Genomic DNA, 57,671 nt, shown 5'->3' with positions numbered 1-57,671 from the left:
ACTCGATAGCCCACTTGAGGCAGGTATCGACGACGTCGCAGCGACGGCACACTGCCTTGGCCTCTTCGATCTGCAGCAGGGCGGGGCCCGTGTTGCCGATCGGGAAAAACAGCTCGGGATCCTCTTCGAGGCATGCTGCGCGGTGGCGCCAGTCCATGGTCACGTACTCCTTGGAAGGAACTACCCGCCGTCCGGCTCGCCAGGTGGGAGCATCGTCGTCGTGCGTCTGGGGCGCACAGGTCTGGTTATGGATCGTTTTTCCGATCCCTGTGCGCCAGGCGGCGACCGACGGGGGTTTGTTCGGGGGTGTGGTGGATTGCTGCGTCTAGGTTCACACGCTCGTGAACACTCGCACAAGGGGTTACGGGCAAGTTTCTGCACAGTGAACCCTGAGGTATCCGTCACACTATTGTGAATAGGCCTCTCACCAGTATCCTAGTCCGTCGTGCCAGTACTGGAAGCCTTTTTCGCGCGCCGTGTCCCGGCGTTTCTTCGTGCCCTCGTGATCGGCGTCCTGGTCGAGGTGATCGGACTCGTTGCTTTCGCCGTGGTGTTACTTGGCGAACTCCTTACGGGCGGTTCCTCATCGGTCGGGGTGAGCCTCTTTCTGGTTCTCTTCCTCCTGGGAGTCGCCTGGGTTCTCGTGGTGTCCGGTCGAGCACTTCTGGCCGGCCGTCGTTCGGGTCGCGGACCCATCGTGACCTGGCAGCTCTTTCAGATCATCGGGTCCGTCGCGGCGATCGGCAGCGGCACGGGGATCGCCGTGGCGGGCGGCTGGGCGGCCCTCGTGATCGCGGTCGCCGTCGGCGCCCTGCTCATGACGCCCTCGGTCACCGCGGCGACGTCGGGGACCGGCTCCGAGGACTGAGCTCGGGCTCCAGGACCTGGCAGAGCACCGGATCACCCCTGCCGCACCACGCGGCCCGGCCCGGCGGGCCACCCGAACCGGCGAGCGCGACCGGCGCCCCGAGCACGACGTCGGCAGCACGGTCGGTGCCGAGCAGCACCAGGCGGGGCCCGACCCGCGACGCCAGGCCGCCCATCGACGGGGCGTCGGCCGAGAGCGCGAACGCGACCGCAGACCGCAGCGCGGCGGGCGGCACGGTTACGCGGACCTCCTCGGCACCGTCGACGAGCACCAGCGTGCGGACCTCGCCGGCGTGCCCGGCCCAGCGCCCGGCGCCGGTGTCCGCTGCGGTGTCCGACCCGGTGCTCTGCCGGTCGGTCGCACCGACGTCGGCGAGCAGCCGGCCCACCGCCTCGGTGTCGTCCGGGCGGACCGTCCCGCCGTAGCAGGGGTGGTGGGCCAGTGGCGCCAGCGCAGCGGGGTCGCGGGTGATCCCGTGCACCGCCCAGCCGAGCCGCAACGCGGCCAGCGCGAGGGTGACCAGCGCGGTGGTGCGCCCGGAACGAGCCCGTCCGACGACCGCGAGGTGACCATCTCCCGGGTCCCACGTGACGGTCGTGCGGCGCTGCCGCTCCGGGTCGTCGCCGAGGGCGAGGACGAGCCCGGCGCGGTCCCGCCGGGTGGCGGGTGGCAGGTCCGCGACGCCGGCCCGTCGGGGGAGCTGCGGTAGCCACGGTGGAGCACCCGGTACGTGTCCCAGCGCGGCCGCCGCGCGACGGGCCGCATCGACGACGAGCGTGGCGACGTCGGGCAGCCCAGGATCTGGCGGACCGCCCGACGAACCCGCACGGGGACCGGGCGTGGTGCCGGCCACCGTCGGCTCGCCGCCGGGGGTGCCGGCGCCGCCGGGGTGCGCGGGGCCGGCGGGCGCGCGGCGCACGAGGGGCATCTCGGCCTCGGGCGGCGCCGTGGCATGCGCGCACTGCAGCGGCACCGGCGGCGCCGAGCCCAGGCGCAGCACCGCCCTGCCCGGCGACGTGAGCGGGATGCGGGCGGCCGCGGGGTCGTCGAGCACGTCGCGCGACTCCAACGGGTCGGTGACGCGCAGCGCGAGGCGCGCGCTGACGTTCGCCCGCAGGTCCGGCCCGACGGCTCCACCGGGGCGCTGCGTGGCGAGCACGAGGTGCACGCCGAGCGACCGCCCCTGTGCCGCGACCCGGAGCAGGGCGGGCAGGAACTCGGGCAGGTCGTCGGCCAGGGCACGGAACTCGTCGATCACCACCACGAGCCGGGGCAGCGTTCCGGGAGGCAGCAGGGCGACGTCGGGCACGGCATGGGCGGCGAGGACCCGTTCGCGACGGCGCAGCTCCGCTCGCAGCCCTGCGAGCGCTCGCGCGGCTAGCCCGGGCTCGAGGTCGGTGACCTGGCCCACCACGTGCGGCAGGCGGGGGCAGACGCCGAGGCTCGCGCCGCCCTTGAAGTCCACCAGCACCAGGGCCAGGTCGGCGGGGGACCGGGTCAGCGCGAGCCCGAGCACGAGCGTCTGCAGCAGCTCCGACTTGCCCGACCCGGTGGTGCCCGCGACGAGCAGGTGCGGCCCGTCGCGGACCAGGTCGAGGCACACGGGCGCGCCGTCGGCTCCGACGCCGAGCGGCACCGCCCAGCCGGCGGAGCGCGACCAGCGCCCTGCGAGCGCCCCTGGCACCGGTACCTCGGTGAAGCCGTGCGCCCTGGTCAGGGGGACGACGGCCGGGAGCTGGGCGCCGCGCTCGTCCCCGGTGGCGGTCCGGCCGAGCCCGGCGGCGCCGGCGAGCAGGCGGGCCAGGTGCTCCGCCCACTCGGCGGAGACACCGACGAGGGGCACGGTGCGCGCCGTTCCGTCGGGGCCCGTGATCCGGACCCGACGGGCGTCCAGGACGCGCGCGACCGCGCGGCACCCGGCCGGGACCGCGCCGACGGACACCACGAGGTCGGCGGCGTGCGGGCCGGCGTGCCCTGGGCCCGCCGTTCGGTCCAGCACCAGGACGAGCGGACCGCCCCCGGGCAGCCAGCGCACCCAGGACCAGCCCGGTGTGTCACGGCCGACCCGCACCTCCGCGCCGCGTGCCGCGCGCCCGGCGACGAGCGCACGGGCGACCGAGCGGGCGAGGCCGGCCGGCCCGAGCACGGCGACGGAGCCATCGTGCAGCAGCTGCTCCCAGGGGTCGTCGCGAGGTGCGGTCAGGAGGCACACCTCCGCGCCGGGGGCGGCGCGCGAGGCGCCAGGCGAGCCGGGGGAACGCGTGGCGGCATGGGCCTCCTGCGCCGCCGCCCAGGCGCCCGGCGAGACGTGGAGCGCTGCATGCGCGAAGGCCAGCAGGCTGCCGGGCCCCGATAGCCCGCGCGACCGGACCTGTGCGGGCCCGTCGGCCGTCGCCCGCTGCCGGGCAGCGCGGAGTTGTGGCAGCGCCACAACCAGGCCTACCAGCGCAAACACCGCCAGGAGCGGCTGGCGAAGCGTTGCGGCGAGGGCGAGCGATGCGGCAGCGGGGAGCAGGGTGAGCGTCCAGGGAACAACGCCGCCGTGCGGGGTGGCGGGAGGGGGTGCGAGCCACGCCGCTGGGCCGCGTGTCCTGCGGACCGTGAGCCGTCCGCCCTGCCGCAGCCGAGTCCAGGTCCTGAGTGCGGCCAGGGGCCCGTCGGCACCGATCACGGCCCCGGCGTCGGGCCCGGTGACCCGGGCGACGAGCCAGGGCATGGTGGCGGCGGACCGGAGCCCAGGGCCCGGTGCGGGCTCGGCCACCGGCCGGCCCGGCCGCCGCACCCGGAGGACGGCGCCGGGCAGCAGGGGGCGCTCGCCGGCCACCCGGTCGTCGGTCACGGGCGCGCCGTCGACGGTGAGCGTGGCGTACCGGAGCTCCGGGCGCCGGGTGAGCGTCGCGAGCGGCGCGCGCAGGTCGGCCAGCCGGGTGCCCGGGCGGAGGAGCAGGTCCTCGCCGGGGTGCAGGGTCACGCGCACTGCGCCGTCGGACGACGGGGGTCGGGTCATGCACCCAGCCTCGTCGTGCACGGGCAGGGTCAGGGTCTCGCGGCGAGGTCCCTGTGCACGATCGCAGCGTCCACAGGCCCGGCGTCGTGCTCCGCGTGGCACGACCCCTGAGGGTGTGCCCCTACTCGGGGCGCCCGGACGTACGACCAGGGGATGACACCGTCCGGAAAGGATCAGGCTGACACCCGATGTCCAGACGGCATCCCGCTCCGTAGGTTCGTCTCTGCCGGCCGTACCGGGTCACACCCGGGAACGCCGGACCACTTCCGGCGGCGTCGGCGAACCTTCGCCGACGCCGCCCGGTGCGAGCCGCCGCCGGTGGCTCGCCGGCAGGACTCAGCAGCAGCGACGACTCGAGGAGCAATCTCGTGGACACCACCGTGTACGTCCCGGCGGACCAGCCGGCCCCTGCGCCGGGCGGCGCCGCCCGCGCCGTACGGGCCCGTTCCCTGACGAAGACGTATGGCAAGGGTGAGGCCACCGTGCGGGCCCTGGACGGCGTGGACGTCGACTTCGAGCAGAGCCGCTTCACCGCGATCATGGGCCCCTCCGGATCCGGCAAGTCGACCCTGATGCACCTCCTGGCCGGCCTGGACTCCGCCACCAGCGGACAAGCCTTCCTCGGGACCACGGAGATCACCGGCCTGAACGACAAGGCCCTGACCCGGCTCCGCCGCGACCGCGTCGGGTTCGTGTTCCAGCAGTTCAACCTCCTGCCCATGTTCACGGCCGAGCAGAACATCACCCTGCCCGTCGAGCTCGCCGGCGGCACCGTCGACAAGGCCTGGCTGAACACCCTCGTGGAGACCCTCGGCCTCGGCGGCCGCCTGACCCACCGCCCCGGAGAGCTCTCCGGCGGACAGCAGCAGCGCGTCGCGATCGCCCGCGCCCTGATCGCCCAGCCCGACGTCGTGTTCGCCGACGAACCCACCGGCAACCTCGACTCCCGCTCCGGGGCCGAGGTCCTGTCCTTCCTGCGCCGCTCCGTCCGCGAGCTCGGCCGCACCATCATCATGGTCACCCACGACCCCTCCGCCGCCGCGTATGCCGACCGCGCCGTCCTGATCGCCGACGGCCGCATCGCCGGCGACATCAGCGACCCCACCCCCGAGTCCGCCATGGCCGGCCTCGACGCCCTCCGCACCCTCGAGCCCGAGGTCACGACGCGCCGGTCCGGGGCGGGTGCCTGATGGCCACCTCCATGCCTGCTGCGCGTCTCACGCTCGCGCAGATGCGCCGCAGCGCGGGTCGCCTCGCGTCGGCCGGCGTCGCCATCGCCATCGGTACGGCGTTCGTCGCGGCCACGCTGCTGACCGGAAGCCTGATCACCGACATCACGAACAACCAGGTCACTGCGACGTTCGCCGACGCGGAGCTGGTGGTCTTCGGCGACGAGTCGCTGACCCCCGCCGACCTCGAGGCGACCAGGGGGGTCGACGGTGTCGCCGCGGCGGACCCGCAGGTGCCCCAGTTCACCGAGCTCAACAACGCGGGGAAGTCGGTGTGGCAGCAGCTCATCGGCGTGGCGTCGGACGAGCGCCTCGCAGCGCTCGAGCTGACCGACGGTGCCTGGCCGGCGGCGAACGACGAGATCGCGCTCCCGCCGGATGTCGCGGAGCGTCTCGGGGTCGGGCTCGGCGACGTCGTCGCCTCGTCCCGGTGGGTCCTGGACGACGAGCCCACCACGTACGAGGACGGCAGCGAGGGCTACGACGGCGAGCAGGCCGTCGAGAAGCTGACCGTGACCGGGTTCGTGGACGACCCCTTCCGTGCCTACCCCGGGGGCGGGGCGGGGGTCCTGACGCAGTCCGCGATCGCTGAGCGGCTCGCCGACGGGACCGAGCCCGGCCGGCAGCCGACCACCAGCGCGATCATGGTCGCGCTCGAGGACTCGGCCGACGCAGCGGCGGTCGAGGCCGCCCTCACGGAGGCCGTCCCCGCGGCGAGCGACGTGACGGCCACCGAGGAGTACGCCACGAAGGTGGTGGCGCAGATGTCGGGCGGGACCGACGTCGTCTACCTCGTGTTCGTCCTTGCCTTCGCCGCCGTCGCCCTGGTCGTCGCGGGGCTCGTCATCGCGAACACGTTCCAGGTGCTCGTCGCACAGCGCTCCCGCACCCTGGCGCTCCTGCGCTGCGTCGGGGCCACCACCGGCCAGCTCTACCGCAGCGTGCTCCTCGAGGCAGCGATCCTCGGCGCCCTCGCCTCCCTCGCCGGGATCGTCGGTGGCACGGCACTGGTCCAGGCCGGGCTCATGATCGCGCCGGCCTTCGACCTCGAGGTGACGCTGCCGGAGACCGTCGACCTGAGCGCGCCGGTATTCATCGCACCGCTCGCCGTCGGCATCGTCGTGACCCTCGCGTCCGCCCTCGCCCCGGCGCTCTCCGCGGCCAGGGTGGCACCGCTTGCCGCGCTGCGGCCGGCCGACGCCCCGACCTTTGGCAAGGGCGCCGGACGCGTCCGCGCCGTGTTCGCCGCCCTCACCACCCTTGGTGGGTTCGCGGCGGTCGCCGTGGGCGTCTGGCTCGCGGTCCAGGGTGGCGGCGCCGATCCGACGCTCCCGATGGCGGCCGTGGTCGGCGGCGGCTGCCTCTCCCTGATCGGCGTCATCATCGGCTCGGTCTTCTGGCTGCCGAAGGTCACGTCGGGCATCGGCAGGCTCGCGGGCATGACGGGCCCGTCGGCCCGGCTCGCGACCGCGAACACCCTGCGCAACCCCCGGCGGACGGCGGCGACGGCGACCGCGCTCCTGATCGGCGTCACCCTCGTCGGCATGATGACGACCGGTGCCGCGACGGCACGCGCGACCATGGACAACGAGCTGGACTCGATGTACCCGGTCGACATCCAGGTCTCGACCACGACGTCCGACGACGACGGCCAGCAGGCCGCGATGCCGCCGGCCGTCGCCGACGCGGTGGCCGATGTCGAGGAGCTCCGAGCCGTCGCCCAGGTGACCGCGGCGAGCGTGGAGACGCCCGACGGGACTTGGCCGACGATCGACGTCGTCGCGGCGGCTCCTGACGAGCTGCGCGCCGTCGTGAACGATCCGGACGCGCTGGGCGACCTGCGACCCGGCACGCTCGTCGTCCCGGAGTCGCTCGCACAGAACCAGGAGGTCGACGGTCTCGACGAGATCGTGCTCGACGGGCCCGGCGGGACCACGACGCTCGACGTCGTGACGGGCGACCTGACGTACGGGACCGCGTTCATCGTGTCCCATGATCTCGCGGGCATCCACCCCGACCTGCGGCCCAACCAGCTCTGGGCAGGCGTCTCCGCCGGGCAGGACGTGGGGGCCGTGATCACGGCGGTGCAGGACGCGGTCTCGACGACGGACGAGGTCGTGAACGTCGGCGGCGCCGTCGCCGAACGGGAGAGCATCCAGCAGGTCATCGACATGATTCTGGCTCTCGTGGTCGGGCTGCTCGCCGTCGCGGTGGTGATCGCGCTGATCGGCGTGGCCAACACCCTTTCGCTGTCCGTCATCGAGCGGACCAGGGAGAGCGCGATGCTGCGGGCGATCGGGCTCTCCAAGGCGCAGCTGCGGACCATGCTCGCCATCGAGGGGATGCTCATCGCCGGGGTGGGCGCCGTGCTCGGCATCGTCCTCGGCCTGCTGTACGGCTGGGCCGGAGCGATCAGCGTCCTGACCTCCATCGGCGACGTGTCGCTCGTGGTCCCGTGGGCCGAGATCGCCGTGGTCCTCGGCATCGCGCTCGTGGCAGGTCTCGTCGCCTCCGTCGCACCGGCGCGGGCCGCCGTGCGCACCCACCCCGTGGCGGCGCTCGCCGCGGAGTAGTCGACGAGGAGGGATCAGGAGTTCGGGCGGACCAGGCCCGTCTCGTACGCCGTCACCACGGCCTGCACGCGGTCGCGGGCGTTCAGCTTCGACAGGATGCGCCCCACGTGCGTCTTGACCGTCGCCTCGGCGACGAACAGGTCCGACGCGATCTCGGTGTTGGACCGCCCGCGCGCCATGAGCACGAGCACCTCGCGCTCGCGGGTCGTCAGGGCGGCGAGGGCCTCCTGGGGTCCAGCGGCCTTCTCGGGCGGCAGGGCCGTGACCAGGCGCTCCATCAGCCGCCGTGTGGACGACGGCGCGATCACCGCGTCGCCCTGATGCACGGTACGGATGGCCGTCAGCAGCTCCTCCGGCTGGGCATCCTTGAGCAGAAAGCCGCTGGCTCCGGCCCGGATCGCGTCGAGCACGTACTCGTCCAGGTCGAACGTGGTCAGCACGACGACGCGGGGGTCGCCCGCCGCGGCGGCGGCGCCGTCGGCCAGGAGCGCCCGGGTGGCGGTCAGGCCGTCCATCGCGGGCATGCGCACGTCCATCAGCACGACGTCGGACACCGTGGCGGCCAGCCGGCGCAGCGCGTCGCGACCGTCGTCGGCCTCGACCACGACCTCCAGGTCCGGCTGGGAGTCGATCACCATGCGCAGGCCCGCGCGGACGAGCGGCTGGTCGTCGACGAGCGCGACGCGCACCGGTCGGTCGACCCCTCCGGGGGCGTAGGTCATCGTGCTCCTCGTGTGTCGTTCGGGACCGCGTGGCCGGCACGCGGTTCGGGTGGTGTGTCGGGGGTCCCGGCAGCGGGGGAGTGGTCCGCCTCGGCATCGGTGGCGCGGTCGGGTATGTCGTCCGGCCGGACATCGGGCTCGGCGTCGGGCCGAGCGTCTGGGACCGCATCGGGGACCGGAGCGGGGACATGGGCGGCCGCTCGCGGGATGGGCACGACGAATCGCACGGAGAATCCGCCGCCGCGGCGTGGCCCGGCGGTGAGCGTGCCGCCGAACATCTCGGCCCGCTCCCGCATGCCGAGCAGCCCGTAGCCGGCGGTGGGCGGCGGTTCGTCGGGACCAGGGGAGCCGTCGGCCGCCAGGCCGCGGCCGTCGTCCTCCACCCGCAGCTCCACCTCTTCCTCGCCCCAGCGCAGCAGGATGGTGACGGCGGGTCGTGGGCCTGCGTGCTTGCGCACGTTGGTGAGCGACTCCTGGCAGACCCGGAACAGGGTGAGACCCACGCCCGGCGGCAGACGCCGCTCGATGCCGACGCGGGCCCACGACACCCGCAGGCCGTCGTCGCGGGCCTGCTGGACCAGCTGCCCGATGTCCGCCGCGTCGGGCTGTGGGCGCAGCGGAGCGGAGCCGCCCACCGCCGTCGCGCCGGCCCCCGGGGCACCTGCTGCCCGGGCGGCCCCTGCCGCACCTGGGCCCGTCGTTCCGACCCGACCGGTACCCGGTGCCTGGCTCTGGCCCGGTGCGGGGCGGCGCGGCTGCGCCGAGCCGCCGTCCGGCGCGACGAGGCCGAGCGGCGTGGGAGCACCCGGCTGGTCCTCGCGCAGCACCCCGAGCAGTCGCCGCATGTCGGCGAGGGCAGCGCGGCCCGTCTCGGCGATGGTGCCGAGGGAGCGCTGGGCCGCCGCCGGGTCGGCGGCCGCGGCATACCGGCCGCCGTCGGCCTGCGCGATGACCACCGACAAGGAGTGGGCCACGATGTCGTGCATCTCGCGTGCGATGCGCGACCGCTCGGCGGCGGTGGCGATCTGCGCCTGCTGGTCGCGCTCGATCTCGAGGCGCTCGGCACGCTCACGCATGGCCACGAGCATCGTGCGTCGGGACCGGCGTACGAGGCCGAACGCGAACGAGCAGGCCAACAAGGTCATGACCATCACGACCGTGCCGATGGTCGGGGCAGGATCGGCTGTGTAGGGCCCGTTCTGGAGCCACATCAACGCACCCAGGGTGAGCGGGCCGGCCACGGCCATCCCGCACGCCATCAGGTAGGCCCAACGGGGTCCGTAGACCGTGACGCAGTACATCGATACCAACACAGCCAGGTCGGCCGGCAGCAGCACGGGGACGGTGAACACGATCATGTGCACCATGCACACCACGAAGACGGCAATGCACGAGGCGACCGGGCGGGTGCGGCACCAGGCGAGTGGCGCGACCACCGCGGCCGAGATCAGGGCGGCCTCGACGGGGGTGAGGTAGTAAGGGCCCGCGTCCCCCGCGGTCACCACCACGATCAGGCTGCACAGCACCGTCAGAGCGAGGTCCATGAGGAACCGGTACCGCTCCGACCACTGTGCGCACCGCTCGTACCAACCCATGCAGGTCAGAGTAGGTCGAACCGTTGCGCGGGCGCGTCATACCGTGGTAGCACTTGCGCCGTGGCACCCTCTACCGAAAGGATTCGGTGAGGTGGCCGACCCGTGGGTGCCCGGGTAGCGCCAGAGCGTCGGTTATGCCCTACGATGGCGAAATGACTCACGTACTCCTAGCCGAGGACGACCCGGCCATTGCCGAGCCGTTGGCACGAGCGCTCTCCCGTGAGGGATACGACGTCGTCGTGCAAGGAACCGGCAAAGGTGCGATCGAGAGCTCGACCGGTGCGGACATCGTCGTTCTGGACCTGGGCCTTCCCGACATGGACGGGCTCGATGTCGCGCGCGAGATCAGGGCCAACGGCCTCACCGTGCCCGTGCTCGTGCTGACCGCCCGCGCCGACGAGGTGGACCTTGTCGTGGGCCTCGACGCAGGCGCCGACGACTACGTCACCAAGCCCTTCCGCCTGGCCGAGCTGCTCGCGCGGGTGCGGGCACTCCTGCGTCGCTCGCACGGCGAGACCGGCGAGGAGGAGGAGCTGCACGCACAGGACGTCCGCGTCGACGTCTCCGCGCACCGCGCCTTCCAGGGTGACCGCGAGCTGCACCTGACCACCAAGGAGTTCGACCTGCTGCGCGTCCTCGTGCAGAACGCCGGCTCCGTGGTCGTCCGGGACACGCTGATGCGCGATGTCTGGGGCTCCGACCCGGTCGGCTCCACCAAGACGCTGGACATGCACGTGTCCTGGCTGCGCCGCAAGCTCGGCGACGACGCCAACGCACCGCGCTACGTCTCGACCGTGCGCGGCCTCGGTTTCCGCTTCGAGATCGGGGCGAGCTAGCCAGATGCGCGCCCGCGTGCTGCAGGCGACGATCGCCGCGGTTGCGGTCGCCGTCCTGCTCCTGGGCATCCCGCTCGCTATCTTCGGTGCCCGGTACATCTACGGCCAGGAAGTCCAGCGAGTAGAGACCCGGGTGCAGGACCTCCTGGCTTCTTCCGTCAACTCCTACGAACGCAACCGATCTGCCGCCGAGGCCGGTTTCGTCGACCAGTCGGTCCTCGACCGAGCCGTGCAGCCACAGGACACGGACATCGTCGCGTACGTGACGGTGAACCAGCCCAACGGCGAGCAGCTGGTCTCGGGCGAACCCGTCACCGGCGCCACGATCGAGCGGGGTCTCATCTCCGAGGCGCAGCCGGTCATGGGCGTGCTGGTCTCCGTATCGGCCTGGCCCGCGTACATCAAGGCGATCAACGTCGTGGTGCTCGTCGTGTTCGGCAGCGTCGGCGCGTTCGCCGCCGGCGCCGTCACGGCCGCCTGGCAGGCGAACCGGCTGGCGCAACCCTTCGTGTACCTGGCCGCGTCGGCCGAACAGCTCGGCGCGGGACAGGTGCGCCCACGGCTGGACCCGTCCGGCGTGGAGGAGATCGACCTCGTCGCGGCCGAGCTGGCGCGAAGCTCCGACCGGCTCGCGGCGCGGCTCGCCGTGGAGAGACAGTTCACGTCCGACGCGTCCCACCAGCTCCGGACGCCGCTCACCGCGCTCACGATGCGCCTGGAGGAGATCACCCTCACCTCCAGCGAGCCGGACGTGCAGGAGGAGGCCCGGATCTCGCTCGAGCAGGTGGAGCGGCTGGTCGGTGTGGTCGACGACCTGCTCTCCCGCTCGCGGCGCGCCCAGGGCGGCACCACGGAGTCGGTCGACGTCGCGGTCGTCTTCCTCCAGCAGGAGGAGGAGTGGCGTGAGTCGTTCGAGCGGGCGGACCGGCACCTGAACGTCGAGAGCTCGGGCGGTGCCCGCGTCCTGGCGACGCCGGGTGCACTCGCCCAGGTGCTCTCCACGCTGCTGGAGAACTCGCTCAAGCACGGCGCAGGGACCACCACGCTGCGGATCCGCGAGGGGCAGCGGGGCGCCATGGCCATCGAGGTCATGGACGAGGGAGCAGGTGTGCCCGAGGACATGCAGGGCAAGATCTTCGAGCGCGGCGTCACGTCCGGCGCGGGGACAGGCCTCGGGCTCGCCCTGGCCAAGGACCTCGTGGCGGCAGACGGCGGCAATCTCCAGCTCACGCAGCGCACACCGCCGGTGTTCTCCGTGTTCCTCTCGGGGGTGCCCAAGACGCTCGACCCGCACCAGGTGCTCCCGGTGGGGTCGAAGGTCTCCAGCTTCGGCCAGAGGAAGGGCCGCGGCCGCCGGTAGGCTTCACCCACGTGAGCGCAACAGATATGAGCCAGTCCGGTCCGCCCGTCGTCGCAGTCGTCGGGGGCGGGCAGCTCGCCCGCATGATGGCGCCGGCCGCCGGCGAGCTGGGCATCCGGCTGCGCGTCCTGGTGGAGGACCCGGAGTCGTCGGCGGCCCAGGTCGTGACGGACACGCCGGTGGGCGAGGCCCAGGACGAGGCCGCGATCCGCTCGCTGATCGCCCCGGCGTCCGGCCGGGCGGCGGCCGTGCTGACGTTCGAGCACGAGCACGTGCCGAACGCTCTGCTCACGGACCTCATCGAGCACGGGACGCCCGTGCGCCCCGGCCCGCACGCGCTGGTGCAGGCGCAGGACAAGATCGCGATGCGGCGCCGGCTCACCGAGCTGGGCGTGCCGTGCCCGCGGTGGGCGCCGCTGCCTGCGTCGTCCCCTGAGGAGGGGCGGGCCGCTCTGGCCGCCTTCCTCGGGGAGATGGGCGGCACCGCCGTCGTCAAGACGTCCAGGGGCGGCTACGACGGCAAGGGCGTCCGGGTGGTCTCGTCCCCCGGCGACGTCGACGACTGGTTCGCCGGGGTAGCGGCCGGCGGGCCGCAGCTCCTGGTCGAGGAGAAGGTGCCGTTCGTGCGCGAGCTGGCCGCGCTGGTGGCCCGGCGCCCGTCGGGCGAGGTGCGGGCGTGGCCCGTCGTCGAGTCGGTGCAGCGGGACGGCGTGTGCGCGGAGGTGATCGCCCCGGCCCCTGGCCTGTCCGCAGAGCTCGACGCCCGCGCGCGCGAGATCGCGACGACGGTGGCCGACGGACTGGACGTCACCGGCGTGCTCGCCGTCGAGCTGTTCGAGGTCACCGGGCCGGACGGCGTGCCGACCGTCCTGGTCAACGAGCTCGCGATGCGCCCGCACAACAGCGGGCACTGGACCATCGACGGCGCCGTGACAAGCCAGTTCGAGCAGCACCTGCGTGCGGTGCTCGACCTGCCGCTCGGCGCCACCACGCCGACGGCCCCCTGGACCGTCATGGCGAACGTGCTGGGCTCCACGCTGACCGAGCTCACCGACGCGCTGCCGGACGTGCTCGCCGCGTTCCCCGAGGCGCGCGTCAACCTGTACGGCAAGGGCATCCGGCCGGGCCGCAAGCTGGGCCACGTGAACGTGAGCGGTGACGACCTGGACGAGGTCCGTCGTCGGGCGGTCGCCGCGGCGGCCATGCTGCACGGCGATACCACCATCGAGGAAGAGGCGAACGACGCATGAGCAGCAACCCGCAGGTCGGCATCGTGATGGGGTCGGACTCCGACTGGCCCGTCATGCAGGCGGCGGCCGAGGCACTCGGTGAGTTCGACGTGCCCGTCGAGGTCGACGTCGTGTCGGCGCACCGCATGCCCACCGAGATGATCGACTACGGACGGCAGGCCGCCGGTCGCGGGCTGCGTGTCATCATCGCGGGCGCCGGCGGGGCCGCGCACCTGCCCGGGATGCTGGCGTCGGTGACGCCGCTGCCCGTGATCGGGGTGCCGGTGCCGCTGAAGTACCTGGACGGCATGGACTCGCTGCTGTCGATCGTGCAGATGCCCGCGGGCGTGCCCGTCGCGACGGTGTCGATCGGGGGTGCGCGGAACGCGGGCCTGCTCGCGGCGCGCATCCTGGCCTCCGGCACGGACTCCGGTGCGGCGGCCCTGCGGGAGCGCATGGAGGCGTTCCAGGCCGAGCTGAGCGCGGTGGCGCACGCCAAGGGCGAGCGGCTGCGGTCTCAGGTCCGCGGCTGAGCGCACCACGCTCGGCAGGAGATTCCAGAACGCTGTCGGGAAGACAGATACTCCGTGGGGTGTGTTGCTGTGCGTAGACATCGTCTACGCACAGCAACACACCCCGCGGAGTGACGTTCTGCCTGGCACGGTTCAGCCAGGCCGACGGCCAGGTCAGCCCGGCATGCCGCCGACCTTCTCGCCGGCCTCGTAGTCGCCGTCGCGGATCTTGGCCCAGAACTCGCCGACCTGGTCCGGGTCGAGCTGCACGGCCGAGGCGCCCGACGGCGTCGTGTAGTTGATGGTGGCGATGGGCGGGGTGCCGGTCACGCCGTCGTCGCCGTTCGCGGTCCGGAACGCGAGTCCCATCATCGCGATGTCGATGATCCCCGAGTTGGTGTCGGTCACCAGGGCCTCCAGGCCGGCGTCGGCAAGGCCCACCTGCGTGGCCGGGTTCAGCAGCACGCCCGGGTCCGCGACCTTCTTGCCGACCTGCGCGATGACCTGCTGCTGGCGCTCGGCGCGGCCGATGTCACCCGTCGGGTCGGCGTACCGCATCCGGGAGAACGCGATGGCGGTCTTGCCGTCCGTCACGTGGCAGCCGGCCTCCCACTTGAGCTTCGACTTCACGTCGTGCACGTCGTAGTCCAGGCACAGCCGCACCCCGCCGACGGCGTCCACGACACCCTCCACCCCGCCGAAGCCGACCTCGACGTAGTGGTCGACCGTCAGCCCGCTGAGGCCCTCCACTGTCTGTACCAGCAGCGGAGCGCCACCGTAGGAGTACGCGGCGTTGATCTTGTCGCCGCCCACGCCGGGGATCTCCGCGTAGGTGTCACGCGGGATCGAGATGAGGGCCACCGGCCCCGACGTCGGCTTGTGCAGCAGCATGATCGTGTCGGTGCGGGCGCCGCTGGTGGAGTCGTCGATGCCGCCGCTGCCCCGGGCGTCCGAGCCGGCGAGCAGGTAGGTGGTGCCAGGAGTACCTGACGCGTCGGACAGCGCCTCGACGTGCTGGATCTTCCCGTTGGCCCAGATCAGCAGCCCGATCGGCCAGGCGAGGAGCGCGAGCAGCACCAGCACGGAGACCACACCGAAGACGCGGCCCTTGCGGATGCGGATGTTGCCGCCGCCCCGTCCGCCGGAGGCGAGGGCACGCGACGGGGTCCCGCCACCCCTGCCCCCACCGGCCGGGGGACGCGGCGCGGTGCGCACCGGCGTCGGCCGCACGGGGCCGGCGCTCGCCCGGACCGGGCGACCCGGGGGGATGGCCTGTGGTGCCTGGCCGCCTGCCGGCGGCATCGAGCGCGGCGGGATGGACCGCGGCGCCTGCCCGCCGGAAGCACCCCGCGTGGGCAGCCCCGACCTACGTGGTGGGACGGGCGGGGGATTGTTGCGCTGGCCGGACACCGGTACCTCCCGAGAAGACTGTCTACGTATGCGTGGTTCGCTGCGGGCTCCGTCCGAGCCTTCCGGCCGTCCGATGCGGTGGGCGCCTGCGACGCCGGGAACCCCGACGCCTGGCGTCTCCGCGTTGGCGAGCCCGCCCTGCTCCTTGCCCGCGCCGGGCACGATGCGCGGACGCTCGCCCGTGTCACCCACCGGGATCGCGTCGTCGGCCCCCGGCCGCCCGCTCACGCCCTGCGGCGTGAAGCTCGGCGGTATCCGGACGCGCGTCACGTCGTCGTCGGCCCCTGGGGCCGAGCGGTTCGACGTTCTGGGATCTGACATGGCTAGCCGCAGACCTTGGTGGTGTCGGCGCCGGTGAAGGCTTCTTCACCGGCCTGCTTGATCTCGGTCGACTCCGGTGTGGGCTCGGTGGCGCCACCCGTGCCGCTGTCGGTACCGCCCTCGGTGCCAGTCTCCGTCCCGCCATCGGTCCCGGCATCCGCACCGGCCTCGGTGCTCGCGCCGTCCGTCGGAGCGGACGCCGAGGCGTCGGGCGACGGGGCGTCCGGGTCGAAGCCGGCCGGCTTGTCATGCTTGATGTTGTCCCACAGCTGTACGGCCTCGTCGGTCCAGAGGACGTTGGCCGTCCTGACCGGGTCGTACTCGTTGGGGACGGTCATGAAGGTGATCGTGTCAGGTCGCACGTTGCGCATGGAGTAAGCCAACCCGGCGAGTCCGTCGATGCTGGCGAGCTCCTTGTTCATGGTGAGCGAGTCGGTCACCGCATCGAGGAACTTGAGGGTCTTGGCGGGGTTCGTCAGGACCTCCTGGCTCAGCACCTTGCGGGCGAGCGAGGCCATGACCTCCTGCTGCCTGCCGATGCGGCCGAGGTCGGACCCGTCGCCGAGCCCGTCGCCCGTGCGGGCCCTGGCGTAGTCGAGCGCCTTGACGCCCTGGAGGGTGTGCGTACCCGGCTCGAGCTCCAGGTGGTTGGCCTTCTCGGAGTAGATGGCCTCCTCGACGCAGACGTCGATGCCGTCGACGGCATCGATCATCGAGGAGAACCCGGCGAAGTCGACGACCACGAAGCCGTTCATGAAGACGCCGGTCAGCTCCTCGACGGCCTTGACGGTGCACAGCGCACCGGAGGGCACGTCACCGCCGTACTGCACACCCTGGGAGAACGCGGCGTTGAACTTGGTGCCGTACAGCTCGGGGGTGGTGGTGCCGTCCTTCGTCGTACAGCTCGGGAGGTCCACCGTGGAGTCGCGGGGGATGGAGATCATCTCGACCCGGGACCGGTCGCCCGAGATGTGCATGACGACGGTCGTGTCGGAACGCGCACCCATCTCGCCGCCGCCCGCCAGGTCCGCGTTGTCTCCGCCGCGCGAGTCGCTGCCCATGATCACGATGTTCAGCGGGGTGCCCGCGTTCGGGTCCGTCGGCAGCACCTCTTCCGGACGGTCCGGGCCGAGGACGGTCATCTCTGCCGTCTCGATGTTCCCGGTCAGCTGCGTTACCGCCGCCGCACCGCCGGTGACTGCGAGCGAGAGCACTGCGACGAGCACCATCGCGACCGTCCGGGACGCGCCGCTGCCCAGTCCGTTCAGCGTCCGGGCATGGGACGGCCCCTTGGTCGGGGTCGTCGCACCTGGGGCGCTGAAGTCAGGGAACGTCACGGCCACCGATCCTAGAGGCTGGGTGTTGCACGGCGGCGCACCCTCCGAGGTTGGACCGTAGAGGGTTCGTGGAGAAGCCCGAAGACCGTGTGCCGCCAGGTGCGAAACGGCGTGCGACCGGGCATTTAGGCACCTGGATACCCGCCATCCATGAGGCGTCCGCCGCGCTTTCCGGTGTGGTTTGCGCACTTTCCGGTAGCGTCGTCGATCGTGAAGATCTCGGTGATCGGACTCGGCTATCTCGGCGCCGTGCACGCAGCCTCCATGGCACAGCTCGGGCACTCCGTCGTCGGCGTCGACATCGACCCGCGCAAGGTGGCTGCGCTCGCCGCGGGCCGGTCGCCGTTCTACGAGCCGGGCCTCGACGAGCTGCTCGCCGAGGTGGGCGCCACCGGGCGGCTGACCGTCTCGACGGACCCAGCGGCGGTGGCCGGGGCACAGGTGCACTTCGTCTGCGTGGGCACGCCACAGGCCGACGACAGCAACGCCGCCGACCTCACCTACGTGGACGCCGCCGTCCGCGGGCTGCTGCCGCGTCTCGCGCCGGGCGACCTGGTGGTCGGCAAGTCGACGGTGCCGGTCGGCACAGCCGAGCGGCTGGCCGGGATGGTCGCGGCCGCGCAGCCCGAGGCGGCGCTCGCCTGGAACCCGGAGTTCCTCCGCGAAGGGTTCGCGGTCAAGGACACGCTGCACCCCGACCGGATCGTCTACGGGGTGCCCGACGGCGCGGCGGGCGAGCGCGCGGTCGCCCAGCTCGACGAGGTGTACGCGGCTCCGCTGGCCGAGCACACCCCGCGCATCGTGGCCGACTACCCGACGGCGGAGCTGGTCAAGGTCGCCGCCAACTCGTTCCTGGCCACGAAGATCTCGTTCATCAACGCGATGGCCGAGCTGTGCGAGGTGGCAGGCGCCGACGTGACGCTGCTCGCCGACGCGATCGGGTACGACGCCCGCATCGGCCGCCGGTTCCTGAACGCGGGGCTCGGGTTCGGCGGTGGCTGCCTCCCCAAGGACATCCGCGCGTTCATGGCGCGCGCCGGCGAGCTCGGGGCCGACCCTGCGGTCGCGTTCCTCGCGGAGGTCGACGACATCAACAACCGGAGGCGGGCCCGCATGGTCGAGCTCGCGACGGAGGTGCTCGGTGGTTCCGTGGCGGGCAAGCGCATCGCCGTGCTGGGCGCTTCCTTCAAGCCTGACTCGGACGACGTGCGGGACTCGCCGGCCCTCGAGGTAGCCGCCCGGCTGGGTGCGGCCGGCGCGACCGTCACCGTGACCGACCCGCGTGCCATCGAGAACGCACGGGCCCGTCATCCGGAGCTGCACTACGAGCCGGACCTCGACGTGACGGTGACGTGCGCCGACGCCGTCCTGGTGCTCACCGAGTGGCGTGAGTTCCGCGAGCTCGACCCGGAGCGGGTAGGCCGGCTCGTGGCGGGGCGAGTGGTGCTCGACGGACGCAACGCGCTGGACCGCACCGCGTGGCAGGCGGCCGGCTGGACCTACCGGGCGCTCGGCCGGCGCTGACGGGCCGCACCGGTCGGCTTCACCGCTGCGCCTGCTCGGTGCTCAGCAGCCGGGCCAGGCGGGCGTCGTCCAGCTCCAGCTCGGCCGCGGTCGACGCCGACGTCAGCACCGCGGAGCCGCCGCCGGCCCAGACGCCCAGCAGGTGCCGGAGCACGTCCGCGACAGCGCCGCGCCCGTCCACCAGCACGCGCGCACCGGCTCCGGGCTCCGGGACCAGGTCCTTGTGCCCGACGGCGCCCCCAGCGGTCACCAGGGCGTCCTGGTGGGGCTCCACCTCGGGCACCCAGCCGATCGCGTCGCCGTAGGTCATCACGGCAGAGGCCGCGTCGATGGCGCCGGACGGCAGATCGCCGTCGTACCGGCGGGCGAGCGCGGGCAGGGAGACGACGACGAGCTCGGCCCCGCCGTCGGCCCAGCGCTCCGGGCTGTCGGTGACGACGACGTCCGGCTGCGCGACGGAGGCTTCGGGCACGGCGACCGTCGCGCCGGTGCGCCAGGCCGCCAGCGCCCACACCGCGGTGCGCCAGTGCACCGGCAGGTCGACGACGACGCGGGTGCCCGGCCCGGCGTCGAACTCCTCGACGAGCAGGTTGACGGTCTTGCTCGCCCAGTTGGCGAGGACGGCGCCGGAGAGCTCGACGCGTTCGCCGTCGTCGCCGTACCAGGTGAGGCGGGGGCGACCGCCGTCAGCGGCGAGACGGGCGAGGAGGGAGGCGACGTCGGGCACGGGGCCGCCGGTGCGGGGCGCGATCTGCATGCCGCCAGCCTATGAGCACGGAGGTCCCCCGCGGACCTGACGACTCCACGGGGCCGCCGAACCGCACGTTGTGCGTGTTTGGGAGCCAGGGACGTCGCCGAACCGCAACTTGCTCGTCGTCGGCCGCGCCGAACCGCAGGCCACGTGTCCATCAGGGCCTAGATCGACCATCTTCGTTCGGTTCGGCGTCGATGACGACGTGGAACGTGCGGTTCGGCGTCCGTCGGGATGGTGGAGGACGCGGGGCTTGCGGTTCGGCGGCTGTCGGGGGCGTCGGAGGCCGAGCAACGTGCGGTTCGGCGTCCCAGACACGCACAACGTGCGGCTCGACCCCGCCGGCGACGAGCAACCTGCGGTTCGGCGAGCCCGCACCCAACCTCCACAGCAATCTGCGGTGCGGCGACCAGCCGACGTCCAGCGTTCGACCGGGGCAGATCGTGGCCCCGGCGTGGCGACTCGCCGGTTGCTCCGGGATATGAAAAGCCGGGGTCGTGAGTGAGACGTGCGCCACGACCTGCGGAAGGACTCGTGAATTACCCGTGGAATCCGTGGGCGATAGCACATTTCCGCTTGACGACTCCAGGCGACACGCGTGTAATTCCATGTATGCAGTTTTCGTAGCGCATACGCAACGGGGCCTGGAGACTGCAGGTCTGGCCAGCCACGATGGATCTGGCATGGGTCGGCCGGCAAGGCCCCGGAGCACGGACACGGCATGGAGGGGCACGTCATGTGGAACATTCTGGAATCGGACGTGAAGTTCCCGACTGACGCGGAAATCGCGGCGGCGCCGGTGGCACCGGTCCTGCCGCTTTTCGGCGAGCTGTACGAGCTGACGGAGCCAGACGAGTCACTGCTCGGCTGGCAGGAGCGCGCGCTGTGCGCGCAGACCGACCCGGAGGCCTTCTTCCCGGAGAAGGGCGGGTCCACACGTGAGGCCAAGAAGGTCTGTTCCGGCTGCGAGGTCAGGGCCGAGTGCCTGGACTACGCACTGGAGAACGACGAGCGGTTCGGTATCTGGGGCGGTCTCTCGGAGCGTGAGCGGCGCAAGCTGAAGCGTCGCGCCGTCTGAACCAGAGGTGAGGTGCAGGGTGGGAGCCGGGGAACCAGGCACCCACCCGGGACCGCACCGTCGGTTCGGCGGCAGCACGCAGTCCGAGAGTCTGACCGTTCGACCGGCGCGTCTGCGGCGTGTCGGCGCAGACGCGCCGCATGATGTGAAGCGAGATGAGCGCTCCACGTACCGACAGCCTGTCGGCTCCCAGCCCGGACCGGGGCCCCCACGAGGCCACGGCCGAGCCTGTGTGGGCCAAGGTGCCTGCCCAGGCCTCCACCCCTCCGCCGATGGCCGTCACCGTGACCGCCGTCGTGGTCACGCGCGGCAGCAGCCCCTACCTCGCCGCGACGCTCGCGGCGCTGCGGACGCAGTCCCGCACCCCGGACGACGTGGTCGTCGTCGACGTCGACACCGCCCCCGCGACGTCGGGCCACCAGGACCTGCAGCTCGGTGGCGCGCGCTACGTGGCCGGTGCGGGCGCCCGCACCTTCGGTGACGCGATCACCGCTGCCCTCGCCGCGATCGGCACCCCTGAGCACGGCTGGCTGTGGTTCCTGCACGACGACTCGGCCCCCGCGCCAGGGGCCCTGGCCGCCCTGACCCGCGCGGTGGAGCACTCGAACGCCGTGGCCGTGGCCGGCTGCAAGCAGCGCCGCTGGGAGACGGGACCGGACGGCGAGCCGCTCGACCCCGAGCTGTCCGACCGGGGAGTGCTCGTCGAGGTGGGCCACACCGTGTCGCCGCTCGGCCGGCGCATGACCGGCATCGACGAGACCGAGATAGACCAGGGCCAGCACGACTCGCGCGAGGACGTCCTCGCCGTCGGCCTCGCCGGGGCGCTCGTGCGCGCGTCGGTCTGGCGCGAGGTCGGCGGCACCGACCCTGCCTACGGCCAGCTCGGCGACTCGACCGACTTCTGCCTGCGCGTGCGGCTCGCCGGCCACCGGGTGGTCGTGGTGCCCGACGCCGTCGTGCGGCACGCGCAGGTCGCGCTGCACGCCCCTGGCTCGTCCGGCGCGCGGCGCCGCAGCCAGCTCTACCTGCGGCTGACGTCCGTCGCGCCATGGATCCTGCCCTTCGCGATGCTCGCCATGGTGGTGTGGGCGCCGTTCGCCGCCGGCTACCGGCTCGCCATGAAGCAGCCCGACCGGGCTCGTGACGAGCTCCTCGCTCCGCTGTGGGCGGTGTTCCGGCTGGGGCCGCTGCTGCGGGCCAGGCGCCGGATCACCCGCACGTCGACGGTGCCCCGCAGCGTGCTGCGGCCGCTGCTGGGCACCTGGCGCGAGGTCGCCGCCGAGCGCCGCGACAAGCGGCTCGCGCGCGGTGAGGCCCAGCGGGTCGACGCAGCTCCGTCCGAGCTGGAGCAGGCCGAGCTGCAGGCCCTGGCCGTCCGGCGCCGGACGGCGCTGAGCGTGGTCGTGCTCGGCGCTCTCGGCCTCGCGGCAGCACTGTTCGGACCCGCGCTGGGTGCGCTCGCCGCGGGCGGCCGGCTGGTCGGCGGGGCGCTGCTCCCGGCCGGCGGCACGACGGCGACGGCGTGGTCGGCGGCGACATCCGGCTGGGTCCGGGACGGGCTCGGCACCGCCGCGGCCGCTGATCCGCTGCTGTTCGTCCTGACGGGCCTCTCGGCCCTGGTGGGCGGCTCCGTGCAGCACGCGGTGGACGCGGTGCTCCTGCTGGCGCTGCCGGTCGCCGCGGTCGGCGCGTGGGCCGCTGCGGGCACGGTGACCCGTTCGGTGTGGTTGCGCGTGCTCGCGGCGCTCGCGTGGACCGTAGCGCCCGCGTTCCTCGGGGCGCTGGACGGCGGCCTGTTGGGCGGCGTGCTCGCGCACGCGCTGCTGCCCTGGACCGCAGTCGCGCTGGTGCGCGCCGTAGGTGCTCAGGCGGTCGACCGGCTCGGCCCGCCCGACGGCGCCGCAGAGGAGGCCGCCGGGGCCGGCGCACGCGCGTCCCGGACGAGCGCCGGGTCGCTGGGCGCCGCCGGCGCCGGCGGCCTGCTGCTCGCCTGCGTGGTGGCGGGCGCACCCGCGCTGCTGCCCGCAGCCGTCCTGGTGCTGACCGGTGCCCTGCTCGTGGCGCCCCGCCGGCGCGGCTACCTCGCGCTCGCGCTCGGCCCCGTCCTCGTGGTCGGCGCCCCGTTGTGGTGGACGGCGGTGCGGGACGGCGACCGCGGTCTCCTGACGGTCGAGCCGCTGGCCGGGTCCGGCGTCCCCGCGCCGGGTACGGCGTCTGGCCTCGAGCTGCTGCTCGGCCTGCCGTCCACCCCCGGTCCCTGGTTCGACGTGCCCGACGGCGGCCCGGTGCTGCTCACCGCCCGTGCGATCGTGACGGCGGGCCCGTGGGCCCTCGGTGCGCTGGTGCTCGCGCTGGCCGTGGTCGGCCTCGTCGCCGCGCTGCTGGACATCGGCCGCAGGCGGGTGGCGGACTCCAGGGACCACGTCGCCGCGACGTCGCTGGTGGGCTGGCTGGTCGCGGCAGCGGGTCTCGGCGTGGCCGTGCTCGCCCAGGACGACGGCCGGTGGTCCGGACCCGGGCTGTCGCTGCTCCTCCTCGGTCTCGGCACCGCGGCGCTCGCGGGCGGCCGGGCGCTCGCGGGCCGGGGCGCGGCCCTCCGCGGCTTCCTCGGCCCGGCACGCAGCGTCGCCGTCGTCGGACTGGTCGTGCTCGCCCTCCTGCTGCCCGCCGCGCAGGCGGCCGCGTGGCTGGCCGGCTCCGGCAGTGTCGCGGACGCCGGGCGGACCGGGATGCTGCACGTGACGACCGACGCGGTGGTGCCGGCCGTCGGGCAGCAGATGCAGGCTCCGCCGCGGCAGGCCCGCGTGCTCGAAGTCGGGTTCGCCACGGACGCAGAGGGCACCGTCGAGTACGCGCTCCTGCGGGCCGACGGCTCCCAGCTCGCCGACGTCTCGGCGGCGGCACGGGCGGCGTCGGGCGACGACCTCGCCGAGGGCGACGGTCCGGCGGGCACACTGGACGCCGCGGTCGCCGCGCTGGTCTCCGGGACCACCGAGGGGGTGCCTGAGCAGCTCGCGGACCTGGGCATCGGCGCGGTGCAGGTCCGGTCCGGGGGCGTGGACGCCGGGTCCGGCGGGCCGAGCGCCGTGGGCGACCTCGCGGCCACGCTCGACATGGTGCCGGGGATGAGCAGGGTCACCGAGGGGCAGGAGGTGTCCGTGTGGCGGGTCGCGCCCGTCGACGGGCCGGCGCCCGGCTGGGCCCGCGTCGAGGAGGCAGGGACAACGCGTGACGTGCTGCCGTCCGCAGGCACCACCGTCCGTGCCGACGTCGCGGCGGGCGGCGCCGACCGCGCCGTCGTGCTGGCGGAGGCCGCCGGCTCGGGCTGGCACGCGACCCTGGACGGGCGCCGGCTGGAGCCGGTGGCCGAGGAGACAGGGCTGCAGGCCTTTGCGCTCGGGCCCGACGCCGGGCAGCTCGTGGTGCGCTACGAGGCGCCCCACCGCACGGCATGGCTGGTGCTCACGACGTTCACGCTGGTGGTGTTCGCCCTGCTGGCCCTGCCGGTGGGACGCAGGAGGGTTCGATGAAGCGCAAGAAGCTCACGCTGCCGGCAGCCGCCCGCCGGACGGGTGCGGCAGTGGGCGGCCTGCTGTGCGCGATGGCGGTCGCCGCGCTCGCCGTCACCGACACCGCAGGGCCCGCCGCGGTCCCGCCGGCGAACGACGTGCGCGCCGTGCCAGTGGCCGCCGCCGAGACAGGGCTGGTGTGTCCGGTGCCAGCGGAGCTGGAGCAGCCGGACGTCGGCGACGACGAGTTCAGCGCAGCTCCCGTCAAGACGGCCACGTCGCTGACCGCGGCCGTGCTGGACGGCGCGGAGGGCGCCGAGCCTACGATCACCACCCTCGACGGGGAGCTCTCGGCGGACCTCACCGGCCCGCTCGACGCCGGCGACCTCGCCGCCGTGCGTGCGGGTGAGCTCGACGGCGCCCGCACGATGCGCGTGACACCGAGCGGTGCGACCTACGCCACGGGGACGGTGGCGTCCGTGACCACCGACGGCGACCTGCGCGGCATGGTCGCCGGACCGTGTGCGGTGCCTGCCGTCGAGCACTGGCTCGTCGGCGGCAGCACCTCGGTGGGTTCGAGCGGCCGCCTGGTGCTCCAGAACCCCGGCCGGACGCCCGCAACGGTCACGGTGGAGGCCTGGGGCGCCGCCGGTCCGGTGGTCCTCGGGAGCCAGTCGCTCGTCGTGGTGCCGCCGGGCGAGCAGGTGGTCACCATGCTCGAGGCCGTCGCGCCCGACCAGAGCCGCCTCGCCCTGCACGTCACCGCGGAGGGCGGCCGGGTGGGCGCCTACGTCCAGCACCACCGGATCGAGGGGCTGGTGCCTGCGGGCGCCGACCTCGTCGTGGGTGCCGGCGCCCCGTCGCGTACGACGGCGGTTTCCGGTGTCGTCAGCACCGGCGAAGCCGTCGACGACCCGCACGCGCCGCGCCTCGACCTCCTGACGCCCGGCGACACCGCAGGGACGGCGCGACTCTCGGTGCTCGGGCCCGAAGGGCCGGTCCGGCTCCGTGGTGGCGAGGAGGTGGCGCTCGAGCCGGGGCGGCTCACCACCCTTCCGCTGGGCGGGCTGCCCGGTGGTACCTACACCGTGGTCGTCGACGCCGACGTCCCGGTCGTCGCGGGCGCCGCGGTGGACCGCAAGGGCACGGCCGCTGACGACGCGGTGATCGACGACGACCCGTACGACAGGGCCTGGCTCGCCGGGCAGGTGGTGCCGACGGCGGGCATCGTGGCCGACGGCGCGGTCGCCGTCCCCGAGCACGCGTCCTACGGCGTGACGCTGAGCGGCGTGCCCGACGAGCGTGACCCGGACCTGATCGAGGACGCGGAGGGCAGCACGGAGGTGGCGCTGCGCGGCGTCGGGCCGGACGGCGAGGAGGCCTGGACCCGCACGGTCGACGTGCCCGCAGGGGAGACCGTCGAGGTGGACTGGGCGGAGCTGAAGGAGCTCGGCGACGCCGTCGCCGTGGTCGCGGAGCAGTCGGCGGACGAGCCGGGCGTGGTCTGGTCGGTGCGCATCGCGGAGGCCGACGACGCGTCGCTCTTCTCCGTGCTGGCGCCCACCGCACCGCTCGCCGCGGGCGGGGACGTACGCGTGCGCAGGGTCGACGCCGGCTGAGCCAGAGGTGAAGCGCAGGGTGGGGCCGCAGCGAAGCAAGGCTCCCGCCCGGAGCGGCACCGCAGGCTCAGCCGATACGAACGGAGGCCTCGGCCGATACGAACGGGGGCTGAGCCGGGCTCAGGAGCGGTCGCCGAAGTTCGGGTCGATCTCCTCCGGCGTGCGGGCCAGCATGTGCGCCACCTGCTCCACGACGACGTCGCGCACGAGGTCGGCCAGGTCCTCCCGGTCGAAGGCCCGCACCTCGACGGGCCGCCGGTAGACCACCACGCGGCCGGGCCGGCCTGCCTCAGCGGGGAAGAACCGGCCGAGCAGCACGCCGCCGTCCTCCCACGGCGCGGGGTCCGACGGCGGCACGTCCTCCACCGCGAACTCGGTGCCGCGCAGCTGAGCGGCCCAGACCCGGTCGAGGTCCTCGACGACGTCGAGCACGAGGTCGTCGAACCGCTGCGCGCGCGTGCGGTGCGCCGGCGTGCCGGGCGGCAGCATGGGGCCGCGCAGGCCGCGGCCGCGCCGGTCCCTGCGCCGGGGGCGGGCAGACCCGCCGGAGCCGTCACCGGGCTTCCCGCTCGAGTCGTCAGGGCGGGTGGCGGCGAGCCGGAGCAGGTCGGCCTGGGACGCCTTGGGAATGCCGGACGAGCTGCCGGGGGAGCCGTTGGGACCGCTGGGGGTACCGGGGGAGCTGCCGGCCGGGCCAGGGCTGCGGTCCGACCGCCGGTTCCGACCACGAGGAGAAAACGGAGGCACCTACCGACGATACGTCCGATCGGCGGTGTGTTCGGCCACCGCCACGGCGGCTGCGCCGGGGCACCTTCGCGAGGTCGGCACTCTGCATCGAGATCGGCACAGCGCTGGACCGATCTCGATGCAGGGTGCCGACCTCGTGCGCTCTATCCTGAGACCGTGCGCGACGATCCCGCCGAGGTGGCGTACCGCCGGGCGCTTGCCCTCATCACCGCCCTCGTCACGCTGGTCGGCGTGTGCTGGGCGGTCCTGACCCCGGCGTTCCGGGCGCCCGACGAGCCACAGCACGTCAACAGCGTGCTGCGCCTCGCGTACGGCGGAGGCTGGCCGGCCGCGGGCGAGGCCCTCGTCGGCCCGGCGGTGGACGAGGCCCGCGACCAGGCGGCGCTCACGACCGACGTGCCGGGCAGGCACCTCGACCGGCCAGAGATCCCTGCGTTCGTCGCCGTCCCGCCGACCCGTGACCTCGACCGCGGCACGGTCGACCGCGAGAACGCGCTGGCTGACCCCGTGCCGCCGGGCACCGACACCCGCGGGCTGGACCCGGCGGCCGTCGACCAGATGACACAGCACCCACCCCTGTACTACGCCGTGGCGGCCGGCGTGCTGCACGCCACGGGCACGGCCGAGGCGCGCTGGGACGTGCAGCTCCTGGTGCTGCGGCTGTTCGACGTCGTGCTCCTGGTGCCCGTGCCGCTGCTGACCGCCGCTGCCGTGCTGCGCCTGACGAGGTCGCGCTCGGCGGCGCTGGTGGCGGCGTCGTTCACGCTCTTCGTGCCGCAGGTGGGGCACATCATGAGCAGCGTCACCAACGACGCGCTGGTCACGCTCGGCGGGGCGGTGATCGCCTACCTGAGTGCCCGGGTGGTCACCGGGGACCTGCGGCTGCGCACTGCGGCGGGGCTCGGTGCGGTGGTCGGCGTCGGGCTGCTCACCAAGGTCATGGCGGCCTTCGCGCTGCCGATGGTGGCCGCTGCCTACCTGCTCGCGTCCGGGCCACGCGCCAGGCGCCTGGTGGGGGTGCTCGTCGCGGGCGGGGCGTCGTTCGCCGTCGGCGGCTGGTGGTGGCTGCGCAACCTGCTGGTGCTGGGGACGGTCCAGCCGGTCGGTATCCCGGACCGGTTCGTGGAGGCGGAGCCGCAGGGCCTCTGGTACTTCCTCCGGACCGTGGTGACCAGCCTGACCAGGTCGTTCTTCGGCAACTTCGGCTGGCTGGAGCTCCGCGTTCCCGACGCCGTCTTCTGGACCGCCGCCGTCGTCGTCGCGGCGCTGTGCGGCCTGGCGGTGGCGCGCGGCCCGGCGCGCCGAGCGACCGCCGTGCTCCTGCTGCTGCCCGCAGCGCTGTGGTGCGGGGTCCTGGTCAACGCCTGGCCCGACTACTCGGCCAACGGGTGGATCTCAGCGGTGCAGGGCCGGTACCTGTTCGCAGGGCTCCTGGCCCTGGGCACCGGGACGGCGCTGGGCCTGCACGCCCTGCTCGGGCCACGGCTGCGCAGCGCGGTCTGGTGGGTGACCGGTGCGGCGGGCGCGACGGCCGCGAGCGGCCTCGCCTACGGGTTCTGGGGCTTCTACCAGGGCCCGGGGGAGTCGGCGGCCGACGCGGCGGCCCGCTGGGCCGGGTGGAGCCCGCTGTCCGGCGCTCAGCTCGTGCTGGTCGGGTCCGTGACGGTGGTCGTAGGCGTCGCGGCCGTGGTGGCGTCCGCCCGGTTCGCGCGCGCCGCGCTGATCTCGCGGACCGCACGGAGCGCGAGCGCCGCCGAACCCACGATGGCCGCTGCCGCCAGCACTCCCACGACGGCCGCGGGCAGCGACGCCTCGTCGTAGCGTCCCGGCTCCGGGGGTGTGGCCAGCTCGACCGACAGCCAGACCGCGAGGTCGAGCACGGTCAGTGCGGTCCAGGCGGGAACGAGCAGCCGGGGCCGCACCGCGAGCCCTGCTGCGATCGCAAGGCACAGGACGAGCGAGACCACCAGCAGGTAGCGCGGGTACACGCCGCCGCTGCTGGCGGCGTACGCCACCTGCACGGACACCGAGACGAGCACCGCGACGGCCGGCAGGGCGCGCAGCAGGAGCTCGTCGGTGCGGTGGGTCCCGGCCGGCGTGGCCGTCGACCTGCGACGGCGGACCGCCGCGACGAGCGCGATGATCATCGGCGCCCACACCAGCAGCAGCGCCGTGACGACGAGCGTGGTGACGGTGAGCGGTGTGTTCGGGGGGAGCCGCCCGGCCCACCAGAAGATGTCGGGCAGGCGGAGCCAGGTCTCCGGGTCGGCGAGCACCGCCCAGACGGGCCGCTCCTGCCGGTTCTGGTTCTCCAGCGCCCAGTCGAAGTGTGATCCGGTGACCGTGCCGGTCAGGCGCACGTTGCGCAGGTAGAACCATCCGCTGGTGGCCAGCACCGCGCCTGGTCCGGCGAGCGCCAGTGCGACCACGTGCGCCCACCGGCCGCGGCCCTGCCTGGCCCGGACCGCGCCGGCGGCCAGGGCGACGGCCGCGACGACGGCGGCGATGAGGGCCGCCGACAGCCGGGTGAGCGCGCAGGTCGCCGCGACGAGCGACAGCCAGGTGATCAGCCGGGTGTCGAGCCCGCGCCGCACCGCCGTAGCGGCCAGCCCGAACAGGACGGTGACGCCGGTGGCGGCCAGCAGGTCGTTGTAGGCGTTGCCGCCCACGTGCGCGGCGGCGGGCATGGCGCCGGCGAGGAAGGCGACGAGCGGGGGGAGCACGCTGCCCGGCCGGGTCAGACGCCGCGCGCTCCACCAGGCCGCGAGCACGAAGACACCGCTGAGCAGCACGTTCACGCCGCGTGCCGCGTAGACGGCGGCGACCGGGTGGCCGGCGTCCGCCAGCGGGCCCACCAGCGGGGCGATCAGCAGGTAGTACAGCGGTGGGTGCTGCGCGGTCCACTGCACGGGTGCGAGCCAGGCGCCGTCGGGCCGCAGCTCGAGCCCGTCCTCGAAGACGGGGAGCTCGCCGTGCCAGGCCTGGTAGGCGTAGTCGACGTGCGGCGGTTCGTCACCGGTCGCGTACGGGGCGTCGGCGAGGGCGACCAGCAGGGCAAGGAGCATCCCCGAGACCACCGCGCAGAGGACGGCCACCCGCTCGGCCCGGCCGTCGATCCATGGCCGGCTCCGTACGACGGACCGGACGAGCGCGCCCGTCACGTGGCCACCAGGGGGTCGGTGTCCAGCCGGGCGGGGCGGTCCGGCGGCCGGTCGCCGAGGGCGGACCGGGTGAGCGAGACGGCGACGGCCGCGCACAGCGCCAGGCCCGCGACCGCCACCACGACCAGCACGGCGCTCGGGAAGGCGTACCAGTGGCCGACGGCCGCCAGCGCCCGGAGGAACGCGTCCGGTCCGGCGTCGTGCGGCATCCAGTACAGGTGCCACACGTCGTGCTGGAAGGCGAGGTGCATGCCGCCGGCGAGGATCAGCACGGCGAGCGGCACCAGCCGGCGCCACAGGGGCCGCAGCACCGCCGCGCCGGCGAGTGCGACGACCAGGAGCCCCACGAGCCCGGTGTAGAGGTACCGGCCCTGCTGGGCGGCCCCGAAGTCGTGGAAGGCCGCGAACTGCTCCCACGAGCCGCGGGCGACGATCCCGGCGAGGGCCGGTACCGGGAACAGCAGCACGAGGGCGTCGAGCGGGCGGAGAGGCCTGCGCACCAGGGCGGTGACGAGCCCGGCGAGGATCACGACGAGGGCGACGCGTGCCATCCACCAGGAGGCGTCGTGCTCGCGCGCCGCCGCATGGTCCTGGACGAAGAAGAGCGTGATCATGCGCTCGGTGAACCGGCCGAGCCAGGTGAGGCCACCGTCGGACCAGCCGTGGACCGGTGTGAGGTCGGGCGGGGTGGCGTGCGTGCCGTGGGGCTGCAGCATGCCGTGGACCACGAGGTTGCGGACCCACCAGGCGACGCCGGGAACCGCGACGGCTGCGGCCACCAGCAGCGACGTCGTGGCGGCCCGGAGGCGGGCGCGGTGCCGGTACCCGGCGACGACGTAGGCGAGCAGGATCCACGCGGGGAACATCAGGGCGAAGCCCTTGGTCAGCAGCGCGAGCATCGTGACGAGCCCCAGCAACGCGGCGGTGCGCCGGCTCAGGTCGCCGGTGAGGACCCGGACCACCAGGAGCGTGGCGCACGCCCCGAGGATCACCAGGAGGTTGTCGTTGTTGACAGCGGACGCCAGGTGCGCCAGCTCGGGGATCCCGAGCGGGGCCAGGGCAGCGGCGACCGGGAGCGGCTCGGGCAGGCGCAGGCGCCGCGCCGCTGCGAACAGGAGGAGCGGCAGCGGGAGCGCGAGCAACGCGTTCCACCAGCGCAGGAGCAGCCAGACCTGGTCCAGCGGCGCGTTCTCCCAGTCGGGCACGAGGCCGACGACGCCGGCACCGAGCAGGTAGTACAGCGGAGGGTGCTGGACGAGCTGGTTGAACACCGGCTCGGCCACGCCGCCGTCGGGCACCTCGACGGTCATCGTGGCGGGTCCGCCTGCCGCCTGGTAGGAGGGCCGCTCGCCCCGCGGCGGGACGTCCTGACGGTCCGCCAGGTGCAGCGGACCGTCCAGGCTGTCGGCCTCGACGAAGCCGCCGGCGGTCACGCCCTCGGTGACGTAGGCGGTGCCGGGGCCGGGCCACGGCCAGGCGTCGCCCTGCCGCACCTGGAGGATCAGGTCCACGTGCTGGCGCTCGTCGGGCGAGCGGACGTTGGGGAAGACGGCGGTCTGTCCGAGCATCACCGCGAGGTGCAGGAGCACGATCAGCCACACGACGACCGGGACCGTGCGGGGTCGGGTCACGCGAGCAGACTAACCACGGGCCGGCGGCCGATCACGGCGGTGTGATAACGGCCGGATAACAGTCACTCCATGGCACCTGATGTTCATGCTGCGGCCATGTCCCGTGCTTACGCTCGTGACGCCACTCACTGCTTGCCCAAAGCCCGCTACTGAAAGCACAGGGCCATGAAGCTGTTCGTGCAGATTCCCTGCTTGAACGAGGAAGAAACCCTTCCTCTGGTGCTTGCCACGATTCCCCGTGACATTCCGGGGATCGATGAGATCGAAATCCTGGTCGTCGACGACGGGTCCACGGACGGCACCGTGGAGGTGGCGCGTCGCCTCGGCGTGCGGCACTTCGTCCACCACACCCGGAACATGGGCCTGGCCAGGTCGTTCAGGGACGGGATCGACTACGCGCTCCGGCACGGGGCGGACATCGTCGTGAACACCGACGGCGACAACCAGTACCCGCAGGAACGGATCGGCGACCTGGTGATGCCGGTGGTGCTTGGCGACGCCGACATCGTGATCGCCGACCGTCAGACCGGAACGATCGAGCATTTCTCTCCCTTGAAGAAGGCGCTGCAGAAAGTGGGCAGCAATGTCGTGAACTTCGCCGCGGGAACCGATCTTCCGGACGCTGCGAGCGGTTTCCGCGCGTATTCTCGTGGGGCCCTGATGCGGCTCAACGTCGTCACACAGTTCAGCTATTGCATGGAAACGATCATCCAGGCAGGGCACAAGCGGCTGCGGATCCAGAGCCTGCCGGTGACCACCAACCCGAAGACCCGGGAGTCGCGGCTCTTCTCCAGCATGTGGCAGCACATCGCCAAGTCGGCCCAGGCGATCAGCCGGTCGTACGTGATGTACAAGCCGCACGCCGTGTTCATCACGCTGGGCCTCGTCTTCGCGCTCGGCGCAGCGGTCCCCTTCAGCCGGTACGCGGTGCTCCTTGCCACCGGCACCGGCGGCCAGCACCTCCAGTCGATAGTGCTGGGGGCGACCTCCCTCGTGGGGGCGCTGCTCAGCTTCGCCCTGCTCGTCCTGGCCGACCTCCAGCGCACCAACCGGGTGCTCCTGGAGGAGACGCTGGAGCGGCTCAAGGACGTGCAGTACGGCACGACGGCGGCACCGGCCACCACCGGGCCGGTGGAGAACCGTTCGGCGTCCGGAGGCAACGAGCCGGGACCCGTCGACCGCACCGGACCGTTGGACCGGCATCGGCCCACCGGCCCCGCCGACGTCGCGGCGGCCGTGTAGTGATCGCGTTCGGCACGTACGACGCCGCACGCCACCCCCGCATCGCCGTCCTGATCGCCGGGCTGCGTGCCCACGGCGTCAAGGTCACCGAGCTGAACCGGCCGCTCGGCCTCTCCACCGCCGAGCGGGTCCGCATGCTCCAGCAGCCGTGGCGGCTGCCCGTCCTCGCCGGCCGGCTGCTGCGCTGCTGGGCGGGCCTGGTGGGCGACGCCGTACGGCAGCGGCGGGCGGAGGGCCGGCCCGGTGTCGTGCTCGTCGGCTACCTCGGCCACTTCGACGTCCTGCTCGCCCGGCTGCTGTACCCGCGGTCGGTGGTCGTGCTCGACCACCTGGTCTTCGCGGGGGACACCGCCGCCGACCGGGGTGCGGCGGGGCTGCGCGTGCGGCTGCTGACGGGCCTGGACCGGCTGGCCGTCTCGTGCGCCGACCTGGTCGTGACCGACACCGAGGAGCACCGCCTGATGCTCGACGACCCCGCCAAGGGCGTGGTAGCGCTCGTCGGCGCACCGGACGGCTGGCGCGACGGTCCGGCCAGTGGCGGCACGACCGGCGAACCCTCCGTCGACCTCTCCGTCGTCTTCTTCGGGCTGTACACCCCGCTGCAGGGCGCACCGGTCATCGCGGAGGCCGTGCGCGACGCCGTCGCGGCCGGTGCCCCGCTGCGCGTGACGATGGTCGGCTCCGGCCAGGAGCTGCCACGGGCGCGCGACATCCTGGCCGGGACGCCGGGCGTGACCTGGCACGACTGGGTGGAGCCCGGCGAGCTGCCTGCCCTCGTGGCCGCGCACCAGGTCTGCCTCGGCATCTTCAGCGACACCCCGAAGGGCGTCCGGGTGGTGCCGAACAAGGTCTACCAGGGGCTCGCAGCGGGCTGCGTCGTCGTCACGTCGGACACGCCGCCGCAGCGCAGGGCCGTCGGCCAGCACGTCGAGCTCGTCCCGGTGGCCGACCCGCGGGCGCTCGCGGACCGGCTCGCCGAGCTGTGCGACCCGGCGGTGCTGGCGGCCGCCCGGGTGCGCGCGGCGCGCGGACGCGACCGGATCCGCCCGCAGGTGGTCACCGAGCCGCTGGTCGCCGAGCTGCGCCGCAGGGGCGCACTGTGACGGCCGGGCCACCAGGCACGACGCCTCCGGGCGCCGGGCGTGCGGTGGTGCGGGGCGCTCTTGGCGCGCTCCGGTCGCCGTGGGTGCGCTGGGGCTTCCTCGCCGTCGCCCTGGTGCTGGCCGTCTGGTACGTGCTCGGCAACCGCGCGGCCCTGGCCGACGCAGCGGCCGGCCTGTCCGTCGCCGACGTGCTCCTCGTCGTCGTGCTCGGTGCCCTGTACGTGTGGTGCACCCTGCTGGCCTGGCGTGCGGTCCTGGCGGACCTGGGGTCACCCCTCTCGGTGCGCAGCGCGGTCGCGGTGTTCGGGATCAGCCAGCTCGGCAAGTACGTGCCGGGCGGTGTCTGGAACATCGTGGCCGCCGCGGAGGTCGGCGCCGGACACAGCGTGCCGCGCAGCCGGTCGGCCGCTTCGATGCTGGTGGCCGTCGCCGTGTCCGTCGCGTCGGGTGCCGCGGTGGGCGCCGTGGCGTTGCCGCTCGTCTCCGCCGGCGCGCTGGGCGCGTGGTCCTGGGTGGTGTGGCTGGCACCGGCGGTGGTGGTCGTGCTTGCCCCGCCCGTGCTGAACCGGCTGATCGGCCTGGCCCTGCGGGTCGCTCGGCGGGGTGCGCCGGAACACCCGATGACGTGGGGCGGCCTCGGTCGCGCCGCAGCCTGGTCTGTGGCCGGGTGGCTCGTCGCGGGGATGCAGCTCTGGGTGCTGTGCGCGGGGCTCGGCCTGCCCCTCACGGTGCGGACCCTTGCCCTGGCGACCGGTGGCTGGGCGCTGGCCTGGACCGCAGGGTTCCTGTTCGTCGTCGCGCCTGCTGGTGCGGGTGTGCGTGAGGTGGTCCTCGCTGCGGTCCTCGCCGGTGCGCTGCCTGCTCCAGCCGCCGCGCTCGCGGTGCTCGTCAGCCGGGTGGTCCTCACGGTGATCGACCTGCTTCTCGCGGGCACGGGACTGCTGCTGGCACGCGGGGCGCAGCGCCCCGACGCGAAACCCCCGCCGTTACGCCCGTGACCGCCCGGCGTGTTCGGCACGTTGTGCCCGGTCAGGGCGTAGTCTCGGCGCGTGAGATCGGTGAGACAGTGTTCGCGCTCGGCCTGTACCAATGCGGCCGTGGCGACGCTCACGTATGTGTACGCGGACTCGACAGCGGTACTGGGTCCGCTTGCGCACCTGGCCGAGCCCCACAGCTACGACCTGTGTGCGGAGCATGCTGAACGGCTGACCGCGCCGCGTGGGTGGGAGGTGGTCCGCCTCATGCCGGAGTTCGAGGACGCCGGGCCCAGCCCGGACGACCTGTCCGCCCTGGCCGACGCCGTGCGCGAGGCCGGAAGGGTGCGCCGTCCGGCCGAGCCGCCGACGGTGACGGAGACGGCGCGCCGCGGACACCTCCGCGTCCTCCGCGCCGACGACGACTCCACGGCGTGAGCTGGGCCGTCGCCCGAAAGCCGGTGTAGTCGGTAAAAGGTCAGGTGTTCGGCACCCCCGGGGTGCCGAACACCTGACCTTTTACCGACTACAGCTTTTTACCGACTACGGGCCGACGCGATCACGGCACCCAGGCGCAGACGGCGTGGCCGGCGCCCGAGAGCACCAGGTTGCCCGCGTCGTGCGGCACGAAGACCGAGTCGCCCTGGACCAGGCGCTGCGGCCCGTCCTCGGCGCGGTCGGCGTCCAGCTTCAGCTCGCCGGCCAGGCACAGCAGGATCCGTGGTCCCGTCGCAGGCAGCGTGACCGGCTCGGCCGGGTCGACGTCGGCTGTCGTGAGCGCGAACTCCGTGACCGGCACCCGGTAGGTGTGCACCTGCCCGCGGCTGCCCGCCGTCGTCATCTCGGGGATGGACGGCTGCTGCGGGGCGAACACCGTGCAGGCGACGAGGTTCTCCTCGTCGACGAGCTTGTTGGTCAGCCCGGCGCGCAGCACGTTGTCGGAGCTCGCCATGATCTCGATGCCCAGCCCGGACAGGTAGGCGTGCACCACACCGGCGGGCGTGAACGCGGCCTCGCCCGGCTCGAGCGAGAACCGGTTGAGCATGAGGGACGCGATGGCGCCCGGGTCGCCGGGGTGCTGCTCGGCGAGGTCGACCACCGTGCGGTCGGCGCGCTCGAACGGTGAACCGGCCGCCAGGCGGGCGCGCACCGAGTCGAGAGTCACCTGGATGTCGGCCGCGCAGGCCTCGTCCGACCGCGCGGACAGGAGGTGGTTGAAGGCCTCGCGCATGCCGTCGTGGCTGCGGTCACGCAGCAGCGCCGCACGGACGCCGTCGACGAGGTTGCCCGCGAGCCCTTCCAGCACGTCCAGGATGGTGCGCGGCGTGCGGAAGCCCGCGAGCCCCTCGAACTGCGACAGGGCGACGACCATCTCGGGCTTGTGCTGGTCGTCCTTGAACGACCGCTTCGGCGACGAGAGCGCCAGACCGGCCTTGTTCTCGCGCGAGAATCCCTCACGGGCCTGCCGCGGTGAGGGGTGCACCTGGAGGGAGAGGGCCTTGCCTGCCGCCAGCACCTTCATCAGGTACGGGAGGCGGGGACCGAACTGCTCGGCCACCCGGTGACCGAGCGTCTGCACGGGCGCCTCGCGGACCAGCCGGTCGAGTGCGACGTCCTCGCCCTCGATCAGGCTGATCGACGGTGCGCTGGTGTGCGCACCGAGCCACAGCTCGGCCTGCGGCTCCCCGTCGGGCTCGAGACCGAGCAGGTGGGGGACCGCTTCGACAGACCCCCAGTCGTACCGCTGGATCGTGTTGGTCAGCGGGAGCGGGGCGTGAAATTGGGCTACGGCAAGCACCGCGCAAGGATAGCCCTACGAAACGGCTTGTTCCTGGAGGTTGTGTGTGCGGATCGGTGTGTGCGGGTGGGCCGCCGCCGGCCGGAGAACTTCCCGGGTGAGACGGCGGAGAGGTTGATCGCGTCTGCCCGCCGGGCTCCGTAGGCTGTCCGCGTGGCCATCGACCTGAGTTCCATCGTCAAGGCGTACGACGTACGCGGTGTTGTTCCCGACCAGCTGTCCCCACAGGTAGCGCAGGCCCTGGGGGTCGCGTTCGCGCGGGTGGTGGTCCTGCCCGACGCCGCCGCCCCGGCCGGCTCCGGGCGCCCCGGAGTCGTGATCGGCAGGGACATGCGGGACTCCGGCCCGGACCTGGTGGACGCGTTCGCCGAGGGGCTGACGTCGGCGGGGGTGGACGTGACGCTGATCGGGCTGTGCTCTACCGACGGCCTCTACTTCGCCTCGGGGCAGCTCGACCTTCCGGGGGCCATGTTCACCGCCAGCCACAACCCGGCCCGGTACAACGGGATCAAGCTGTGCCGGTCCGGCGCGCGCCCGGTGGGGCAGGAGACCGGCCTGGCGGAGATCCGGGAGCTGGCGCAGGAGATCCTCGACGGTGCGTTCCCCGAGCCGGTCGCCGACGCCGGGCAGGTGACCGAGCGGGACCTGCTCGCCGACTACGCCGGATTCCTCCGCTCCCTGGTTGACCTGTCCGAGGCCCGGCCGCTCAAGGTGGTCGTGGACGCGGGCAACGGCATGGCAGGCCTCACGGTCCCCGCCGTGCTCGGCGACGCGGCCGGCCTGGCCGCGCTGCCGCTGCAGCTGGTGCCGCTGTTCTTCGAGCTCGACGGCTCGTTCCCGAACCACGAGGCCAACCCGTTGGAGCCGGCGAACCTGATCGACCTGCAGGCGGCCGTCGTGGCGAACGAGGCGGACCTGGGGATCGCGTTCGACGGTGACGCCGACCGCTGTTTCGTGGTCGACGAGCGCGGCGGGGCCGTCTCGCCGTCGGCGGTCACCGCTCTGGTCGGGCTCGCAGAGGTGACCAAGGAGCTGGCCGCAGGCCGGACCCCGACGGTGATCCACAACCTGATCACCTCCCGAGCGGTCCCGGACCTGCTGTCCGCTGCCGGAGCGAAGACCGTGCGCACGCGCGTCGGCCACTCCTTCATCAAGGCGCAGATGGCCGAGCACGGCGCGGTGTTCGGCGGCGAGCACAGCGCGCACTACTACTTCCGGGACTTCTGGTTCGCGGACACCGGCATGCTGGCGGCCCTGCACGTCCTGGCGGCGCTGAGCACGCAGGAGCACACGATGTCCGAGCTGGCCGAGATGTTCGAGCCGTACGTCGGCTCGGGCGAGATCAACTCGACGGTGTCCGACGCCGCCACCGCGACCGAGCGGGTGCTCGACGCGTACCGGGTCGCCTACCCGGCGATCGTGGTCGACACCCTCGACGGCGTGACCGTCTCCCACTGGGAGTCCCACCCCCAGTGGTGGTTCAACCTGCGTGCGTCCAACACCGAGCCCCTGCTCCGGCTCAACGTCGAGGCCGCGGACCACGACATCATGGAGAAGGTGCGCGACGACGTCCTGTCGCTCGTGCGTGAGGCCACCGCTTCGACAGAGGAAGAAGAGACATCGTGAGCACGAACAAGTTCGAGGCGCTGGAGCCCTGGGTACGCGAGATCCTGCGCTGCCCCGTGACCGGAGCGACCCTGGTGGACGGCGTCGGACCGGACGGTGAGCCGGAGCTGCACTCGACCGACGCCGAGCGGCCGCTGGCCTACCCCGTGCGCAACGGCATCCCGGTGCTGCTGGAGTCGGACGCCCGCGCGCTCTGAGCGAGCGCCCCTCTCAGGGGGCGCCCCGCTCAGCGGGCCCGGATGCTCGTGAACCACGCCGCAGGCACGTTGCCCGCGAACGTGGCGGCGCCGACCTTCGCCCGGATCGTGTCGGCCGAGCCGGAGATCCGGGCGGTGCGGCCGCTCGGCGACGTGGCCACCAGCGTCTTGGCCTGCCCGCTCGAGTACCGGTCCGCCACCCTGATCGACGCGACCTGGCCCAGCCCGAACAGCCGCTGCGCCTTGGCCTGCCCGATCCCGCGGGTCCAGCGCGCGTAGCTGTTGCCCGGCGCCGCCTTCGAGTACGGGTCCGCCTCCGACCGCTCGTACGGGATGACCGACGACCACACGTCCTCGGAGTTCGCGGTGCGGCCTCCGCTGGACGAGTAGTAGTGGGCGGCGACCGGGCGGCCCCCGTGGACGAGCACCTTGCCGTTCGTCAGCGAGCTGTCCGTGGCGTTGACGGCCCGGACCCAGTGCACCCCGGCAAACCCGGACGCCACCTCGTTGCCGGAGAAGTACTGGTCGCGCACGTCGTCGACCAGGTGACAGCGGCAGGTCCGCTTCCAGTCCGCTCGCTTCAGCAGCGCGTACGACCGGCCGACGATCGCCTGCGCCCGGAGCGCCTGCGCGCCACCCGTCGCGCCCCACGACGCCGGCATCTCGGCCAGGCCCCAGAGGTACTCCGAGTTCAGGCGCAGCCGGTTCACGATGTTCGGGACGCCCTCGGACGCGCTGAGCACCAGCCGCCCGTGCTGGTACGTGCCGTGCGCACCGTCGACGACGGCGGTGCTGCGGGTGCTGTCGGGCCGGAAGTACCGGGTCCCGGCGAGCTGCAGGACGAGCTTGTCGCGCTTGATGACGCGGTCCCCTGAGCGGACCACGACGTCGCCCCTGGACGTCCAGACCCGGAGCTTGCCTGCCGGGCCGGAAGCGACGGTCTGCTCGCCCGCACGCAGCCGCCAGGCGCCGTCGCGCACGGTGATGGTCGTCGCGCTGGTGTCGCCGTAGCCGGAGAACGAGTACGGGTCCGGCCCGTAGACCTGGACGTCGACGAGAGAGGGCGTGCTGCGGTTCGCCACCGCGGTGTCCTGGTAGTAGTGGCGCAGGATCCCGCCGGCCGTCGAGCCGCGGCGGGACATCTCGTACGCGCCGTACTGCGGCATCCCGACGCCGTGCCCGTAGCCGGAGCCGGTGATGACGAACCGGTCCGGCAGGGCTGCCGGAGCCGCGGTGGCCGGCGTCGCGACGAGGGTCGCGGCGACCAGCGCGGCGAGCAGCGCGAGCGGCCTGAACGGGCGGCGCCCGGGGCGCGAGCCGCCACGCTTGCGTGGCCGGCCGCTCTCGGTCGGCGATGCGGGATCCACGGTGATGCGGTCGGTGTCGGATCGGGTGTCCATGTGCGCTCACCCCCTCCGGCCACTGTGCACCACGCGGGCACGGTCGGCACCTGGGAACGCCCGGGCGGGTGAACCGCGGGGATCTTCGGTGCGATGTCGGTCGGTGGAAGCTACGGTCGACGGCATGAGGTCATCCGTGCGGCGCGTGTCCACAGGATCCCTTGCGCTCGTCCTCGCCGTCGGTGGAGTGCTGCTCCCGGCGGTCGAGCTGCCACTGCCGGAGGCCGCAGCCGTGTCGCCCGAGCTGGGCGAGGTCCGTCTCACCGGTATCGACACGGCGGCCCGCCGCGACCCGAGCGCGCTGCGCGAGGCAGAGGGACACGGCGAGCACCATGCCAGGACCCGCGCCGAGGCCGGCGCCGCGTCAGCACCCGGTCGCCTCGCGGCGCTGAGCCGCCGCACCGAGACCCTCGAGTTCCTCGTGGCCGGCGTCACCTGGGACGCCGGTAGCCAGGAGGAGGTCACCGAGGTGGCCCTCCGGGTCCGCGAGGGCCACGAGTGGGGCGCCTGGCAGTCGGTCGGCGTGGAGAACATCGGGACGGACGGTGGCGGGGTGACCGATGGCCGGGCCGGCACCGAACCGTTCCTCTCCACCGGCGCCGACGCCGTCCAAGCACGCGTGCGGACGGTGAGCGGGCGCCCGCCGTCCGGTCTCCGGGTCGACGTGGTGGACCCGGGCGCGACGACCGCCGACGCCAACGTGGGACTGTCGGCGCGGCCGCCGGGCTCGGCGAGCGCGGCGACGGGCGACGAGATCCGGCCCTCGTTGGTTCCCCGCAGCGGATGGGGCGCCGACGAGTCGCTGTCGTCGTCGTGGCCGGAGCTGTCGGGGCGGCTCGACGCGATGTTCGTGCATCACACGGCGGGCACCAACTCCTACAGCCGGAGCCAGTCGGCGGCGCTCGTCCGGGGTATCTACGCGTACCACACCAGGTCCCGCGGCTGGCCGGACATCGGCTACCAGTTCCTCGTCGACCGGTACGGGACGGTCTTCGCGGGTCGTAAGAACGCGTCGAGGGACAACCCGATCGGCGCGCAGGCCGGTGGCTTCAACACCGGAACCATCGGGATCTCGGGGATGGGCAGCTTCGGGACGGCGGGCCCGACGGCCTCGATGCTGCGGAGCATGAAGCGGGTGCTCGCGTGGAAGGCCTACCGCTATCACGTGCCGCCCACCGGCTCGGTCACCCTGCCCAACGGCGGCAGCTCCGGCTCGAACACGCGCAGCAGCCCGGGTGACCGGGTCCGGGTCCCGCGGATCGTCGGCCACCGCAGCACGCACTGGACGGCGTGCCCGGGAGAGCGGCTGCAGTCCAAGCTGCCGGCGATCCGGCGGTCCGTCGCTGAGATGGTGGAGGCAGCGACCAGGCGCCACGGGAGCGCGACCTTCACCACCGGTCCGGTCACGCCGCACCGCCCGACCGCCGGCCAGGCGCCGATCCAGTGGGGCGCCCGGTCCTGGTACTCGTGGGACCCGGTGCCAGGGGCGGTGCGGTACCAGGTGCTCGAGCACTACGCGGGCTACCAGTCGAGGATGCCGAGCTCGCGCTACTGGCGGCGGGTGATCACGGTCTCCGGGACCACCGCCAACCTCTACACCGCTGAGGGCCTCTCGGTCGAGTACGCGGTACGCGGCATAGATCGTGACGGCCGGCCCGGCCCGATCGAGCGCCTGGTGCGTACCACCAGGCCGGTGCCGGACCGCTCGGTGATCCGCACGGGGGTGTGGGCAGAGGTGCGGAACGACGCGTACTACCGCGACCGTGCGTGGTCCACGGTCCACGCGGAGAGCAGGCTCGTGGTCAAGGACGTCGAACGCATCGCCGAGATCCGGGTCATGACAGCGACGGCTCCTGGCCGAGGGCGGGTCGCGGTCTACGTGGGTTCCCACCGTGTCGGCATCATCGACACCGACGCGGCGAACGACCCGAAGCGCGTCCTCACCGTCCGCCTCGACCAGCCCCGGTCCGGTCGCGTGACGCTCAGGACGCTGGACGAGCAACGGGTCCGGGTGAGTGCCGTCGCGTTCGCGCGCTGGTGATCACGGGCGCCGGTGACCGCGGGATGCAGGGCACTGCCGGGTGATTGATAGCCTGTGGGCTTCCCGACGCGAAAGGTCCCGTTCCGTGAAACACCTCGTCCTCCATGCGGGCGCCCACAAGACCGGCACGACCCTGGTACAGAAGGCGCTCCAGGCCAACCGGGAGGCCTTCGGCAAGAAGGGCTACGAGGTGCTGGTCCGTAACGAATACGAGATCGCCACCGGCCGGGTGCACTCGCTCTGGCGCCGCCAGGGGCTCGCCATCAGCAACGTGAACCGCGGTTTCGCGATCCTGCGCGGCCAGCTCGAGCACGAGAACCTCGTGCTGTCCCACGAGGACCTGCTCGCCTCCGTGCACTCCTTCCGCAAGGGGCCCATCTATGGGACCGCCGGTGACGTCCTGCGGATCGCCCACGAGGAGCTGCGCCCGGAGCGCACCACGCTCCTCTTCTACGTGCGTCGCCAGGACAGGTTCGTGGAGAGCTCCTACCTCCAGACCGTGCGGATGGGTTCCACCCTCACGTTCGAGGAGTTCATGGAGCCGGTCATCGACGAGAACCTGCGCTGGGACGTCCTGATCGACCAGATGCGGGACGCGCTGCCAGAGGGCACCGAGATCAAGGTCAAGTACTTCGAGACCATCAAGACGCTCAAGTCGCGGCACTTCGTGCGCAACTTCTTCCAGGAGACCGGCGTCGGCGTCGTCCCGAAGTTCCCGTTCAACACCGAGGGCGTCAACCGCGGCTACTCGGACGTGGCCCTGAAGCTGGCCCTCGTCGGCAACGCCGAGCTGGAGAAGGAGGACTCGCGTACGCTCCGGCACTTCCTGGACGCGAACTTCTCTAACGTGACGCACCCGGCGCCCCGGCTCCTCACCCCCGAGCAGCGTGAGCACATGCTCACCGCCCTGGCGCCGTCGAACAAGGCCCTGCACGACATGATGGGGGCGGACGGCTCCTCGCCGTACGTGCCGGACGCTCTCTAGCCTCCGCGGGCCAGCCCACCGGTCGGCGAAGGGCCCGATGCTATTCTTCTCGGGCCCGCCGGCCCAACCGTTTGAAACTGAGGGATGATGAGTCGCCAGCGCCTGCTCCACCTAGATCTCAAGACCGTCTACAGCTATGGCGACCAGCTCCTCTTCGAGCTCGTTCGGCAGGCGTTCAACTCGTGGGGCGGCGGGGACTACCTTGAGCTGACGAGCACCAGCCCGTTCCGTGAGAAGGCCACCAGCTCGTTCGTGGACGACATCAACGAGAACTTCGACGGTGTGGTCATCGGCGGCGGTGGCATCTTCCCGCGTCGCACCAACGCGGCCCCGGCCTCGGGCTGGCAGTGGAACATCACGGTGGAGCTGCTCAAGAAGCTGAAGAAGCCGATCATCGTCTTCGGCGCGGGCAACCCCCACCCGTTCGACCCGGAGACCCACAACAAGGTCTTCCGCAAGCACATCAACCAGACGATGTCGCAGAGCATCTTCTTCGGCCTGCGCTCGACGGGCGCCGTCGACGACATGCGCGGCTGGCTGGACGAGCCCGACTCCGCGCCGCAGCTGACCCTGCAGCCGTGCCCGACGACGCTGGGCCGCGTGCTGCTCCCGCGCGTCGCAGGCGACGGCCCGGTCACCGACAAGCGCATCGGCATCCAGGTCGGCCTCGAGGTGGCCCACCTGCAGTCCGGTCTGCAGCCCGGTGCCATCTTCCCGCAGCTGCGGGACCTGATCACGACTCTCCAGTCGGACGGCTGGGACGTCGAGTTCCTCGGGCACAAGCGCGCGGACATGAAGTTCTTCCAGGAGTACGGCGAGGAGCTCGGCCTGACCGGGCGTCCCCTGTACGGAAGCACCAAGGTCCTGTTCAACGGCATGCGCGACTACGCACGGCTGCCGATCATCCTCGGCGCCCGCGGGCACTCGCAGATGATCCCGTTCGGCCTCAACAACATCCCGCTGTCGCTGAGCACGAACAACAAGATCCGCTACTTCGCCCACGAGATCGGTCACCCCGAGTTCCTGATCGACCCGTGGCAGGACGACTTCGCGGGTGCGGCGCTGACGCAGATCAACACGGTCGAGGCCAACCGCGCGGCACTGCACACCGAGCTCGCCGGGACGCAGCAGCGGTTCGTCGACACGACGACCAACAACCTCTCGACGATCTACGAGCGTCTCACCGGCGAGAAGGTGACGGCCGACCTCGTCCCGTACAGCGATCGCGAGATCAGCCTCGCCCAGGCGGACTACGACAGCGACTACGACCGCCGTCGGCTCCTGGAAGCGGCGGTCGCGGCGAAGACCGGCGTGAAGCGCAAGGAAGGCGGCGCGACCGGCGAGGTCACGCAGCCCGCACCGGCTGCGGCACCAGCTCCGGCGCCGGTGGCGGCCGACGAGCCGGCGGCCCCCCGTGGCCTGCGCAGCATCCTGAAGGGCAGCCGCGGCTCCCAGCGCGCCTCGACGAAGTAGGGCGTACCGGCGCCGGACGCTCGACGCAGACGTCAAAGCCCGCGGGGTACGAACCGATCCGGTTCGTACCCCGCGGGCTTTGACGTGCGGACGACGTCGCTAGGCGAGCTTCTTCTTGATGGAGCGAGCCTGTGCCAGCATCACGTCGCGCATGACGCTCCGGCGCGGGTCGATCGCGTAGGCCTGCTTGAGCACCCGGGCACAGTCGTCATGCCTGCCCAGGCGGCGGTACGCCTTGGCGAGCTCGCGCAGCTCGGCCGACGTCGGCTCGCGCTGTGCCATGACCGCCTCGATGGTCTGCACGGCGTCGTTGGCCCGGTTCGTCCGGTTGGCCTCCTGGGCCTGACGGAACGGGCTGCTGCTCCCGGCCTCCGGGGGCTTCCCTCCGGCGGCGGCGTGGCGCAGCTCGCGCACCAGCTCGTTCTTCTCCCAGTCGGCGAGGTGGTCGAGCCAGGCGTAGTCGAGCTGGTCGTACCGCTCACCCCTCGACGTCGGCTCCCACGGCTTGCGTCCCACGTAGTGGAGGACCTTGACGTCCTCCTCGTTGAACACCTGCGGGTGGTGGGAGTAGATGCGCTTGGTGGTGTTGTACTCCAGCGGCAGCTTGCGCCAGTCGGAGAAGAACTCGTTGAGGAAGCCCTGGTCGCCGCCGTCGTACGACGTCGTGTGGCCCAGCTGCGACATCATCTTCTCGAACATGGCGTGCGACGGGTTCACGGCGAAGACGCCGGAGTTGAACACGGTGCCGTCGGGCAGGTCCAGCCCGGCGTCGGGCACGGCGGCGAAGTCGTCGCCGTCGAACAGGTCGTCGAGGCCGCCCTTGACGATGGTGTCGCTGTCGAGGTAGACGAGGCGGTCGAAGAAGTCGAGCCGGAACGCGTGCAGCTTCGTGTAGGTCATCGCGAAGCGGGCCTGGATCTTGTTGCCGCCCGCGTTCATCGGGTTACGGATGCCCGGGACCTGGATGGTCCTGATGCCGCTCGCGGCAAGGGCCGCGCGGTCGGCGTCCGGCGTGACCAGCGCGATCAGCGGCACGTCCGAGTGCTCGCGGAGCGAGTTCGCCAGGGCGCGCGCGCCGTGGTGGTAGGACCCGGAGACCACGGTGACGTAGGCGCACTTGCGACCGTCGATCTCCTTCCACAGCGGGCCGCCGACCTCGGGGACGACGACGGAGGCGTCCTCGCCGACCTCGGGGAGCTGCAGGTCCACCGTGTCCTTCGACGCGGCGAGGGTCGGCACCGCCTCGGGGGTGAGGTGCGGGCGGTCGGTGACGTCGTCGGCCGGTGGCACGAAGAGGTGCAGCGTGTCCGACTGGCTCACGGAACGGATGGTCGCGTCCGGGAACTCGGTGAGGCACGAGCGCAGGAACGCGAGGTCGGAGTCGAGGCCGTGCGCGGACTCGTAGCCCGGCGTGAGGTCCTTGTCCTTGAGGGCGGACTCAGCGGCCTGCGTGACCGTGTAGCCGTACCGGCTGTCCTTGGACTCGTACATGTCGACGCCGGCGAGGTAGACCTCGCGGAAACCGACCCCCAGGCCGAACGCGAGAGCCTGCATGCCGGTGGTGGGCAGGCCCGGCCGGCTCATGAAGGCGCGTGCCAGGCGGGGGTGCCGCGCCGGGATGGACCAGGAGTCCAGCTCCTCGACGCCGGGCATCGGCTCGAGGCCGTACTTGTCACCGTCACGGTTCGCGGCGTGGCGCATCGGGCTGAGGATGCGCTTCACGTCGTAGCGGCCTGCCCGCATCTCCTCCTGCAGCAGCTTTTCCAGCTTCTCGTTGGGGATGGCGCTGAAGTACGCGTCGACCCGGTCCCCGAAGTGGTAGTTGCTCTCGAGGAAGAACCAGTTCATACGGAAGACCACAGCGTCCGCCGGGATCCGGTGATAGGGAGGCATGGCCGACGACGGTCCGTTGCCGACAATAAGCAGTGGCCTGTTGATCAGGTCGGCGAACGACGCGATTTCCGCGTCGCCCGGCTCACGGCCGAGCGGAACGCTCCGCATGGTGGGCATCGGTAACTCCCTTTCGATGAACTGAGACCGGTCGAGTCTAACGGCCGGATCGAAACGCGACGGGTCAGGACTTCGCGACCTCTTCGGCAGCGGCTCGGACGTGCGGGAGCAGCAGCTGCTGCCGGTCCGCGACGTCTGCGCGGTAGACGTCCTCGCGGCCCAGCACGTCGAGGGTCCGCTCCGCCAGCCGCGCACCGAGAGCGGTGTCGCCGACGTCGTAACCCCAGTCCAGGCGGTCCACGTCCTCCAGGAAGTACCGCATCTTCGGGTGGGACACGATGCTCAGGACGGGGGTACCCACGCCGAACGGGATCATCGTGGCGTGCCCACGCATACCGATGACGAGGGATGCCTGCCGGTACAGGGCGAGCGCGTCGGCCTGGTCCATGTTGTGCAGCTCGTCCACGGGCAGCTTCAGGTCGTGCGCAGACTCCAGGTCCGTGGCGAGCCGCAGGTCGCCCCGCGTGTGCGCGGCGATCCTGACCTCGGCGCCGCCCTTGGTGGCCTTCTCCGTGAACTCGACGATCTGCGCGAGGAAGTCGGCGTAGCCACCGGCGAAGCGCCGCTCGCTGCGGTCGAACGCCGCGTTGAGCAGCACCGTGCCGGAGCCCGAACCCCCGGCGGTCAGCTCGGGGCGGATGTGCTCGAGCACCGTGGTGGGGCAGGGCACGAAGCGCACCTTGTCGTGCAGCTCGGCGGGCAGCATGTCCCGGACGCGTTCCATGGAGCCGGTGTTGCGCAGGCCGACGAACTCGGCCTTGCGCGTGAAGGCGATGAGGCTGCGGCGGAACAGGTCGCCCTTGAAGTGCTGGCCGGCAAAGAGGTTGAAGCCGACGGCGAAGGCGTAGACGGGGACCGTGAGCGCGTCGAGCGAGGCCGGCGGCACGTTCCACTGCCAGCCGCTGTTCCCGTTGGGCGAGGTGTCCGGGAGGAACAGGCCACCGCCGCCGACGACGAGCGCGCGCTGGCGGTTCGCGATCCGGACGAACTCGTCGTCGAACACCTGGTGCGCGTGGAACGCGGTCCACTCGCTGGGCCCGGCGGGCTCGGTGATCGCGTCCCTGACCGCGTGGGGCAGCACGATGTCGCCGAAGTTCTCACCGCGGTCCACGAAGAACGCCACGTGACCGAGGCCACCCGTGGGGGCGTCGGCCTCGGGGGGCGTGATCGGGTGCTCGACCCGGCCGAGCACGGTGCGGACGGACGACCGCGGCATGTCGTGGCGGATCGCCTTGCGGGCGAGCGTGTACGCGGACTCGTCGTCGTGCATGATCCAGGCGACCTGCGCGGCGCGCGCCGAGCCGACGCCGGGGCTCGCGATGCGCAGGGCGCGCCGGGCGGGGCCGTAGCGGCTGAGCGCGGAGAGCGACGTGCCCAGCGCGAGGAGGTACCGCTCGGACACGAGGCCGTACTGGCGGAACGTGCCCTGCAGCAGCAGGAGCGCACCGGCGTGGTCGGCGTCGGCCGCCAGGTACTCGGCGTTCTCGACAGCGAGGTCGAGCATGCCGGGCGGTGCGGCCAGCGCCGTCATGCGACCGGAGTCGGCGAACTCGTCGAGGAGCTCGCCCAGCGGCCCGTCGACGCCCTGGGTGAGGCACGCCACGAGATACCGCCCGAAGGCGGCGTCGCTCGTCTTCCGGTCGGTGACGGACACCGATGCAGCGAGCTCCCGCAGGTCGGCCAGGTCCTCGGGGCCCTCGTGCGTGAGCATGCGGGCCCGGAAGTCGAGGAACTGCTGCAGGTCCTCCACGGTGCGGCGCGCGTTCGCGTGGCGACGCGCCACCGAGCCCGTGCCACGGGACGCGTGGTAGAAGTACTCCTCCGCCGCCTCGGTGTCACCCGAGAGCAGCGCGACGATGCCTGCGATACGGCGCGTCTCCGGATCGGGCGAGTCGACGCGCAGGCGCGTGGCGAGCATCGCCGCCGCGTCCAGGTCCCAGCGGTCGATCGCGCCGGTCGCGGCGTCGAGCATCGCCGCGCGCACCTCCGGGACCTCTGGCCACGTGAGCCGGCCCTTCGCGAGGAACCGCGTGGTGGCAGGGTCGAGCTTCGGGCGCGAGCCCGTGATCCTCCGCAGCGCGCGCATCACCTCGGCGGTGCGCTGCGCGTTCTCCCGCCGATCGGCCCGCGAGACCGCACGAGGTGCACCGGCGTCGGTGTGCGGGGAGTTCGCCTGACGACCTTCGTTTCCGGGCACTCGAGCTGTCTCCGTTCTCGGTACGGTCACGCGGGATTTCTGGGGTGCCGCATACCGCTTCGTGGGGAATCTTCTGGGGAGGGTGGCGACTGTCGTCACGCAACGGCAGGATCCCACATCCTGAGCAGGTCCGGGGACGGCGCCGAGTGCGTTCCACCGTGTGTATGGCGCTAGTGTTGACGGCGTACCCATCCCGCCCGACCTGACTCGAGAGTGCTACGTATGTCTGTGCCCGGTGAAACCCCGTCCGCCGTCGTCGTCATCCCGGCCCGGGGAGGTTCGCAGGGCGTACCCCTGAAGAATCTCGCTCGGGTGGACGGGATCACACTCGTAGGGCGTGCGGTGCAGGCCTCGCTCGCGGCGTCGTCGGTGGCAGAGGTCATCGTCTCGACCGACCATGACGAGATCGCGGCAGAGGCCCGGCTGCACGGAGCGCGCGTCGTGGCGCGCCCCGCGGAGATCGCCGGCGGCACCGCGTCGTCCGAGTCCGCGCTGCTGCACGTGCTGGACCGCATCGAGGCCGGCGACGGCGGCCTGCCGCCCCAGGAGATCCCGCCGGTGACGGTGCTGGTGCAGTGCACCTCACCGTTCATCGACCCCGAGGACCTCGACACCGCCATCCGCAGGGTCGCCACGGGCGAGAAGGACGTGGTGGTGGCGGTCTCCGAGACGCACGACTTCCAGTGGCGCATCGACGACGGCGTCGCGAGCCCTGTGGGACACACCACCGAGTACCGCCCGCGCCGGCAGGAGCGGCCGCAGCACTTCCGCGAGACCGGTGCCTTCTATGTGATGCGCACGGAAGGATTCCGTGCAGGCACCACGCGGTTCTTCGGCGACGTCGGGATCCAGCCGGTCGCCCCCGAGTGGGCCATCGAGATCGACGAGCCGCGCGACCTCTGGCTCGCCCGCCAGCTCGTGGACCAGGACGTCGACGCGGCACGGCAGCCGCTCGACGTCGACGCCCTCGTCACAGACTTCGACGGTGTGCACACCGACGACCACGCGTTCGTCGACCAGGACGGCACCGAGCAGGTTCGAGTGAGCCGCGGCGACGGCATGGGCGTCTCGCTCCTGCGCCGCACGGGCCTGCCGATCCTGATCCTGTCGACGGAGACCAACAAGGTCGTCGCCTCGCGTGCGGACAAGCTGAAGGTGCAGGTCATGCACGGCGTCGACGACAAGGCCACCGCCCTGCGCGGCTGGATCGCGGAGCAGGAGCTGGACCCGGCACGCGTCGCGTACGTCGGCAACGACGTCAACGACCTCGCCGCCATGGCGATCGTCGGCTGGCCCGTCGCGGTCGCCGACGCGCGCCCTGAGGTCAAGGCTCAGGCCCGGCTAGTACTGTCCCGCGAGGGCGGGAACGGCGCGGTTCGTGAGATCTGTGACCGTATACTCGCTGCGCGTCCGGCTTCAGCAGCCGCTAGCACGGCAGCTGTCCAGACCCCCGTCGTCACCGGTTAGTCCCGACGACACGTAACAGCACTACCCTGTGCTCGACCCTTTCGGAAGGACCTTCTTATGAGCGCGACGAACGCGCAGCCCGCGCCGGTCACTATCGGCGACCTGCAGGTGGGCGCCGACCAGCCCGTGTACGTGATCGGCGAGATCGGCATCAACCACAACGGTGACGTCGAGATCGCCAAGAAGCTGATCGACGTCGCGGTCGAGGCCGGGTGCCAGGCCGTGAAGTTCCAGAAGCGCACTCCGGAGATCAGCACTCCGAAGGACCAGCGCGACAAGATTCGTCAGACGCCCTGGGGCGAGATGACGTACCTCGAGTACAAGTACAAGGTTGAGTTCGAGGAGCCCGAGTACACGGAGATCGACGCGTACGCCAAGGAAAAGGGCGTGCAGTGGTTCGCCTCTCCGTGGGACGCCCCGTCGGTGGAGTTCCTCGAGAAGATGGACGTGCCGACCCACAAGGTGGCCTCCGCCTCGGTGACGGACCACGAGATGCTGCGTGCGCTCGCCGCCACCGGCAAGCCGATCATCCTCTCGACCGGTATGTCGACGCTCGAGCAGATCGACGCCGCGGTGGAGATCCTGGACACGAGCAAGCTCGTGATCCTGCACTCCACCTCGACCTACCCGCTTCCCCCCGAGGAGGCGAACCTGCGCACCATCACGACGCTGCAGGAGCGCTACGGCGTGCCCATCGGCTACTCGGGCCACGAGACCGGTCTGCAGATCTCGATCGCGGCAGTGGCGCTGGGCGCCGTCGCCGTCGAGCGGCACATCACGCTCGACCGCGCCATGTGGGGCTCGGACCACGCCTCCTCGCTCGAGCCCAAGGGCCTCGAGAACCTGGTGCGCGACATCCGCATCCTCGAGAAGGCTCTTGGCGACGGCCAGAAGCGCGTCATGCCCGGCGAGTTCTCGCCGATGTCGCGTCTCCGTCGCGTCGACGCCTGAGCCGAGCGAGACCGCAGGCTCGGGCGGGCAAGCAGCGCCTGAGCCGAACGCTCGACACAGGCTCGGACCTCCAGCAGGTTCTGAGCCCGTGAACTGTTCATTCGTCGGAGGCGGGCACCGCACGCGGTGCCCGCCTCCGATGTTCGCAGGGCCGGTAGGTTCGGGGACCACACCCTGGGCCGGTACGGCCCAGCTATCGTGTCCACGAGAGGGGGCCTCGTGCCCGAGCGGGTAGAGGCGGCCAGCATGCCGTTGGTGACAGTGGTCGCCGTCGTACGTGACGAGGAGCCGTACCTTGAGGCGATGGTGCGGTCGATCCTGGAACAGGACTACCCGCACCCGCTGCACATGGTGCTCGCCGTAGGGCCCTCGCGTGACCGGACCCACGAGATCGCGGACAAGCTCGCCGCCGAGACCGGCCGGGTCACCGTCGTGGACAACCCGACCGGTTCCAAGCCGCTCGGCCTCAACGCGGGTCTTGAGCGCATGCCAGAGGGCCATTCGATCTTCGTCCGCGTGGACGGGCACACCGTGGCCGAGCCCACGTACGTGCGGCGCGCGGTCGAGGCGCTGCAGGCCGCCGGCGCCGACGGCGTGGGCGGGCGCATGCTGCCCGTCGGAGACATCCCGGTCCAGAAGGCGGTGGCGCGCGCCATGAGCCACCCGGCAGGCCTCGGCGCGGCGTCGTTCCACACGGGCGGCAGCGCGGGCCCTGCCGAGACCGTCTACCTGGGCACGTTCCGTCGCGAAGCGCTGGAACGTGTCGGTGGGTACTCGCCGGTGTACGTGCGGGCGCAGGACTGGGAGCTGTGCCTCCGGCTGAGGAACAGCGGCAGCCTGCTGTGGTTCGACCCGTCGCTCGTGGTCGAGTACAAGCCGCGCCGCACGCTGGGCGCCGTCGCCACCCAGTTCTGGCGTACCGGTATGTGGCGCCGCGAGGTCGTCCGGCGCAACCCCGGCACCGCCAACCTCCGCTACCTCGCCCCGCCGACCGCCGTGGTCGTGCTCAGCGTGTCGGTGCTGCTCGCCGTCGTCGGCGTCGTCGTCGGCTCGCTGCCGCTGACGCTGCTCGGGCTCACGCCGCCCGCCACCTACCTGCTGGGCGTGCTCGCCGCCTCTGCGCACGCGGCGACGCGCCGTCCGCGACTCGATCTTCCCTCGGCGCTCGCCCTGCCTGCCACGCTCGTCACGATGCACATGGCGTGGGGCGCAGGATTCCTGCGCGGCCTCACCGAACGCGTCCGGGTCGACGACGGCGTCTGACCGCCCGCCCCACCCCGCCGAGGTAGTCAGCGACTACCTCGGCGCGGAGCGTCAGGCCTTCTTGTCCAGGAAGAGCAGCCGCACCGGGCGGGTCGCCAGCCGGATCGTGTCGTAGACGAACTTCGGCAGGTACATCTGCAGGGCCATCCGCAGGTAGCGAGCCCTGAGCCACGGCTTGACCTCGGTCAGCGTGGTCAGGGTCCCCGCCTCGCGGCGTGCCGCGAGGTCCCGGACCGTCGACGGCAGCTCTGACTCGGTGGCGTGCAGATAGTTGTCCTCGAGCCAGACAGGGTCGGGCTCCGGGCCTCCTGCGCGCAACGCGGCAGCGGTCTCCGACACCGGCATCACGCAGCCGCTGCCCGCGAACGGCGCGTTGAGCAGCTCAGCGCTCACGCCGAAGTCGTCGATGATGACGGTGGACAGCCCGAGGGCCAGCGACTCCATCGCAGCGGTCGAGCTGACCGTCATGAGCGCCGTGCCGGGCTGCAGCCACTCCGCCATCGGGCCGTCGACGAACCGCAGCGCGTCGCTGCGGTGCCCGAGCGCACCGTGCTCGGTGTCCCACAGCTCGTCGTACGGGAACGCCTCGTTGTGCGTCTGCCGCTCGCCCTTGCGGGCGCGCAGCTTCACGATGACCTCGAACTCGTCGTCCTCGGCGAGACGGGCGAGGCGGTCAAGGAGGGCTACCCGGTCGGGCCGGTTGTCCGGCACCTTGGCCTGTGCGGCGAAGACGACCCGCTTGACGGGCTCGGTGCCGAGGCTCGCCGACATGTGCTCGAGGAACGGCAGGTGCGCGAGCGGGACCTCCGGGGCTACGCCGTGGGCGGCGAAGGCTTCCCGGTAGGCGCCGATCTCGAGCCGGCTGTGCACGACGAACGCGTCGCACCAGCGGCGCCAGCCCGTGCCCTCTGGCGTCGCGGGGAGCGCCATGCCGGGCAGACCGGTGACGAGCGCGGGACGGCGCTTGCCCGTTGCGGCGACGATGGCGCGCGCCACGACCTCGGCGACGGGCCCTGTCGCGGCGATGAGCACCACGTCGGGCCGGTGGGCTCGGATGTGCGCGGCGAGCTCCCGGACGGGAAGCACGGCGGGACGGACCACAGAGGACCCCGCGACGGCGGCGGCGATCTGACTGGTGGTCGGCGCGATCGGCGTCTTGACGATCACGGCCGAGCGCTCCAGCCCGGCCTCGTCGGCCGGGCCGAGCCTGTCCAGCGTCGCGCATGCCCACTTGAGATACGAGTCGCTGTCCGCGACCGCGAGCACGCGGATGGTCATTCGTTCGCCTCCGGGGAGTCGGTTTCTTTGACGTCCTCTACGGCGGCCCTTGCCTGCTGGGCGAGCGCGACGACGCTTGTCAGGTGTGCGCGGTGATCAGCCGTGGCGCGCTCGGTCCACCAGTCGGTGGGTACGTCGAGCGCGGTGACGGGGACACCGAGCGGTGAAATGATAGTGGTCAGCAGGATGGTCGACGTCGACGGCAGGCTCAGCACGCGCTGGCCGGCCCGCAGGCCGCGGAGGCGGATCTCGACGGGTGCGCCCGGTACGTCGACGGTGACGCCGTCGATCTCGGCGAGGGCCGCGAGCAGCTCCGGGGTCTGGCGGCGGTGCGGGAGGTAGCGCAGTGCCCCCTCCTTGGCCAGCGACCGGATCCAGTCCACGTACCGGTGGGCGTCGATGAACCCGTCGGCAGGCATCGCCGAGCCGACGACGATCGTCGGCTCCGGCATCGAGTCGTCGGCGGGCTGTGCGGCGAGCCAGCCGAACTGGTTGTGCCGCACGTCGAAGCCCTGGGTACGCAGGCCGGCGGCCAGGTCGGGGGTCAGGGGGAGTGCGGTGAAGATCGTGACGCGGCCGTCGGCGGCCAGCGACCGCAGGCGGCCTGCGGCGACGGCACCGAGCCGACGGCGGGGCGCTGGCGCCGGCCTGCCGATGCGGACCAGCGGGTCGCGGCGCACCAGGAGACGGCACAGCTCGAGCGTGGCCAGACCGTCGTCGACCAGGACTATGCGCTCGGGCCTGCGCAGGGGGACCGTGGCCTGGAACAGGCCGGAGAAGGCGTCGCCGACGAGCCACACGGGTTCGCGGGCGGTGAGTGCGCTGCGCCGGCCCGCCAGGTCGAAGTCCAGCCCGTGGGGCAGCGTGAGCGCACGCACGGCCGACAGGGCGTCGCCCAGCGCGGGGACGTCGTCGCGAACGTGGACGTGAGTGGCGGTACCGCCGTATCCGGCGGCGTGCGCTTCGACCGTGCAGAGCAGCTGCAGCGGCGACTCGACCAGAGCACCCGCGACACGCGGTGAGGCGGCGCGCGGGTCTGTGGTGCGAGAAGTTGGACGGGGGTGCTGCACGCGGTGCAGTCTCTCACGTGGAGATCGTCGAGTAATGCACATCAGTGGCCTGGTGGAGCCGCACCGGCGAATCCCGACCATACTGCTAGGGTTTGTGACCCGCTAGGATCGAACGGCCGGATTGTCCCCGGCAGTGCCCCCGACCAGACAGGTATTTCACGCACCGTGAGCACACCTACTACCGACGCGGCAGCGCCGGCCAAGCCTGCCGCCGGTGGTGGCGGAGCCAAGAAACCGCCGCCACCGCTCGTCCCCAGAACGACGTCAGAGGAGCGGCTGGCCCTCGCGAAGCAGTACGGGCTCCGGCCTCTGAACGTGCGCCCCCCGCTGGGCGAGTACATCCGCGACCTGACACGCCGCTGGGCCTTCATCCGGGTCCTGGCCACGTCCACCGCGTATGCCAAGAACCAGAACAACTACCTGGGCCAGCTCTGGGCGGTGCTCAACCCGATCCTCAACGCGGCCGTCTACGTGCTGATCTTCGGCGTCCTGCTGGGCCTCAGCCGTGGTGTGGACAACTCGATCGCGTTCATCGTGATCGGCGTCTTCATGTACCGGTTCGTCGAGGCCTCCGTGACCGGCGGCGCCAAGTCGATCAGCGGCAAGACCCAGCTCCTGCGCTCCTTGCACTTCCCGCGCGCGGTGCTGCCGATGTCCACGGTGCTGTCGCTGCTCACCACGCTCATCCCTGCGATCGTGGTGATGTGCGCCATCACCCTGCTGAGCGGGTTCCTGCCCGGCTACGAGATGATCCACGTGACGTGGTGGTGGCTCCTGCTGCCCGCCGCCGTCGCGCTGATGTGGATCTTCAACACGGGCCTTGCGTTCATCATGGCGCGGTTCGTGGCCAGCACACCGGACATCGAGAACGTGCTGCCCTTCATCATGCGCGTGGTGATGTACGCGTCGGGCGTGATCTTCCCGGTGCTGACCTTCGTCGACCGGCTGCAGATCTCCGAGACGGGGAAGGCGGTCGTCGGCGGCATCCTCGAGTACCAGCCCGTCGCCGTGTACCTGTACCTGGTGCGCTCCGTGCTGATGCAGGAGGAGGAGATGTTCCCGCACAGCGGCCTGATGTGGGCGCTCGGCGGCGCGTGGGCCGTCTTGTTCTTCGTGATCGGGTTCATCGTCTTCTGGCGCGGCGAGGAGAGGTACGGACGTGACTGAGGCCGACGAGCACATGGACTTCGACCTCGAGGTCGAGCCGGAGGACGAAGGGCAGGAGGCGCTCGAGACCGAGCTGGGCGACCCCTGCCTCGTGGTGGACGACCTGCACGTCGTCTACCGGGTGATCGGCGGCCGGGCCAAGCGGGAGGCTGAGAAGAAGGGCGCCGAGATCCACGAGGTCGAGGTCAAGGTGCCGTTCCACAAGCGGTTGCTCCAGGCCGGGCGCCGGCACGTGGGCGCGGTGAGCGAGGTGCACGCCGTCCGGGGCGTCTCCTTCACCGTGCGGCACGGCGAGTCCGTCGGGATCGTCGGCGTCAACGGTTCCGGCAAGAGCACCATGCTGCGCGCGATCGCCGGGCTCATGCCCCCGAAGTCGGGCAGCGTGCACGTCTCGGGCGAGCCGTCGCTGCTCGGCGTCAATGCTGCGCTCATGCCGCAGCTCACGGGTGAGCGCAACATCATGATCGGCGGCCTGGCGCTCGGGCTCACGCCCAAGCAGGTCGACGAGAAGTTCGACGAGGTGGTGGACTTCGCCGGGATCGGCGACTTCGTCTACCTGCCGATGAAGACGTACTCGTCCGGCATGGGCGCCCGCCTGCGGTTCGCCATCTCCTCGGCGGCGTCCCCGGACATCCTGATGATCGACGAGGCCCTCGCCACCGGCGACGCGGCGTTCAAGGAGCGCAGCAAGTCGCGCATCGAGGACGTGCGCTCGAACGCGGGCACCGTGTTCCTCGTGAGCCACTCGATCTCGACGATCGAGGCCATGTGCACGCGCGTGCTGTGGATGCACCAGGGCCAGCTGGTCATGGACGGTCCCGTGCACGAGGTCGCCGACGCGTACAAGAAGTTCGTGCGGGCGCAGCGTCCCGGCATGGGCCCGGCCCGCCGTCGGGCGCTGCAGCGCAAGCGGGCTGCCGAAGAGGCGGCGAAGAAGAAGGCCGAGGCGGCGGAGCAGGCGAAGGCCGACGCATAGGTACGGGAGGCGGCCGAGACGCGGGCCGCCACTGTGCCGAGGGAGACGTGCAGCGAGGTAGCCACCCGGTCCGATCAGGGTGACTACCTCGCTGTACGTCTACCTCGCTGTACGTCTACCTCGCCGTACGTCTACCTCGGCGGGTCAGCCAGCAGGGACGTGAGATGGCGACGGACCGTCTCGACAGCGTCGGGCACCGGTACGTCGGTGGTGTCGATGACCAGGTCGGCGTCGTCGGGCTCCTCGTAGGGCGAGGAGATCCCCGTGAACTCTGCAATCTCTCCGGCCCGCGCCTTGGCGTAGAAGCCCTTGCGGTCGCGGGCCTCGCACACCGCCAGCGGAGTGCTGATGTGGACGAGGACGAAGTGCGCCCCCGCCTCCTCTGCCAGCGTCCGCACCCTCGCCCGGCCGGCCGCGAACGGCGCGATGGGCGCTGCGACGGCGATGCCGCCGTGCTTGGCCACCAGGGCAGCCACGTACCCGATGCGCTCCACGTTGGTCTCGCGGGACTCCCGGTCGAACCCGAGGCCCTTCGACAGGTGGTGCCGTACCTCGTCGCCGTCGAGCAGGGTGGTTCCAAGGCCGTCGTCGTCCAGCTCGGCGGCCAGCGCACGCGCCACCGTCGACTTGCCCGAGCCGGACAGGCCGGTGAAGAACACGACGGCGCCCCGGCGGTGGACGCCCTTCGTCGCGCGGATCACCTCGGCGGCCGAGGCGGGCGGGTACAGCGCCCGCACCGCGTCGTCCTGCACGCGGGGCAGGGCAGCAACGCCGGCGGCGGTCGCGGGGGAGCGTCGCGCTGCGAGCGTCTCGACGCGCGCGGCGCCGTAGGCGGCCCCCACGTCCTCCAGGGCGGTCCCGCCCAGTCCCGACCACGGCACGACGACGGTCCGCACCCGCGCGGCGGTGCGCTCGGCCAGCGTGGCGGCCAGGCCCGAGGCCGCACGCACCAGCCCGGGAGCACCGACGGCGCCGGCTTCCGGGGCGCGCCGTGCGACCGGCACGAGCAGCAGCACCGTGCTGGTGGGCGTGCCGGCGGCCCCCTCCGTGCCACCGCCGGTGACAAGGGCTACGGCGGTGTCGGACTCCTCGCAGGTCGGTACCTCGGACACGAGCAGCCCGACGCTGTTCTCGGCGTCGTCCCCCGTACCGGTCTCCAGGTCCGCCCGCACGTCGCGGGCAGGCCGGCGAACTGCGGGGTCCCACTGCGGGCCGATCGCCGCGGCAACGGGCTTGAGCGGCTCGAGCACGTCGGGCAACGCGCCGGGCCGCGCCGTCAGGCGGGCCAGCGGGGTGTTCTCCGCGTCGGTCAGGACCACGTCGGACGGGACGCCGGGCAGGGCCGCCGTGAGGACCGTCGGCGGGACGGCGCCGCCGAGCGCCAGCTCGAGCAGGTCCAGCTCGTCGTCGGACAGGACGCGGGCGGGGGAGTCG

Annotated in this window: 42 protein-coding genes (2 of these 42 only partly in view); 26 read left to right on the top strand and 16 right to left on the bottom strand. The window is 72.5% G+C overall.

Translation table 11 applies throughout. From position 1 onward, the window contains the following. Positions 1-157: the 5' portion of a WhiB family transcriptional regulator gene (locus ACFS27_RS06925; RefSeq protein ID WP_026365970.1), read on the bottom strand. The gene continues 92 nt to the left of window position 1, outside the view; 157 of the gene's 249 nt are visible here — the first part of the coding sequence; it begins with the start codon at positions 155-157; its stop codon lies beyond the left edge, outside the window. A gap of 540 nt (positions 158-697) precedes the next feature. Here ACFS27_RS06925 and ACFS27_RS06920 point away from each other — a divergent pair. Next, positions 698-868, top strand: a complete 171-nt coding sequence (locus ACFS27_RS06920) for a hypothetical protein (RefSeq protein WP_377181308.1) — start codon at positions 698-700, stop codon at positions 866-868. On the opposite strand, the gene ACFS27_RS06915 is transcribed toward ACFS27_RS06920, so the two are convergent. Beyond that, on the bottom strand, positions 831-3,875 hold the full coding sequence (locus ACFS27_RS06915) for an FtsK/SpoIIIE domain-containing protein (protein ID WP_377181305.1): 3,045 nt from the start codon (positions 3,873-3,875) through the stop codon (positions 831-833). The two genes, ACFS27_RS06920 and ACFS27_RS06915, sit on opposite strands and share 38 nt — an antisense overlap. 368 nt (positions 3,876-4,243) lie before the next feature. Between ACFS27_RS06915 and ACFS27_RS06910 the strand changes: the two genes are divergently transcribed. Next, positions 4,244-5,065 (top strand): ABC transporter ATP-binding protein, encoded by an 822-nt coding sequence (locus tag ACFS27_RS06910; RefSeq protein ID WP_377181303.1) that lies wholly within the window; start codon positions 4,244-4,246, stop codon positions 5,063-5,065. After that, on the top strand, positions 5,065-7,677 hold the full coding sequence (locus ACFS27_RS06905) for an FtsX-like permease family protein (RefSeq protein ID WP_377181301.1): 2,613 nt from the start codon (positions 5,065-5,067) through the stop codon (positions 7,675-7,677). The genes ACFS27_RS06910 and ACFS27_RS06905 overlap by 1 nt, the downstream gene beginning before the upstream one ends. 14 nt (positions 7,678-7,691) lie before the next feature. Here the strand turns inward: ACFS27_RS06905 and ACFS27_RS06900 are convergent, their stop codons facing one another. Together ACFS27_RS06900 and ACFS27_RS06895 are read right to left on the bottom strand one after the other, a co-directional pair. Continuing rightward, on the bottom strand, positions 7,692-8,399 hold the full coding sequence (locus ACFS27_RS06900) for a response regulator (RefSeq protein ID WP_377181299.1): 708 nt from the start codon (positions 8,397-8,399) through the stop codon (positions 7,692-7,694). Further along, positions 8,396-9,994, bottom strand: a complete 1,599-nt coding sequence (locus tag ACFS27_RS06895) for a sensor histidine kinase (RefSeq protein WP_377181297.1) — start codon at positions 9,992-9,994, stop codon at positions 8,396-8,398. The genes ACFS27_RS06900 and ACFS27_RS06895 overlap by 4 nt, the downstream gene beginning before the upstream one ends. Before the next feature lie 152 nt (positions 9,995-10,146). Between ACFS27_RS06895 and ACFS27_RS06890 the strand changes: the two genes are divergently transcribed. Genes ACFS27_RS06890 through purE form a run of 4 tightly spaced genes read left to right on the top strand, consistent with a single transcriptional unit; the run spans position 10,147 to position 13,952 of the window. Further along, positions 10,147-10,830, top strand: a complete 684-nt coding sequence (locus tag ACFS27_RS06890) for a response regulator transcription factor (protein ID WP_026366105.1) — start codon at positions 10,147-10,149, stop codon at positions 10,828-10,830. Between the two features lie 4 nt (positions 10,831-10,834). Then, positions 10,835-12,190, top strand: coding sequence for a sensor histidine kinase (locus ACFS27_RS06885; protein WP_377181295.1), 1,356 nt, complete (start codon positions 10,835-10,837; stop codon positions 12,188-12,190). 26 nt (positions 12,191-12,216) lie between these two features. Further along, the gene (locus ACFS27_RS06880) at positions 12,217-13,440 is read left to right on the top strand and encodes a 5-(carboxyamino)imidazole ribonucleotide synthase (RefSeq protein WP_377183631.1); all 1,224 of its coding nucleotides are present in this window, start codon (positions 12,217-12,219) and stop codon (positions 13,438-13,440) included. Next, complete coding sequence (gene purE / locus ACFS27_RS06875; protein WP_377181293.1) at positions 13,437-13,952, top strand: 5-(carboxyamino)imidazole ribonucleotide mutase; 516 nt, start codon at positions 13,437-13,439, stop codon at positions 13,950-13,952. Before ACFS27_RS06880 ends, purE begins: the two co-directional genes overlap by 4 nt. Before the next feature lie 153 nt (positions 13,953-14,105). On the opposite strand, the gene ACFS27_RS06870 is transcribed toward purE, so the two are convergent. Continuing rightward, entirely contained in the window at positions 14,106-15,662 is a 1,557-nt protein-coding gene (locus ACFS27_RS06870) for an LCP family protein (RefSeq protein WP_377181291.1), read from the bottom strand. A gap of 2 nt (positions 15,663-15,664) precedes the next feature. Beyond that, on the bottom strand, positions 15,665-16,999 hold the full coding sequence (locus tag ACFS27_RS06865) for an LCP family protein (RefSeq protein ID WP_377181289.1): 1,335 nt from the start codon (positions 16,997-16,999) through the stop codon (positions 15,665-15,667). A 210-nt stretch (positions 17,000-17,209) separates the two neighbouring features. Between ACFS27_RS06865 and ACFS27_RS06860 the strand changes: the two genes are divergently transcribed. After that, complete coding sequence (locus ACFS27_RS06860) at positions 17,210-18,523, top strand: UDP-glucose dehydrogenase family protein (protein WP_377181287.1); 1,314 nt, start codon at positions 17,210-17,212, stop codon at positions 18,521-18,523. A gap of 19 nt (positions 18,524-18,542) precedes the next feature. On the opposite strand, the gene ACFS27_RS06855 is transcribed toward ACFS27_RS06860, so the two are convergent. Continuing rightward, the gene (locus tag ACFS27_RS06855) at positions 18,543-19,280 is read right to left on the bottom strand and encodes a TIGR03089 family protein (RefSeq protein WP_377181285.1); all 738 of its coding nucleotides are present in this window, start codon (positions 19,278-19,280) and stop codon (positions 18,543-18,545) included. A gap of 730 nt (positions 19,281-20,010) precedes the next feature. Here ACFS27_RS06855 and ACFS27_RS06850 point away from each other — a divergent pair. The 3 genes from ACFS27_RS06850 (at position 20,011) to ACFS27_RS06840 (ending at position 25,480) form a co-directional block, all read left to right on the top strand. Next, positions 20,011-20,352 (top strand): WhiB family transcriptional regulator, encoded by a 342-nt coding sequence (locus ACFS27_RS06850; protein WP_377181283.1) that lies wholly within the window; start codon positions 20,011-20,013, stop codon positions 20,350-20,352. Between the two features lie 155 nt (positions 20,353-20,507). After that, entirely contained in the window at positions 20,508-23,882 is a 3,375-nt protein-coding gene (locus tag ACFS27_RS06845; RefSeq protein WP_377181281.1) for a glycosyltransferase, read from the top strand. Then, on the top strand, positions 23,879-25,480 hold the full coding sequence (locus tag ACFS27_RS06840; protein ID WP_377181279.1) for a DUF5719 family protein: 1,602 nt from the start codon (positions 23,879-23,881) through the stop codon (positions 25,478-25,480). Before ACFS27_RS06845 ends, ACFS27_RS06840 begins: the two co-directional genes overlap by 4 nt. A gap of 120 nt (positions 25,481-25,600) precedes the next feature. Here the strand turns inward: ACFS27_RS06840 and ACFS27_RS06835 are convergent, their stop codons facing one another. Then, on the bottom strand, positions 25,601-26,227 hold the full coding sequence (locus tag ACFS27_RS06835; RefSeq protein ID WP_377181277.1) for a metallopeptidase family protein: 627 nt from the start codon (positions 26,225-26,227) through the stop codon (positions 25,601-25,603). Between the two features lie 156 nt (positions 26,228-26,383). On the opposite strand from ACFS27_RS06835, the gene ACFS27_RS06830 reads away from it, so the two are divergent. Further along, the gene (locus ACFS27_RS06830; protein WP_377181275.1) at positions 26,384-28,048 is read left to right on the top strand and encodes a DUF2142 domain-containing protein; all 1,665 of its coding nucleotides are present in this window, start codon (positions 26,384-26,386) and stop codon (positions 28,046-28,048) included. Positions 28,049-29,384: 1,336 nt separating this feature from the next. Here the strand turns inward: ACFS27_RS06830 and ACFS27_RS06825 are convergent. Beyond that, positions 29,385-31,019, bottom strand: coding sequence for a glycosyltransferase family 39 protein (locus ACFS27_RS06825; RefSeq protein ID WP_377181272.1), 1,635 nt, complete (start codon positions 31,017-31,019; stop codon positions 29,385-29,387). 165 nt (positions 31,020-31,184) lie between these two features. Between ACFS27_RS06825 and ACFS27_RS06820 the strand changes: the two genes are divergently transcribed. Genes ACFS27_RS06820 through ACFS27_RS06805 form a run of 4 tightly spaced genes read left to right on the top strand, consistent with a single transcriptional unit; the run spans position 31,185 to position 34,776 of the window. After that, positions 31,185-32,261 carry a glycosyltransferase family 2 protein gene (locus tag ACFS27_RS06820; protein WP_377181270.1) on the top strand — a complete coding sequence of 359 codons (1,077 nt, stop codon included), beginning with the start codon at positions 31,185-31,187 and terminating at the stop codon, positions 32,259-32,261. Further along, the gene (locus ACFS27_RS06815) at positions 32,261-33,364 is read left to right on the top strand and encodes a glycosyltransferase (protein ID WP_377181268.1); all 1,104 of its coding nucleotides are present in this window, start codon (positions 32,261-32,263) and stop codon (positions 33,362-33,364) included. The genes ACFS27_RS06820 and ACFS27_RS06815 overlap by 1 nt, the downstream gene beginning before the upstream one ends. Next, positions 33,361-34,362, top strand: a complete 1,002-nt coding sequence (locus tag ACFS27_RS06810) for a lysylphosphatidylglycerol synthase domain-containing protein (protein ID WP_377181266.1) — start codon at positions 33,361-33,363, stop codon at positions 34,360-34,362. The genes ACFS27_RS06815 and ACFS27_RS06810 overlap by 4 nt, the downstream gene beginning before the upstream one ends. A 51-nt stretch (positions 34,363-34,413) precedes the next feature. Beyond that, on the top strand, positions 34,414-34,776 hold the full coding sequence (locus tag ACFS27_RS06805; RefSeq protein WP_377181264.1) for a DUF3499 domain-containing protein: 363 nt from the start codon (positions 34,414-34,416) through the stop codon (positions 34,774-34,776). A gap of 121 nt (positions 34,777-34,897) precedes the next feature. Here the strand turns inward: ACFS27_RS06805 and manA are convergent, their stop codons facing one another. Next, positions 34,898-36,136 (bottom strand): mannose-6-phosphate isomerase, class I, encoded by a 1,239-nt coding sequence (manA, locus tag ACFS27_RS06800; protein WP_377181262.1) that lies wholly within the window; start codon positions 36,134-36,136, stop codon positions 34,898-34,900. A 153-nt stretch (positions 36,137-36,289) separates the two neighbouring features. On the opposite strand from manA, the gene ACFS27_RS06795 reads away from it, so the two are divergent. Together ACFS27_RS06795 and ACFS27_RS06790 are read left to right on the top strand one after the other, a co-directional pair. Continuing rightward, positions 36,290-37,762 (top strand): phosphomannomutase/phosphoglucomutase, encoded by a 1,473-nt coding sequence (locus ACFS27_RS06795; RefSeq protein WP_377181260.1) that lies wholly within the window; start codon positions 36,290-36,292, stop codon positions 37,760-37,762. Next, entirely contained in the window at positions 37,759-37,959 is a 201-nt protein-coding gene (locus tag ACFS27_RS06790; RefSeq protein ID WP_377181258.1) for a Trm112 family protein, read from the top strand. Before ACFS27_RS06795 ends, ACFS27_RS06790 begins: the two co-directional genes overlap by 4 nt. Positions 37,960-37,988: 29 nt before the next feature. Here the strand turns inward: ACFS27_RS06790 and ACFS27_RS06785 are convergent, their stop codons facing one another. Next, a complete protein-coding gene (locus ACFS27_RS06785) occupies positions 37,989-39,359 on the bottom strand; it encodes a SpoIID/LytB domain-containing protein (RefSeq protein ID WP_377181256.1) in 1,371 nt (456 codons plus the stop codon). 124 nt (positions 39,360-39,483) lie between these two features. On the opposite strand from ACFS27_RS06785, the gene ACFS27_RS06780 reads away from it, so the two are divergent. The 3 genes from ACFS27_RS06780 to ACFS27_RS06770 all read left to right on the top strand — a co-directional run bounded on the left by ACFS27_RS06780 (position 39,484) and on the right by ACFS27_RS06770 (position 43,858). Further along, positions 39,484-41,400 (top strand): N-acetylmuramoyl-L-alanine amidase, encoded by a 1,917-nt coding sequence (locus ACFS27_RS06780; protein ID WP_377181254.1) that lies wholly within the window; start codon positions 39,484-39,486, stop codon positions 41,398-41,400. Between the two features lie 85 nt (positions 41,401-41,485). Further along, a complete protein-coding gene (locus ACFS27_RS06775) occupies positions 41,486-42,385 on the top strand; it encodes a hypothetical protein (protein ID WP_377181252.1) in 900 nt (299 codons plus the stop codon). Positions 42,386-42,472: 87 nt separating this feature from the next. After that, entirely contained in the window at positions 42,473-43,858 is a 1,386-nt protein-coding gene (locus ACFS27_RS06770) for a polysaccharide pyruvyl transferase family protein (RefSeq protein WP_377181250.1), read from the top strand. A 99-nt stretch (positions 43,859-43,957) separates the two neighbouring features. Here the strand turns inward: ACFS27_RS06770 and ACFS27_RS06765 are convergent, their stop codons facing one another. Both ACFS27_RS06765 and ACFS27_RS06760 read right to left on the bottom strand, forming a co-directional pair. Beyond that, positions 43,958-45,868: a glycosyltransferase gene (locus ACFS27_RS06765; RefSeq protein WP_377181248.1), complete on the bottom strand. Its 1,911-nt coding sequence runs from the start codon at positions 45,866-45,868 to the stop codon at positions 43,958-43,960. 64 nt (positions 45,869-45,932) lie between these two features. Then, on the bottom strand, positions 45,933-48,065 hold the full coding sequence (locus tag ACFS27_RS06760; protein ID WP_377181246.1) for a polysaccharide pyruvyl transferase family protein: 2,133 nt from the start codon (positions 48,063-48,065) through the stop codon (positions 45,933-45,935). A 222-nt stretch (positions 48,066-48,287) separates the two neighbouring features. Here ACFS27_RS06760 and ACFS27_RS06755 point away from each other — a divergent pair, with 222 nt between their 5' ends. The 3 genes from ACFS27_RS06755 to ACFS27_RS06745 all read left to right on the top strand — a co-directional run bounded on the left by ACFS27_RS06755 (position 48,288) and on the right by ACFS27_RS06745 (position 51,746). Next, a complete protein-coding gene (locus ACFS27_RS06755; RefSeq protein ID WP_377181244.1) occupies positions 48,288-49,532 on the top strand; it encodes a cytidylyltransferase domain-containing protein in 1,245 nt (414 codons plus the stop codon). A 57-nt stretch (positions 49,533-49,589) separates the two neighbouring features. Next, positions 49,590-50,483, top strand: coding sequence for an N-acetylneuraminate synthase family protein (locus ACFS27_RS06750; protein WP_377181242.1), 894 nt, complete (start codon positions 49,590-49,592; stop codon positions 50,481-50,483). 246 nt (positions 50,484-50,729) lie between these two features. Further along, the gene (locus tag ACFS27_RS06745) at positions 50,730-51,746 is read left to right on the top strand and encodes a glycosyltransferase family 2 protein (RefSeq protein WP_377181240.1); all 1,017 of its coding nucleotides are present in this window, start codon (positions 50,730-50,732) and stop codon (positions 51,744-51,746) included. Between the two features lie 51 nt (positions 51,747-51,797). Here ACFS27_RS06745 and ACFS27_RS06740 read toward each other — a convergent pair whose 3' ends face one another. Both ACFS27_RS06740 and ACFS27_RS06735 read right to left on the bottom strand, forming a co-directional pair. After that, positions 51,798-53,024 (bottom strand): DUF6716 putative glycosyltransferase, encoded by a 1,227-nt coding sequence (locus ACFS27_RS06740; protein ID WP_377181238.1) that lies wholly within the window; start codon positions 53,022-53,024, stop codon positions 51,798-51,800. Beyond that, positions 53,021-54,094: a hypothetical protein gene (locus ACFS27_RS06735; RefSeq protein ID WP_377181235.1), complete on the bottom strand. Its 1,074-nt coding sequence runs from the start codon at positions 54,092-54,094 to the stop codon at positions 53,021-53,023. Before ACFS27_RS06735 ends, ACFS27_RS06740 begins: the two co-directional genes overlap by 4 nt. Before the next feature lie 165 nt (positions 54,095-54,259). Here ACFS27_RS06735 and ACFS27_RS06730 point away from each other — a divergent pair, with 165 nt between their 5' ends. Both ACFS27_RS06730 and ACFS27_RS06725 read left to right on the top strand, forming a co-directional pair. Beyond that, complete coding sequence (locus ACFS27_RS06730) at positions 54,260-55,261, top strand: ABC transporter permease (RefSeq protein WP_377181233.1); 1,002 nt, start codon at positions 54,260-54,262, stop codon at positions 55,259-55,261. Continuing rightward, entirely contained in the window at positions 55,254-56,237 is a 984-nt protein-coding gene (locus ACFS27_RS06725; protein WP_377181231.1) for an ABC transporter ATP-binding protein, read from the top strand. The genes ACFS27_RS06730 and ACFS27_RS06725 overlap by 8 nt, the downstream gene beginning before the upstream one ends. Positions 56,238-56,368: 131 nt before the next feature. Here the strand turns inward: ACFS27_RS06725 and cysC are convergent, their stop codons facing one another. After that, positions 56,369-57,671: the 3' portion of an adenylyl-sulfate kinase gene (gene cysC, locus ACFS27_RS06720; protein ID WP_377181229.1), read on the bottom strand. 5 nt of this gene lie beyond the right edge of the window; only the last 1,303 of its 1,308 coding nucleotides appear in the window; its start codon lies beyond the right edge, outside the window; its stop codon occupies positions 56,369-56,371.

The sequence above is a fragment of the Promicromonospora vindobonensis genome, from assembly GCF_042685865.1.
GTDB classification, from domain to species: Bacteria; Actinomycetota; Actinomycetes; order Actinomycetales; family Cellulomonadaceae; genus Promicromonospora; species Promicromonospora vindobonensis.
This window is presented reverse-complemented; position numbering and strand designations above follow the sequence as displayed.

Excerpts from the sequence above, each read along its gene's own strand:
- ACFS27_RS06850 (WP_377181283.1), top strand. The coding sequence starts at position 20,011 with ATGTGGAACATTCTGGAATCGGACGTGAAGTTCCCGACTGACGCGGAA.
- ACFS27_RS06820 (WP_377181270.1), top strand. The coding sequence starts at position 31,185 with ATGAAGCTGTTCGTGCAGATTCCCTGCTTGAACGAGGAAGAAACCCTT.
- ACFS27_RS06845 (WP_377181281.1), top strand. The coding sequence starts at position 20,508 with ATGAGCGCTCCACGTACCGACAGCCTGTCGGCTCCCAGCCCGGACCGG.
- ACFS27_RS06870 (WP_377181291.1), bottom strand. The coding sequence starts at position 15,662 with ATGTCAGATCCCAGAACGTCGAACCGCTCGGCCCCAGGGGCCGACGAC.
- ACFS27_RS06750 (WP_377181242.1), top strand. The coding sequence starts at position 49,590 with ATGAGCGCGACGAACGCGCAGCCCGCGCCGGTCACTATCGGCGACCTG.
- ACFS27_RS06880 (WP_377183631.1), top strand. The coding sequence starts at position 12,217 with ATGAGCCAGTCCGGTCCGCCCGTCGTCGCAGTCGTCGGGGGCGGGCAG.
- ACFS27_RS06780 (WP_377181254.1), top strand. The coding sequence starts at position 39,484 with ATGAGGTCATCCGTGCGGCGCGTGTCCACAGGATCCCTTGCGCTCGTC.
- purE (WP_377181293.1), top strand. The coding sequence starts at position 13,437 with ATGAGCAGCAACCCGCAGGTCGGCATCGTGATGGGGTCGGACTCCGAC.
- ACFS27_RS06745 (WP_377181240.1), top strand. The coding sequence starts at position 50,730 with ATGCCGTTGGTGACAGTGGTCGCCGTCGTACGTGACGAGGAGCCGTAC.
- ACFS27_RS06900 (WP_377181299.1), bottom strand. The coding sequence starts at position 8,399 with ATGACCTACGCCCCCGGAGGGGTCGACCGACCGGTGCGCGTCGCGCTC.
- ACFS27_RS06885 (WP_377181295.1), top strand. The coding sequence starts at position 10,835 with ATGCGCGCCCGCGTGCTGCAGGCGACGATCGCCGCGGTTGCGGTCGCC.
- ACFS27_RS06765 (WP_377181248.1), bottom strand. The coding sequence starts at position 45,868 with ATGCCCACCATGCGGAGCGTTCCGCTCGGCCGTGAGCCGGGCGACGCG.
- ACFS27_RS06890 (WP_026366105.1), top strand. The coding sequence starts at position 10,147 with ATGACTCACGTACTCCTAGCCGAGGACGACCCGGCCATTGCCGAGCCG.
- ACFS27_RS06755 (WP_377181244.1), top strand. The coding sequence starts at position 48,288 with ATGTCTGTGCCCGGTGAAACCCCGTCCGCCGTCGTCGTCATCCCGGCC.
- ACFS27_RS06855 (WP_377181285.1), bottom strand. The coding sequence starts at position 19,280 with ATGCAGATCGCGCCCCGCACCGGCGGCCCCGTGCCCGACGTCGCCTCC.
- ACFS27_RS06770 (WP_377181250.1), top strand. The coding sequence starts at position 42,473 with ATGAGTCGCCAGCGCCTGCTCCACCTAGATCTCAAGACCGTCTACAGC.
- ACFS27_RS06905 (WP_377181301.1), top strand. The coding sequence starts at position 5,065 with ATGGCCACCTCCATGCCTGCTGCGCGTCTCACGCTCGCGCAGATGCGC.
- ACFS27_RS06740 (WP_377181238.1), bottom strand. The coding sequence starts at position 53,024 with ATGACCATCCGCGTGCTCGCGGTCGCGGACAGCGACTCGTATCTCAAG.
- ACFS27_RS06895 (WP_377181297.1), bottom strand. The coding sequence starts at position 9,994 with ATGGGTTGGTACGAGCGGTGCGCACAGTGGTCGGAGCGGTACCGGTTC.
- ACFS27_RS06785 (WP_377181256.1), bottom strand. The coding sequence starts at position 39,359 with ATGGACACCCGATCCGACACCGACCGCATCACCGTGGATCCCGCATCG.
- ACFS27_RS06915 (WP_377181305.1), bottom strand. The coding sequence starts at position 3,875 with ATGACCCGACCCCCGTCGTCCGACGGCGCAGTGCGCGTGACCCTGCAC.
- ACFS27_RS06840 (WP_377181279.1), top strand. The coding sequence starts at position 23,879 with ATGAAGCGCAAGAAGCTCACGCTGCCGGCAGCCGCCCGCCGGACGGGT.